The organism is Ensifer sp. ENS03, assembly GCF_014852035.1.
In the GTDB taxonomy this organism is placed as follows: domain Bacteria; phylum Pseudomonadota; class Alphaproteobacteria; order Rhizobiales; family Rhizobiaceae; genus Ensifer; species Ensifer adhaerens.
The window spans coordinates 226698-283628 of the sequence record NZ_JACVAV010000002.1; the positions used below are offsets into that span (position 1 = coordinate 226698).

Below are 56931 nucleotides of genomic sequence, written 5' to 3' on the forward strand. Positions count from 1 at the left end.
TCCGAAGAATGCCCCGCCGAAGCCCTCCACCCCGTCCGGTTTCGAAGAAGCGCCGCAGGCGCCTTTGTCAGGCACGCCTCTATCCGGCAATGTTTCCGACTGGGTGAAGCAGCTTGAGGCGGACGCGGAAGCCTCGGCCTTCGAAACCCAACGCCAGATCGCCTCCAAGGCCGGCAAGCACCGCAAGACGGTGGAGATCGCCGCCTCCAAGGCGGCGCGCAAGGCAGCGGGCGCCGATGACGAGGCGCAGCCGAAGAAGGCGGGCAAGAAAGGCAAGGTCGAGATCGTTGGCAGCAAGTCGGCGCGCGGCACCTCCATGGGCGGTTCGACCGACCCGAAGACCCGCGCCGCCGCCGGCCTCAATCCGGTGGCCGGCCTCGACGTCTCGCTGGAAGACGCCGCCAAGCTGACCTCCACCTCGGGCGTCACCGCCACCGTCGAGGCGCTTTCGGCGCTGATCGAAAGCGGCAACCCGCTGTTCAAGGACGGCAAGCTCTGGACGCCGCATCGCCCGGCCCGGCCGCCGAAGTCCGAAGGCGGCGTCGAAATCCGCATGGCGTCGGACTACCAGCCGGCCGGCGACCAGCCAACGGCGATCGCCGATCTGGTCGAGGGCCTGAACTCCGGCGAGCGCAGCCAGGTGCTGCTCGGCGTCACCGGTTCGGGCAAGACCTTCACCATGGCCAAGGTGATCGAGGCGACGCAGCGCCCCGCCGTCATCCTCGCGCCGAACAAGACGCTCGCCGCCCAGCTCTATTCCGAGTTCAAGAACTTCTTCCCGGATAACGCGGTCGAGTACTTCGTCTCCTACTACGACTATTACCAGCCGGAAGCCTACGTGCCGCGCTCGGATACCTTCATCGAGAAGGAATCCTCGATCAACGAGCAGATCGACCGCATGCGCCACTCGGCCACCCGCTCGCTGCTCGAGCGCGACGACTGCATCATCGTCGCCTCGGTCTCCTGCATCTACGGTATCGGCTCGGTCGAGACCTATACCGCCATGACATTCCAGATGAGCGTCGGCGACCGGCTCGACCAGCGGCAGCTGCTCGCCGACCTGGTGGCGCAGCAGTACAAGCGTCGCGACATGGATTTCCAGCGCGGCTCGTTCCGGGTGCGCGGCGATACCATCGAAATCTTCCCGGCCCACCTGGAGGATGCTGCCTGGCGCATCTCCATGTTCGGCGACGAGATCGACGCGATCACCGAGTTCGACCCGCTGACCGGCCACAAGACCGGAGACCTGAAATCGGTAAAAATCTACGCCAACTCGCACTATGTCACGCCGCGCCCGACGCTGAACGGCGCCATCAAGGCGATCAAGGAAGAGCTGGTGCATCGCCTCGCCGAGCTGGAAAAGGGCGGACGCTTGCTCGAAGCGCAGCGGCTGGAGCAGCGCACCCGCTACGACATCGAGATGCTGGAGGCGACCGGCTCCTGTGCCGGCATCGAGAACTATTCGCGCTACTTGACCGGCCGCAATCCCGGCGAGCCGCCGCCGACGCTGTTCGAATACATTCCCGACAACGCGCTGCTGTTCATCGACGAGAGCCACGTTTCCGTCAGCCAGATCGGCGGCATGTATCGCGGCGACTTCCGCCGCAAGGCGACGCTGGCCGAATACGGCTTCCGCCTGCCCTCCTGCATGGACAACCGCCCGCTACGCTTCGAGGAATGGGACGCGATGCGCCCGGATACCATCGCCGTTTCGGCGACCCCCGGCTCCTGGGAACTGGAACAGTCCGGCGGCGTCTTTGCCGAACAGGTCATCCGCCCGACCGGCCTGATCGACCCGCCGGTCGAAGTGCGCTCGGCTAAAACCCAGGTCGACGACGTGCTCGGCGAAATCCGCGAGACGGCGGCGGCCGGTTACCGCACGCTCGTCACCGTGCTCACCAAGCGCATGGCCGAAGACCTCACCGAATACCTGCACGAACAGGGCATTCGCGTGCGCTACATGCACTCCGACATCGACACGCTGGAGCGCATCGAGATCATCCGCGACCTGCGTCTCGGCGCGTTCGACGTGCTCGTCGGCATCAACCTTCTGCGCGAAGGCCTCGACATCCCCGAATGCGGCTTCGTCGCCATTCTCGACGCCGACAAGGAAGGCTTCCTGCGTTCCGAAACCTCGCTGGTCCAGACCATCGGCCGCGCCGCCCGCAACGTCGACGGCAAGGTCATCCTCTACGCCGACCAGATCACCGGCTCGATGCAGCGCGCCATGGACGAAACCAGCCGCCGCCGCGAAAAGCAGATGGCCTATAACGAGGCCAACGGCATCACCCCGGAATCGGTGAAGGCGAAGATCTCCGACATCCTCGATAGCGTCTACGAGAAGGACCACGTCCGCGCCGACATTTCCGGCGTCGCCGGCAAGGGTTTCGCCGACGGCGGCCACCTCGTCGGCAACAACCTGCAGGCGCACCTCAACGCGCTGGAAAAACAGATGCGCGACGCCGCCGCCGACCTCGACTTCGAAAAGGCCGCGCGCCTGCGCGACGAGATCAAACGCCTCAAGGCCGCCGAGCTGGCCGCGATGGACGACCCGATGGCACGGGAAGAGGCACGGTCGCAGGAGGGTGGCAAGCGGTCCGGCTCCTCGACGTCATCTTCGGGCTCGACCCGAGGATCCAAATCCACCGACGACAAATCCCTATTTCAGAAGCCGTCCCTCGACGACATGGGCCCAGGCACGGACACGGAGACCCCACTGTTCCGCAAGCCCGACCTCGACGAAATGGGCCGCGACGTCGCGACACCCGCCGGCGCGGACAAATCGCTGTTCCGCCGGAACACCCTCGACGAAATGACCGTCGGCCGCACCGAAAAGCCTGTCATCGGCCACGTCCCGGAAAAACCGATCCTGACGCGGGCGAAACCGGGTGTCGGGTCGTATGAGGACCCGGCAGACCAAAAGCGGCAGAAGGGTCGGACGAAGGGGAAGACCGGGCGCCCGGGGCGGTGAGGTAGAACTTCGATGGAGTGGTTTGCATGACGAACGCTGAGAACAATCTCCGCGAACTGATCGATGGGGAAGCGCCGCTGCCGTTGTCGGCATGTTGTTAATCGGGCCAGTCTTCGCCGGCTTTGTGATATCGCGTTTCATCGCAGGTGAACTGCCCGGCCACCACACGCTTACCGTCGCCGAACACCAAATCCTGTTTTATTTGATAATCTCGGCGCTAGGTTATGGCGCCTTCAAGACGATGCAGCTCAGCCTGTTGTTCGTTGTCGCTCACTTCGGCGGCCGGTGGAAGCTTTAGAAAAAGTTGATTGAGATGACGGTCGGCCGGGCACAATACTCTGCGATCGTCAAGACTCTCGGAGAGCGCCCCGGCCAACTCCGACGTACTCACGGTGGCGCAGGGAACCTTGGCCTTGCCGCCTCCCCCAATCCCCGCTACAACCACCGCATGATCAAGACCGCGCTCATCGCTGCCACCTATTATGCGACGTCTCCATAGGGAGCGGCGCGTTTCGATCATGCCTTGAAACAAGCCGCCGTCAGGCGGCTTTGTTTTGTTCAGTGCTCCCTGGCGGCATAGCCATGGAGAGTACCGATGACCCATTCCGACAGCCCCACCGATGCCTTTGAGCCGCGTTCGGCGATCGCCCGGACGCTGGTCGAGCGCGGTTATATCAACCAGGTGACCGATCTTGCGGGCGTCGACGGCGCCTTTGCGGCCGGCGTCGTGCCGGTCTATGCCGGTTTCGATGCGACGGCGGACAGTCTGCATGTCGGCCATCTCATGCCGATCATGGCGCTGCGGCGGATGCAGCAGGCCGGTCACAAGCCGATCGTGCTGATCGGCGGCGGCACCACGCGCATCGGTGATCCGAGTTTTCGCTCGGCGGCGCGGCCGATGCTGTCGGAGGAGGAAATCGCGGCCTATGTCGCCGGCATAAGGAAAGTGTTCGAGCGGCTGCTGACCTTCGGCGACGGCCCGACCGATGCTGTCATGGTCAACAATGCCGACTGGCTCGACCGGATGGCCTGGATCGACATGCTGCGGGATGTCGGCAAACATTTCTCCGTCAACCGCATGCTCTCCTTCGACAGCGTCAAGTCGCGGCTGGAGCACCAGGAGAACCTGAGCTTTCTCGAGTTCAACTACATGATCCTGCAGGCGGTCGATTTCCTCGAGCTGTTTCGCCGCACCGGTTGCCGGCTGCAGCTTGGCGGCGGCGATCAGTGGGGCAATATCGTCGGCGGCGTCGATCTGTTGCGCCGGATCGAGGGCGCGGAGGTCTTCGGCATGACGACGCCGCTTCTGACCACCGCCTCGGGCGTCAAGATGGGCAAGACGGCGGCAGGCGCGGTCTGGGTCAACGAAGACCGCCTGTCGCACTACGACTACTGGCAGTTCTGGCGCAACGCCGAGGATGCCGACGTGGTGCGCTTCCTCAAGCTGTTCACCGAACTGCCGCTCGACGAGATCGAAAGGCTCGGTCGCGCCGAGGGGGCGGAACTGAATGCGGTGAAGGAGCGGCTTGCCAACGAGGCGACGGCACTGGTGCATGGGCGGCAAGCGGCCGCCGACGCGCGGCAGCTGGATCTCTGTGACACGCACAGAGATGCGGGTGGAGATGATGCAGCCGCAGAAATCGTGGCTTGGGCGTGACGACGGTAACCGGCGGCGCTCTTATGAAATCGGCTCGCAGCGAACCACCTTGGCCGAAGACGTGCCGGGATTACCCGACCGCCCTCATTGCTGTGCCTGTCACAGGAGTCCAGCAGCGCCGCGTCTGCGGCGCGAAGGGCCTACTGCCAAAAAGTTTGCCGGAACGAGCCACCGCAGTTTTCCGCCGTGCGGCCGCATTGGTACGGGATCCCTGTGACGAGCAGAGATGGACGGGGCTGCAGCCGCCAAGATCGCGGCTCCAACGGCCCGGACAACACATCGGGGCTGTGGCGGGCGGCATCATGGCGCCAACGCCGCTCGAAAGTGAGCCCGCCCACGGCCACGCCGACGTCGCGGCGATCAGCCCACCGCAACCGCCCTCGCCTCGACCTGCCCTGCGTCGTCGCCAAACTCCTCGCCCCACTTGCAGAGCGCATCCGCCGCCACGTTCAGCGCGGCACCGCGTTTGGTCAGCGAATAGACCACCTTTGGCGGCGTTTCCGGATAGGTGGTGCGGCTGACGAGGCCATCGGCTTCCAGTTCGCGCAGTTGCTGCGCCAGCATCTTCTCGCTGATGGCGGGCATCGCCTGACGCAGGCGGCCGAAGCGGCGCGCGGCCTTGCCGAGTTCGCAGAGGATATCGACCTTCCACTTGCCCTCGATCGCCCGCAGCGCGGTCATGAAACCGCAGTTTTCCATGGCATCCGTCACGTCATCCTCCCTTACGCCGGGGTAACCACTTACCCGCGCGTGCGTATTGCGACCCGATGGTCCCACCTTACGTCTCAGCCGCGACGACAAATGCGTCGCCTCGAACAAGCGAAGCGGGATGCGCGTAGGGAGCGCCGATCCCGCACCAAGGATATGGAGACTGGATATGCAACCTGCAATCAGCGTTTTGGGAATGGGGCGGATGGGGTCGGCATTGGCGCATGCGCTGCTCAAGGCCGGGCACCCGACGACGGTGTGGAACCGTACGCCGGCAAAGACCGCGCCGCTCGCCGCAGCCGGAGCCGAAGTGGCGGCCAGCGTACGCAACGCCGTCGCAGCCTCCGACATCGTCATCGTCAATGTCAGCGACTACCTGGCGACGCAGAGCCTGCTGCGCGACCCTGACGTCACTGGCACCCTCAAGGGCAAGCTGATCATCGAGCTGACCTCCGGCACGCCCGACGGCGCCCGCGAGGTGCAGGATTGGGCCGGGCGACATGGCATCCGCTACCTCGACGGTGCGATCCTGGCGACGCCCGATTTCATCGGCACCGAAGCGGGCACGCTGCTCATCTCCGGCCCGGCCGCAGCGTTTGAGGAAAGCCGCGCAGTGCTCGGCGCGCTCGGCGGCAATGTGCAGCATATCGGCGCTGATCCGGGCCTTGCCAACGCGCTCGACAGCGCGGTGCTCGCCCTGATGTGGGGCGCGCTGTTCGGCGCGCTGCAATCGATCGCCGTCTGCCGCGCCGAGGCGATCGATCTCGAAACGCTTGGCAAGCAATGGTCGGCGACGGCGCCTGTCATCGATGGCCTCGTCGCCGACCTGATCAAGCGCAGCGCCGCCGGGCGCTATGCGGCCGACGACGAGACGCTTTCCTCGGTCTCGCCGCACTATGGCGCCTTCCACCATCTGGTCGAGCTGATGGCCGCCCGCGGCATCGACCGGACGATCACCGACGGCTACGAGGCGATCTTCCGCCGTGCCATCGACGCCGGCCACCTGCACGACGATTTTGCATCGTTGTCGCTGTTCATGGGGCGTCCGTAACGCGTAGGTGACGGGGCGCGCGCCGTCCGCTGTGCCGCCCCGCGCCACAATCTTTCAGATTTGCGCTTTAAGCCTTTGATCCATCGCCGCGTTCTGCGCCTGCCGCGTCCTTGCTCCGCGTGCGGCGGTGCGCACTCACTTCGCGGCCTCCGCACCGCCCCCTTCGCCTGCCGGCTTGAGTACTCCGACCAAGGTCTTGCCGTCGGTGAAGTAAGGATCGCCGCCGCCGTTGCGACCCGATGTGGTGGCGCCGATGCCGGGGATCTCATAGGTCGATGCCACCTGCCCGGCCTTGTCGAGGTCGTCGATGACCAGATTGCGTTCGGCATCGAGATCGGGGCCGATGTGGTGGGTGATCTGGCCGGTATCGTGGCTGAGGCCGACGCCGCGGTCGAAGCTGGCCGAACCGAGCCAGAGCGGGCCGCTGCCCTCCACAGGCTTGGTCGTCTGCCAAAAGCGCACATGGTTGCGCTGGTCGGCGCTGTGGCCGACCGGCTTCTCGAAGGCCAGGTCCTGCTTGCGCCCCTCATAGAACAGCGGGCTGACGGGCGCGTCGAGATCCGGCCGGTCGAGCACGACGCTGAGGCCGATATCGACCGAGGACCTGAGCGTCACCTTGTCGGCGGCGTCCCATCCGGCCGCGGCGAAGGCGCGGATGATTTGCTCCTTGGAGCCGACCAGCCCGACATTGATCGGGTCGCCGGGAATGCCCTGCTCCGTGGACGTTACCATGGGATTGAGCGGAGCCCTGCGCCTGGAATCATGGAAGACCCAGAGTTCCGGGACGAGAAAATAGCTGACCGCGAGATAGGCGGCGAGCATGGTCGCCAGCAGGAAAACGGCTGCACGCATGTGTGAGCGGCTCATGCCACTCTCCTTCGCTCCAGACGATGGCAGAGGTCCCGGCTATCGGACACAGACGAAGACTATGGCACCGATGGAGGCGACTGCACAGCGGTGCCACAAAGGCGAACGCCGGTGATATCAACGCCGCCGATCGCGCCGGCCGACAGCCAGGTGTCCGGATCACGGGTGTCGTCGTCGTCCCGGCGTACTTGCCACAGGCAAAGTCGAGACGGCGCCGCCTACTCCGCCGCGTGCGCCTTCACCTCCAGCGCCTCAAGCTCGTAGGAATACCCCTCCAGCATTTCATAGGCCTGCTCGATCGTCTTGATCTGCTCGTCGGTGCTCTTGATCGCCTCGGCGATCGAGCGCGAGCGGGCGCGCAGCATCGAGCCGAGCACGTCGGTCTCCGGCCGGCGGCCGAGGCGGTCGAGGTGCTTGCGCACGCGGGCCCGGTGGCGCTCGAGTTCGAGGATATGGAAGCGGCTCTTGACGATATCGTCCGAAAGCTTGCGCCGCATCGCGGCGACAGGATCGAAGCTGCCGGGCTCGCGCTCGTCGAGGATGAACTCGTTGACCAGCGTTTCCAGCATCATCAGGCCCTTGAGATCGCGCGCGTCGGCCAGCTGCGGATCGTAACCGGTGTCGTCATAGACCTTGCGGCGCACCGGATCCTTGAGCAGCTCATAGGCCACCTGCAGTCGCGCGAACTGTTCGGGATCGCCGCCGGAATCCGGATGCGCGGATTTCGCCGCCTTGCGATAGGCGTTGCGGATCGCCTGATTGTCGGCGTCGCGTTCCAGTCCAAGCAGTTCGTAAGGGTCGATCACGCTGTCCCTCTCCGTATGTCACTCTCGCCACCAGCAAGACCTGGCCGGCGCACTCTCACCAATTCAGCCCCGGCGATACTTCGTCCGTACGGCGACACCTCGTCCGCACGGCGATACTTCGTCCGTCCTCGCGGCCGCCCGTCTGCGCCACTGGCTACGCCATCGGCGGTCAAGACGGAACCAACCTTCGGTAAAACCTGCGCGTTATCCCGGGGATGCGCAAGTGTTATGGAGAGGCGCAAGCCTTCCCCCCGGCAGTCCGCCCCCAAAACGCAAACGCCCGTTGGCGGCGCGCACGTTCGGTCGAGGTCGGGACGAAATTGTGTCCGGAAACCGGCCGTCCCCGATTTTTCTCCCTGCCCGGAAAGCGACGGTCGAGAACCGGCCAAAGCCCTGCAAAGACAGAGGCTGGACGGCTTCCCGCGGCGCACAAGGCGCTTGCCTTTTTCTGCAAATCCTGTCACTTCTTGCCCCGTTCGGGCGATTTCTATCCCGGAGACTGGACTTTCAACTGCGCCCGGCCTTGTGTCGGGACCGCCGGCAGCGGCACCGTAGACGTCTTTTCCCCGATATCGTGACCACTCGACGCCTTTCCGCTTGCAAGCGGAAGACGAGATGCCCACATCCCCCAGGGGGCGCGGGCAACGCAAATTGACTGAAGGAAAAGGACTTCTTCCATGGCCACCAAGGGCATCGTAAAATTCTTCAACCAGGACAAGGGCTTCGGCTTCATCACGCCGGATGGCGGCGCGAAGGACGTGTTCGTACACATCTCCGCCGTTCAGGCCGCTGGCCTCGCTACGCTCAAGGACGGCCAGCAGGTCACCTTCGACACCGAGCCGGATCGCATGGGCAAGGGCCCGAAGGCCGTCAACATCCAGGCTGCCTAAGCCGGATCGTCCAGTCGGACATTCATTTGGAAACGGCGCTCCGCAAGGGGCGCCGTTTTCGTTTGGGGGGCGCCTCAGCCCCCACGGATCAGCTCCTAACCCGGCCTTATAGGCAGCGGGTCTCCAGAAGCAGCTCCAGCCCCCATGCTCGGGCTCGACCCGAGCATCCAGAACCAGAGGCGCCATCTTCTCTCGACGCAGCAAAGCCTGCGCCGGACGCGCGGCCCAATGAGCGCTCAGGCGAACTCGAGGACGACAAACGGAGAGGTCTGCGGCACTTACCCTCGAACGCCCCGCGGGCGCCCGCACACTCGATGACCGCCTACTCCGCCGCCTGCTTGGCCGCCGTCGCCTCGAAGACCGCGTCGAAGGCCGCGTGGATTACGTCCGGCCCCGCGCCCTGGCGGGTCGCATCGGAGGACAGGATCTGGCGATAGCGTCGCGCACCCGCCCAGCCCTGGAACAGGCCGACCATGTGGCGGGTCACGTGGATCAGCCGGCCGCCATTGGCGATATGCGCGGCGGCGTAATCGGCCATGGCGTCACGGACCTCCGCCCAGAAATCAAGATCGAGACGATGGCCGCGCTCTGAGAAGGTGGCTCCGTCTTCGACGATTGGCTTGGCGCCAGTCAGCGGATGCGGGAAATGGCGATCGGCCGCTGTCAGCATGGCGCTGTCGTGATAGGCAGCACGGCCGAGCATGACGCCGTCCAGATGCGGAAGCTGCTCAAGCGCCTGATTCAGGGTCTGAAGACCGCCGTTGATACCGATGAAAAGATTGGGATTTTCCTGCTTCAGCCGATACACGAGGCCATAGTCGAGCGGCGGGACCTCGCGGTTCTCCTTGGGGCTCAGGCCCTGTAGCCAGGCTTTGCGGGCATGCACCCAGACGGCGTCTGTGCCGGCATCGATCACCTGCGCGACGAGCGTGCGCAACGCCACTTCCGGATCCTGGTCGTCCACACCGATACGGCACTTGACCGTAACCGGGATTTTTACCGCCGCCTTCATCGCCGCAACGCAGCCGGCCACCGTTTGCGGCTCCTGCATCAGGCAGGCGCCAAACGTGCCGGACTGCACCCGGTCCGACGGGCAGCCGACATTCATGTTGATCTCGTCATAACCGAAGCCTTCGGCGATCCGTGCCGCCTCCGCCATCTTCGCCGGATCGTTACCGCCGAGCTGCAGCACCACCGGATGCTCGGATACGTCAAAGCCGAGCAGCCTCTGCCGGTCCCCCCGCAGGATCGCCTCGGCGACGATCATTTCCGTATAGAGCAGCGCATGCTTCGATAGCTGCCGCGCGAAAAACCGATAGTGCCTGTCCGTCCAGTCGATCATGGGCGCAACGGCGAAGACCGGTGCGTTGAAATACGCCTTTGTGCGCGCAGCTTTTCCTGCGGTCTCAGTCATCTTTCATGCGTCTCTTGTTCAATGGCCGCGGCAAGGGCAGCGCCGAAAATTCGCGCATGCCGCCAGCAGGCATTATCTAGTGTTGCCGGGCTTATATAACGCGACGCCGAAGAAAGCGAGCTTTAGACACCTACGGCAATGAGAGGCAACGAGGAGGCCTCAGCAACGCGACCCGTCAGCCAAAGGGAACGGTCGTCCAGCGGTAGCGAATGCTGCGCAAGAGGAACGGCGGCAACGCCGCCACCTGCAGTGACAGTCGCTTGCACTCGCGCCAGAGCTTCTGATGTATCTTGAGCTTCAACTTCACGCGAGCCGCTGCTCCGGCCGGCTTGCGGATCGTGCTTCCATGCGCCGGGTCGGCACTGTCGAGAAGCATGCCCTGGATGCAGACGGCCGGATAGAGCTGATGAATGCGGCAGTCGTCCGGCCGCGGCACCTCATCGTCGAACATGAAATGATCGACAGGGCATGGAAACGCCCCTTCCGAAAGCTCGAGCAGCCTTTTTGCATAGTCACGAGAGATGACATAGCCGCCCGTGCCGACATGGCATCCCCGCAATGCATGGATCGTGCGCCCGGCATCGGCGAGCACACGGGCACGGCTGAGAAACACCTTCTGCCGGAAAGTTTCGATCTTCAGCAGGCCCACTTCGGCCGGGATCCAATCCGATGACGACAGCGCGTGGGTTGCGCTCGGGGAAAAGAAGACATCGTCCTCGATCACCGCGCCATATGCATCGCTCCCTTCCGCGATGATGGCCCAGCACTTCCGATGGCTCATGAAGCAGGCGATTTCAGCCTTGTTCATCCTCTTCCACTGCTTCGACACCGGCTGCATCGCCAACACGGCGTCATCGAGCTCTCGCCCGTCAACGGCAGCCACGCGCTCAAAATTCAGGCCGAAGGTGGAAAACTGGCTTCCAATGTGGATCAGTCGCTCAGGGGAACGGTCGAGATTGATCACCAGGCAGCGCATGGATACCCCTTGCTTCCTTCCATCTTGACGTGTGTGGGCCGAAGGCGCACGCCGCTTGGTCAGCCTATCGCGCCCGACCCAAGGAACTGCGAAAAAACGCTCCGAAATCAACGGCAGGGTAACCGAACGCATCATCGGGATTCGTACAACTGCGCGACGAGCTACCACGGATCGCACCGCGTCACAACGATCAGCGCTGCAGCGACAAGCGCCTGCGTTGCGACAACTCCCCTGAGCTCCTCGCGATACGGCACGGACGAGGCCACCAGCAAGGTGCCGGCAACACGGCCGGCGTGAATAGCGTCCTGCCGACGGCGGCTCCGCGCCGGGCATGGTTTCCACTTTGTTAAGAAGAATCGCACATCTTGCCGCCTCGACTGGATCGTCATCGGAGCGAAACATGAGCTACGATTGGAGCGGCGCACGGCGCCGACGGACAATAGCGACCGTCATCGGCGCCGCATTTCTGCTGCTGGCGCTGGCGGCCACGGTCGCTGCCGCGGTTGGCGCGAGCCTTTTTTGAGCGACAGGCGCTTTTTGCGCCTTCGTTTCACAAAAGACGAAACTCGCGATTGCCAACGGAAAGAAGGCAGATGATCAGCTCGCTTCAGCCCCGCCGCTACGCACAGCACGGGGTTGACGGCGACCGCGGACAGGACTAGGGCAGCGTTCCTGTATCGTTACCGGTCACAGGAATAAGGACAGACGGCATGAAACGCGCGATCGCGGCACTTCTCACGCTTCTCTTGGCCGGGTGCCAATCGATGGAGTTGGAGGCGCCTGAGGTCGCAAAACCCCGGCCGACCGCCCCATCCGTTCCGACGCTTTCGGGCGATGCGCTCCAGGCCTTCCTCGTCGGCAAGACGCTGCGGTACAATCTCAACGGCGTCAACTCCACCTTCTTCCCCGACGGCCGCTACGGTTATCGTGACTACGAGGTGCGCGATGGCGGCAGCTACACGATCACCGGCGACGAGGTCTGCATCACCTTCGAGGATGGCGGCCGGCGCTGCGACCAGTATGCGCAGATCGGCTCCGACTATTACCGGATCGAGGAAGGCGGTCGCCGAACCAAGGTGGACCGCGTCGTCCCGGCGGCCTGACAAATCCGACGGCAACGGGCGTGCCCGTATAACCCCTCATTCCCGAGGGGTTCAATTCGCCGGCCTTCTGCCATAGTGCGCGCGGGAATGCGGCCTTGTGGGAGGGACGGGTGGCCCCATTGCGAGCGACACAATGCCTGGCGCTGTCGAAGGCCGACATGGAGCGGTTGCAGCGCGTCTTTGACGCGCTTTGCATCGAACAGGGCTGGGCGCGAGACGGGGAGCCTGCGCGGCGGCATGCCAGGATGCTGATCGACGACTATCTCGCAGGCAATACCAGCGAAGGACGCCTGCTTATTGCCGGTCGCGCCTTCGCCGAAAGCTTGCAGCGTGGTATCCCCAGATAACGCCAATCGCGGCACTCGCGCCAGGCGGAGCGGCCGCCGGCGGCAGCCTGTCCTGCCATAACCGAAAAGCTGCTTACAAAAGCGAACTCCTGCGCTACATTAGCAAGATCGACTGCCGACCTTCTCGAGAGGAGCCAGAGGCCGGCGGTCGCAAATGCCGATGTTCATTGAGATGATCTCGAGGAGGAGACGCATGCAATTAGTCTGGAAACAGCCGATCGAACTCGACTTCGTTAGCGGCGATTGCCGCACCGTCAAAGGCCCCTCAGACGCCCTCGCCTGCCTTGCAGACCATTGGCCTCGCCGCGGACCATTCTATGTGGCCGCCCGCAGTGCCTGCCGCGCCGCCATCGACGGCCGTCGCACCGCAGAAGAGGCCCGATCGCTGTTCATCTCGGCCGCCGAAGAAGCCGAGTTGCCTACGCACTAACGCGCCTACCGGCGCTTAACGAAAGGTGCCGCTGGAAGGCGGCGAGCGTTTGCCATCGAGCAAGCGACACGATGACTTTTTTGATTGAAAGCTTCGGCCATTGACGGCCGCGTACGATTATTCAGGCTCCGGGCATTCGCCCAGCAAACGCATCATTTCAGCACATTACTGCCCAATCTCGGGTGATTTTTCCAGAAATGGCCCGATTTCTGTCGTGAAGCATTCATTTCTTTCTACTATATTCTGAGGTGCCTCACAAAAACCAATTTCGGAGCGCCTTAGTCCCATTAAGGGAATTCAAGAAAAACGATATACGGGAGAGAACATATGAGCGAGAGCAATCTCTATCGCATCGTTGAAGTCACCGTGAAGCGTGAAGGTGGCCGTCGTGATCTCGGCATCATGACCGTGCGCCAGGCCCTTGAGCTTCCCCAGGTCCCCAGCCTCGAATACAGCCATCCTGAACTCAACTCGCGTTCGGACGGTCGGTTCCTGACCCGAGACCAGCTTCAGGCCTACGCTCATTGCGCCTGACTTTGCCGATGATGGCAACCTTTCGGATGCCGTGATCGCGCGCGCCCAGGTGGGCGCGCCTTAATCACAATCTTCGTCCCCAATCCTTGTTCTTAATTTTTCTGCGGATCGATTCCGATTCGCGGATTTATGCAGTAACGTCCGGATTCTCTCTTGCCTCGCCTCAACCGAAATCGGCCAACGGCGAACGCCCAACAAACGCGCGGTGCTCTTCCTGTCGGTTGCGACAGGCGGACGCCCAAGACCGGACGATCATGGAAACAATCATCCCCCCACCGCTTCCCGTGCTGCTGCCGATTTCCGGCAGCCTCGTCGGCTTTCCGGTTCGCCGGGTCTATTGCGTCGGCCGCAACTATGCCGCCCACGCGATCGAAATGGGCCACGACCCGGACCGCGAGCCGCCGTTCTTCTTCCAGAAGAACCCGGACAACCTGCTTGCAGCCGGTAGCGCCTTCCCCTACCCGCCCTTGACCACCGACGTTCATCACGAGGTCGAACTGGTCGTCGCCCTGAAACGTGGCGGCAGCAACATCGCCGTCGAGGACGCGCTCGATTGCGTCTACGGCTATGCCGTCGGCATCGATTTCACCCGCCGCGACCTGCAGGCGGAGGCGAAGAAGGCTGGCAAGCCCTGGGCTGCAGCCAAGGCGTTCGAGCATTCCGCCCCGCTCTCGGCGATCGCATCGGCCGAAACGATCGGCCATCCGCTCAACGGCAATATCTGGCTGAAGGTCAACGGCGAACTCCGCCAGCAGGGCGATCTCGACCAGATGATCTGGAAAGTGCCGGAAATCATCGCCGAACTCTCCAAACTCTTCACGCTGGCCCCCGGCGACGTCATCATGACCGGCACGCCCTCGGGCGTCGGACCGGTCGCGCGCGGTGACGAGGTCACCTGCGGCGTCGATGGGGTTGCGGCGCTCGCCGTCAGCGTCGTCTAACCGGCTCACTTCCGGCAGGCGGCCCGCCGCCTGCCGGCCGGCCCCGATCGGGCATGTTGCGAAAGGACAGAATGGATGCCGCTTTACGCCCTTGGATCACTTCGCCCACAGACGCCGCCGAAGGGCAGCTATTGGGTGGCCCCGGACGCCAATGTCATCGGCCAGATCGAGATCGGCGAAGAGGTCGGCATCTGGTTCGGCGTAACCCTGCGCGGCGACAACGAGCCCATCCGGCTCGGGGCGCGCACCAACATCCAGGAAAACGTCGTCATCCATGTCGATCCCGGTTTCCCGGTGACGATCGGCGAAGGCTGCACCATCGGGCACGGCGCCATCATCCATGGCTGCACCATCGGCGAAAACTCGCTGATCGGCATGGGCGCGACCGTGCTTAACGGCGCCAAGATCGGCCGCAACTGCCTGGTCGGCGCCAATGCGCTCGTCACCGAAGGCAAGGAATTTCCGGATAATTCGTTGATCGTCGGCGCGCCGGCCAAGGCGATCCGCACGCTGGATGATGCGGCGGTCGAAGGCTTGAAACGCTCGGCAGCGCATTACGTCAAGAACTGGCGGCGTTACGCCGCCGACCTCACTCGGCTGGACTGAGCGCCAAACACCTCAAGGTAAGCTTTCCACGGGCCCTGAAGGAGTTGCCCTTATGCGCAGCTCTGGCAATGGCCGCGGATCTCGATCGTCGTCTTCTCGGTCTTGAAGTTCTGCGCCCGCGTCAGCGTCGAAAGCCGCTGCTCGATCGCCTCGTCATGAAACTCGGTCACCTGGCCACAGCCTTCGCAGATGGTGAAGGCGGTGACGCCGTGATCGTGTTCGTGGTCATGCGGGCAAGAACAGGCGACGAAGGCATTCAGGCTTTCCAGCCGATGCACGAGGCCATATTCGAGCAGTTTGTCGAGTGCGCGGTAAACCTGCAGCGGGGCGCGGAAGCCGTGATCGCGCAGCTTGTCGAGAATGGTGTAGGCGCTCATCGGCCCTTCGGAGTGGCTGAGCGCATCCATCACCAACGTCTGGTTCTTGGTCAGTTGCGGCGTAGCCATTAGTGGTGCCCTCCAGGCGTGGAATGATGCGCCGCCTCGAGCGGGCGGCGGCCGATCGGTAGCAGACTCAGAACGAAAAGCCCAACCGCGGCAACAACGATAGACGGTCCCGACGGGGTATCCCAGTGAAGCGAGCCGAAAAGTCCGCCGGTGACGGCGAGCGCGCCGATGACCGATGCGAGTACCGCCATCACTTCCGGCGAGGTCGAGAAGCGCCGTGCCGTTGCCGCCGGGATGATCAGCAGCGAGGTGATGAGCAGAATGCCGACGATCTTCATGGCGATCGCAATCACCAGCGCCATCAAGAGCATGAAAAAGAGCCGCGTGCGTTCGGGCTTCAGACCCTCGGCTTCCGCCAGTTCCGGATTGACGGTGGAGGCCAGGAGCGGCCGCCAGAGATAGACAATCGCGAATATGACGAGGATGCCGCCGCCCCAGATGATGTCGATGTCGGACTCGGAGACCGCCAGAATGTCGCCGAAGAGGAAGCCGACGAGATCGATGCGCACCCAGGTCATGAAGGCAACGATGACGAGGCCGAAGGAGAGTGCTGAATGGGAGAGGATGCCGAGCAGCGCATCCGTCGACAGCGCCCCGCGCCGCTGCAGGAAGAGCAGCAGCACCGAGACCACGGCCGCGACGATGAAGACGCTGAGCATCAGGTTGAGCTCGAGCAGCAGCGACAGCGCCACGCCGAGCAGCGCCGAATGGGCCATGGTGTCGCCGAAATAGGCCATGCGCCGCCAGATGACGAAGCAGCCAAGCGGCCCGGCCATGACGGCAATGCCGATGCCGGCGATCAGCGCGCGCACGAAGAAATCGTCAAGCATCGCGCTTCTCCTTCACGTCATAGCCGTGCAGTCGCGAATGATGGCCGCAGCCGCAATCCTCGCCGTGATCGTGCAAGTTTTCCTCGTCGTCGTGGTGATGGCCGTCACCGGGGTAGCAATGTTCGGTGATCGAACCGTCCGCATGCAGCACCCGGCCGTCGGGCAAATGGGTGTGGTCGTGGTGGTGACTGTAGACCGCAAGCGTATTGGCGGCCCGCCTGCCGAAAAGCTTCTGGTATTCCGGGCTCTGGCTGACCGCCTGCGGCGTGCCGCGGCAGCAGACATGGCCGTTGAGACAAACGACCGTATCGGTCTCGGCCATGACGATATGCAGGTCGTGCGAGATCAGGAGAATGCCGCAGCCTGTGCGGTTGCGGATCTGCTTGATCAGTTCGTAGAGCGCAATCTCGCCGCTGAAATCGACGCCCTGCACCGGCTCGTCGAGCACCAGCAGGTCCGGCTTGCGGGCAATCGCGCGGGCGAGCAGCGCGCGCTGGAACTCGCCGCCGGAGAGATGCTGCACCTCGGATTTCGCCAGATGCAGCACGCCTGTCGCCGACAGCGCCTCTTCGATCTCCCGCCCCTTCAAGGGGCCGGTCAGCGTCATCAGTCGTTCGACCGTCAAAGGCAGCGTCCAGTCGACGGCAAGCTTCTGCGGCACGTAGCCTACTTTCAGGCCCGGCTTGCGCTCGACATAGCCCTCATCCGGCTTCAAAACGCCGATCGCCGCCTTCGCGGTCGTCGATTTGCCCGAGCCGTTCGGGCCGATCAGCGTGACGATCTCGCCGGGGCTGATCGAGAATTCGACGCCACGCACCAGCCAGCGACCGTTGCGGCGCACGCCGGCATTGCTGAGATTGACCAGCGGCAGCGCTTCTGGGGAACGGAAATTCAGCATGAAAAAATTCCGGATTGCATGGTTGCCACTGGCTATCGCACACGTTATAGCATAACGCAATTGATGTAATAACATTACATGACGACTTCAAGGCTGGCAACGGCCCGTTGGAGTAACAGTTTTGCATACCCGAAGCGCGCCTGGCCGATGTGGCAGGCACGCCAATCAAGCCCGGAGAACCCGATGAAATCGACATCCGCCCTGCTTTTTGCCTCTACCATGCTTCTTGCGGCACCTGCCGCAGCGGACAGCCCCAATGTGGTGGTTTCGATCAAGCCGATCCACTCCCTTGTCGCCTCGATCATGCAGGGTGTGGGCGAGCCGTCGCTAATCGTCGAGGGCGCCGCCTCGCCGCACACCTACAACATGAAGCCTTCGAACGCCTCGGCCCTGCAGGCGGCAAAGTTGGTCTTCTGGGTCGGTCCCGGCCTCGAAGCCTTCCTCGACAAGCCGCTCGACGCCTTGAGCAGCGGCGCAAAGGTGGTGGAGCTCAGCGAAGCGCCCGGCATCGAGAAGCTGAAATTCCGCGAAGGCGGTGCATTCGAGGCGCATGACCACGGCGACGAAGGCCATAGCGAGGAAGGCCACAAGCATGCCGAGGGCGAAGCGGGGCACGATCACGGCCATGACCACGATCACGGCCACGGCGATGCCGATCTGCACATGTGGCTCGATCCCATGAATGCCAAGGCGATGGCCGCCGAGATCGAAAAGACGCTCACTGAGGCCGATCCTGCCAATGCGGGCGCCTACAAGGCCAATCTGGACGCCCTGAACAAGCGCCTGGATGCGCTCGACGCCAAGCTCACGGAAACCGTGGCACCGGTGAAGGACAAGCCCTTCGTCGTCTTCCACGACGCCTACCAGTATTTCGAGCACCGCTATAAGGTTCGCGTCGCCGGCTCGATCACCGTCAGCCCTGAGGTCCTGCCTGGCGCAGATCGGGTGTCGCAGATCCATGCCAAGATCAAGGAACTCGGTGCCACCTGCGTCTTTGCCGAGCCGCAGTTCGAGCCGAAGCTGATCAATGTGGTGATCGAGGGAACGCCGGCGAAATCCGGTACGCTCGACCCGGAAGCCGGCACGCTGGAGGCCGGCCCGGATCTCTATTTCCAGATGATGGAAGGGATCGGCACCTCGCTGAAGACCTGCCTCGCCTCGGCAAGCTGACCCGTCCTCCCAAGGCGGTATCGGTGGGCGCTCGCTTGGCTCGGCTATACGGGCGCCCGCCCCTCTCTCTATCATTCTCGGGATTGGCATTCTCAGCGAGATGGTGCGGAACCGGGCCGCCTGCTGGAACCTCGGGTCAAGGAGGATTGACGGAAAGACTAGCCACAGGCGACCAAAAGATTGGAACGACGACCTGCCGGCAAGTTGGGTTCAGCCCAGAGGCCCGGTGCCAAACTTCGCACTCGTATCAGGCGAGCAAACGCGCTCGCCTTTTTTACCGACGGTATTCGTAACGATATAACATACAGGACCAATCGATGGAAAAGCTCCCTGTCACCGTTCTCTCCGGCTTTCTTGGCGCCGGCAAGACGACACTGCTCAACCACGTGCTTTCCAACCGCGACGGGCTGCGCGTCGCCGTCATCGTCAACGACATGAGTGAGGTCAACATCGATGCGGCACTGGTGCGTGATGGCAATGCCGGTCTGTCGCGCACGGAAGAGCAACTGGTGGAAATGACCAATGGCTGCATCTGTTGCACGCTGCGCGACGATCTCCTGAAGGAAGTCCGCAACCTCGCCGAACAGAACCGCTTCGACTATCTGCTGATCGAATCGAGCGGCATTTCCGAGCCCCTGCCCGTCGCCACCACCTTCGATTTTCGCGACGAGGACGGTGAAAGCCTGGCCGATGTCGCGCGGCTCGACACGATGGTGACGGTGGTCGATGCCGCGAACCTGCTGGCCGACTATTCCTCGCTCGATTTCCTCGCCGACCGTGGCGAAACGGCGGGCGAAGGCGATACACGCACCCTCGTCGACCTCCTGGTCGAGCAGATCGAGTTCGCCGACGTGGTGGTCTTGAACAAGGTCGGCACTGCGACGCCCGGGCAGGTGGATGCCGCCCGCAAGATCATCGTCGGGCTCAATCCCGATGCGCGGCTGATCGAAACCGATTTTGGCAAGGTGAACCTGCGCGAGGTGCTTGGAACCGGCCGCTTCGATCTCGCCAAGGCCGAAGAACATCCGCTCTGGTACAAGGAACTTCACGGCTTCAAGGACCATATCCCGGAGACCGAGGAATACGGCATCCGCTCGTTCGTCTACCGCGCCCGCCGCCCGCTCGATCCCATGCGCTTCCAGGCCTTCCTCAACCGTTCCTGGCCGGGCGTGCTTCGCGCCAAGGGCTTCTTCTGGCTCGCCACCCGACCGCATTATGTCGGCGAGATCAGCCAGGCCGGCCCGCTTGTGCGGACCGGCAAGATGGGGCTCTGGTGGTCGGCCGTGCCTCAGGAGCAATGGCCGCGCGAACCAGGTTTCCTGAAGGCGGTCGGTCCCTACCTGGACCCGGTCTGGGGTGATCGTCGCCAGGAGATCGTCTTCATCGGCGCCGACCCGATGGACGAGGCGGAGCTTCGTGCCGAACTCGATGCCTGCCTGATCGCCGACGAGCGCTTTCGTCCGGAACGTTGGCGCGATCTTGCCGACCCCTTCGCCAGCTGGTCGCCACGGGCCGCCTGATGGCAGACCCCGCGCGCGTACCGCGCCGACCGCGCTTCACCTGCATGGCGCTCAACGCCGCCGGGCGGCCGGTGCCGATGTTCGATCCGTTTCTGGGAGATGAACCCGCAGATGGGGACGCGCCGGAAGCGGCAGGCGCTATCGAACTCCTGCTTTTTGGCGACCGGCAAAACCCACGCGCCGGTTACCGAAAAGGCGAAGGGGCGGCGTGAAAACGCCGCCCCTTCGCTGAACCCAGAGTGCCTTATCAGCGTGCTGCCGCCAGGCCGACAATGACGCCGGTGGCAAGGCTGATCAGCAGGAAGTCGTTGCCGGACCGTACCCATTGCTGGCCGCGCGGCGGCTGGCGAAGCTTGTAGTAACGGTAGTCGCGCACCTGCGCCATGTGGCGGCGCTCGGCCGGCGACAGGCGATGGCCGCGCGCCCAGCGCTCCTTCTTCTTGACGATCACCCGCTTTTCGATCGTGACGTGCTTGTCGACGTGACGATCCACGCGGCGGTCCATGTGACGATCGTAATCGCGATCGACGGGTCGACGCGAACGATCATAGTTCTGCGCCACCTCGAAGGATCCTGCCGGCTGGGCAAGGGCTGCGACCGGCGTAATCAGAACGGAGCTGGCGACGAGCGCGATCAGGAGACGTTTCATTCGGGTGTCCTTTCTTTGTCTGCACCCGAAAATTAGACCCCGCTTCCTGAACCGAATATGAAACTCTACATTACAAATGCGTAATGATATCCATCACTTATTCCATAATTCTAATGTTTACAGATCAACTTGCCACAAGGCTGACGTAGCGGAAGCGGTTGAAATCGGCAGCCTTGCCCGCGCCTGAGGTGTCGAAGGCGAACATGCCGGCGAAGGCCCCGGTGAAGGATCCATGCTCGCCGCGGCCGCCCTCGTCGGAGACCACGCCCGCATCGAGAACCGGGCCGATCGGCTGCCAATCCACCGCTGCGGTCGCCCGCCAGAAGAACTGCAGGTCATTGTCGCGAACGTCCATGGCAAGGTCGATCGGACCATCGGGAATGGCGGTGCCGCTGCCGACGGGGAACTGCAGCCGGCCGTGCGGAAAATCGCCGGGGCATGAGAGGATCGTCAGCGCCCGGCCCAACGTTTCGTGCCAGGTGATGCCGAGCGCATGGAACTTGTGGCGATTGTAGTAATGCGTCAAACCAGCAACCTGTTGGTAGGTTACGGCCGTGAAATCGACCGTCGTCTCGGCGCGGAAGGAATGATGCTCCTGCCGCCGCGCGACCAGCGCCTGCTCGAACCAGCTGCCGATGCTCTCTCTGCCGAACAGCCTGAGGTGGCCCGGCCGCCATTCGAGCGAGAAGATCCGCTCCGGTTCCGGCGTACGCAGCCATTGGAACTCGACGGGCAATGCCTGGCCGTCGAAATGCGTTTCCGTAACCACCGGTGTCGCCACCTGCCCCGCCGGTCCCGGCGCCGGCACGAGCACCTCCGGCACCGGGCCGCCGTTTTCGAGATAGAGCCAGCCATCATCGCGCCAGACACATTTTTGCAGGGCCGTCTCGCGACCGAGCGTACAGCGGCGTCCGGGAGGCAGCGGTCGGCCGGTCAGATGCGTATGATAGGCCTGCCCATCTGGCGTCTCGAGATATTGGCCGTGGCCCGCGCGCTGCAACGGCGCTTCGGGGTGATCCTTCGACGTGATCAGATAGATATCCGGATGCATCTCATAGGGGCCGTCGATCGCGCGTGAGCGGGCCATGGTGACGGCGTGGTCGTAGCCGGTTCCGCCTTCCGCCGTCGTCAGATAATACCAGCCGTTTCGCTTGAACAGATGCGGCCCCTCGACGAGGCCGAGTGGTGAGCCGGCAAAGATGTTCTTCACGGGGCCGACGAGCCTGCGTGTCCGTTCGTCCCATTCCTGCAGCAGGATGCCGTCAAAGGCCGGATGTTTCGGCGAGCCGCCGAAGCTTTCGGTGCGGTGGTTCCACTGCATGTTGAGGAACCACTTGCGGCCGTCGTCATCATGGAAGAGCGACGGGTCGAAGCCGGAGGAATTGACGTAGACCGGATCCGACCAGGTCGCCTCGATCGCCTCAGCCGTGACGATGTAGTTGTGCGCGTCCTTGAAGTTGCCGTCGAAGCGCTTGACGTCGGTGTACACCAGCCAGAACAGACCATCGTCATAGGAAAGACACGGCGCCCAGACGCCGCAGCTATCCGGGTTGCCGCGCATGTCGAGCTGGCTTGCCCGCTCCAGCGGCCGGCGGACGAGTCGCCAGTTCACCAGATCCCGCGAATGGTGGATCTGCACACCCGGGTACCATTCGAAGGTGGAGGTCGCGATGTAGTAGTCGTCTCCGACACGGCAGATCGAAGGGTCCGGGTTGAAGCCCGGCAGAATGGGGTTTCGGATCATGGCAGTCATGGTTCAGGCGTCCTCCCTTGGCGGCGCCATCCGACCTCAAAAATCATACAAATTCAAGCCTGCAACGTTGCAGTACTTCGCGCGTCGTATCGCCTGTGCCCGGCTTTCCACATCGATTCGCTCGGCGATGTGCACCTTAAGGCGGCTGACGATCGCCGTGCCTCGCCGTCTGCAACCGGATTGCACAAACAATGGGCAAAGCGCTGGATCACCCTATTCTACTTTAGTCGGAGGCGGCCGAACTACACGGGAAAATCGCGCCTCAGACTTGAACGTGCGCTTGAAATCGGCACTCTGGCTATGCTTGGCACAAGAACCATAAAAGCCATCGCGGGGAGGAAATCGATGAGAGCTTTGCTCGGCTTTAGCCGACTTATAGACACGATCACGGAATTTATCGGAAAGAGCGTTTCATGGCTGATCCTGGCCGCTGTTCTCGTCAGCGCCGGCAACGCAGTGATCCGCAAGATCTTCAACATGTCGTCGAATGCCTGGCTCGAGGCGCAATGGTATCTGTTCGGCGCCGCCTTCATGTTTGCCGCCGCCTATACGCTGAGCCAGAACGAGCACATCCGCATCGACGTGGTCTACGGTCAGTTCTCGCGCCGCGTGCAGCATTGGATCGACCTTCTTGGGCACCTCCTCTTCCTGATGCCCTTCGTGCTGCTCGTGCTCTATTATCTCTTCCCCTATGTGAAGATGTCCTACGTCTCGGGCGAGGTCTCATCATCCGCCGGCGGCCTGATCATCTGGCCGGCCAAGGCCATCCTGCTCTTCGGCTTCCTGCTGCTGGCCTTCCAGGGCGTGTCGGAGATCATCAAGAAAATCGCGATCATGACCGGAAACATGGAAGACCCGACACCCTATGTGCCGACCCATGCGCCGCTTGACGATGTCGTGTCTCCGGAGACCCGTCCATGATCGAATTCATTGCTGAAAACCTGGCGCCGATCATGTTCGCGTCACTGATCGTGTTCCTGCTTTTGGGATACCCGGTCGCCTTCTCGCTCGCCGCCAACGGCCTGCTTTTCTTCATCATCGGCGTCGAGCTCGCGCCGCTGTCGGATTCGATCAATCTCTCCTGGCCGTTGCTCAACGCACTGCCTGACCGGTTCTGGGGGGTGATGTCGAACGACACATTGCTTGCCATCCCCTTCTTTACCTTCATGGGGATCGTGCTCGAGAAATCGGGCATGGCGGAAGACCTGCTCGACACGATCGGCCAGCTCTTCGGCCCGATCCGCGGCGGTCTTGCCTATGCGGTCATCTTCGTCGGCGCGCTGCTTGCAGCCACGACAGGCGTCGTTGCCGCCTCGGTCATCGCCATGGGCCTGATCTCGCTGCCGATCATGTTGCGCTACGGCTATGACCGGAAGGTCGCCTCGGGCGTTATCGCGGCTTCCGGCACGCTCGCCCAGATCATCCCGCCGTCACTCGTGCTCATCGTTCTTGCCGACCAGCTCGGCCGTTCGGTCGGCGACATGTATGCCGGCGCGCTGATCCCGGGCCTGGTGCTGACCGGACTGTACATGGTCTACATCCTGATCATGACGATCCTGAAGCGTGACTCCATGCCGGCCCTGCCGCTGGAAGCCCGCACGCTGGGCTCCGGCGTTACCTCGCTGTTCATCGCGCTCGCGGTCGCAGCCGGCATTGCCTATGCCGCCCACGTCTATCTCTACCCGACCCAGGGCGAGAACGCCGACATCCTCGGCGGCACAGTGGGCGTTGCCTTCATCTATATCGTCGCCCTGCTCGACCGCGGCCTGAAGATCAATGCGATGTCTAGGCTTGCCCAGCAGGTCATCATCGTGCTGATCCCGCCGCTGGCGCTGATCTTCCTCGTCCTCGGCACCATCTTCCTCGGCATCGCAACGCCGACCGAAGGCGGCGCCATGGGTGCAGTCGGCGCGCTGATCATGGCGGCCGCCAAGGGTCGTCTCAATCTGGACGTCGTGCGCGGCGCACTGACGGCAACGACAAGGCTTTCCGCCTTCGTGCTGTTCATCCTGATCGGTGCACGCGTCTTCTCGCTCACCTTCTATGGCGTCAACGGCCATATCTGGGTCGAGCACCTGCTGACGGCGATGCCGGGCGGCGAGACCGGCTTCCTGATTGCCGTCAACCTGCTCGTCTTCTTCCTGGCGTTCTTCCTCGATTTCTTCGAGCTCGCCTTCATCATCGTGCCGCTGCTTGCGCCCGCTGCCGACAAGCTTGGCATCGACCTCATCTGGTTCGGCGTGCTCCTCGGCATCAACATGCAGACGAGCTTCATGCACCCGCCCTTCGGCTTCGCGCTCTTTTACCTGCGCTCGGTCGCGGCCAAGGTGCCCTATCTCGACAAGATCACCGGCAAGTCGATCCAGCCCGTTACGACCGGCCAGATCTACTGGGGTGCCGTACCCTTCGTCGGTATCCAGATCGTGATGGTGGGCCTGACGATCATGTTCCCGCAGATGGTCATGCACTACAAGGGAACCGGAACGGGCGTCGATCCGAACACCATCAAGATCGAGGTGCCCGGCTTCGGCGCCGGCGGTGGCGGTCTCGGCCTGCCCGGCGGCCTGCAGCTTCCAGGCGGCAGCCCGCTCGACCAAAAGCCGGCCGATCAGGGTGGCGCCCAGCCGCAGACCGCTCCGTCGAACGACCTCAGCCAGCCTCCGTCGTTTGGCAGCCCGGGTGCCCAGCCACAGCCGGCCCCCTCAAACGACCTCAGCCAGCCGCCGTCGTTCAAGTAGGACCGCTGGCAGACAGAAAAGCAAAGGGCGGCCGATAAGCCGCCCTTTCCATTTCTACAATCGCTGAGACGACGACCGAACTCGTTCAATCCAGCCGCTTGGCCGGATTGTCGCGGTACCAGTCGACGATCATCGGCATCGCCTCCTCGAATGGACCGCCGACATAAACGTTGAGCAGCCCCATGCGCGCTTCGCTCTCGTTCTTGAAGTCATGCATCGTCCCGCGCGGGATGACGAACAGCGAGCCCTTCGGCTTCTGGTGCCAGATGTCGCCGACGAGCACGCTCGCCGTGCCCTCGATCACGTAGAAGATCTCGTCGTTGTCGTCGTGCTTGTGGGCGCCCGGTCCCTCGTGCCTGGCATCGAGCCACCATTCCGAGACCGAAAATCGACCCGCGGTTTCAGCGCCGTCGGCTTTGAAGACGGCCTGGATGGCGCCCATGTCGTAGCGGCGGCCCTCGTCGGGGCCGAGCACGACCGATTGGCCTTCGCTTGGCATAGCTCTTCCTCCGTGCTGTTGAGGCAGCAACCTTACCACGAAATTCGCTCAGTACGGCGCGCAACAATACGCCGTGCGCGCAGCAACGAAAAAGCCGCCCGCGATGGAAATCGCAAGCGGCTCGTTTCAATCGGCAATAGGCGTGGGCTTAGAGCTTGCCGCCGCGCTGCTGGATCATCATGAAGGTATCGTAGTTGTATTCGGCGATCTGGGCGTTGAGGTAGTACTCGCCGCGGAAAGCCTTGATCGAGTCCCAGATCTTCTTGAAGGTCGGGTTCGAGGCCTCCATCTCCGCATAGACCTCGTTGGCCTTGTCGAAGCAGGCTGACAGGATTTCGGCGCTGAACGGGCTGAGCTTGGCACCCGAAGCCACCAGGCGCTTGATCGCCGAGGGGTTCAGGTAGTCGTACTTCTGCAGCATGTTCGCGTCAGTGGCGTGGCAGGCGGTGCGCAGCAGCGACTGGTAGTTCTTCGGCAGTCCTTCGAACGCCGCCTTGTTGAACATGGCGTGGACCGTCGGACCACCTTCCCACCAACCGGGATAGTAGTAGTAGGGCGCAACCTTGTAGAAGCCAAGCTTCTCGTCGTCATAGGGGCCGACCCATTCGGCAGCGTCGATGGTGCCCTTTTCCAGCGCCGGGTAGATGTCGCCGCCGGCGATCTGCTGCGGCACGACGCCGAGCTTCTCGACGACCTTGCCGGCGAAGCCACCGATGCGCATCTTCAGGCCCTGCATGTCGGCAACCGTCTTGATTTCCTTGCGGAACCAGCCGCCCATCTGCACGCCGGTGTTGCCGCCCGGGAAGCCGACGAGGCCTTGGGTGCCGAGGAACTCGTTGAAGAGGTCGATACCGCCGCCATGGTAGTGCCAGGCGTTCATCCCGCGCGCGTTGAGCGCGAAGGGAACGGCTGCACCGAGCGCCCAGGTTGGGTCCTTGCCCCAGTAATAGTATGCGACCGTGTGGCAGGCTTCGACCGTACCGGCAGCAGCCGCGTCAGCGGCCTGCAGGCCTGGAACGATTTCGCCGGCAGCGAAGACCTGGATCTGGAAAGCACCGTCGGTTGCATCCGAGACGTATTTCGACAGCACTTCGCCGCCGCCATAGATCGTGTCGAGCGACTTCGGGAACGACGACGCCAGGCGCCAGTTCACCTTCGGGTTTGCCTGCGCGATGGCCGGTGTCGCAAGCGCGGCTGCACCTGCGGCCGCCAAGCCGCCGAGGCTTGCGTTTTTAATGAATGAACGGCGATCCATGGTTCCTCCCCTAGTTCTCGCCAAAGGGCGGGCGCAGCGCGCCTCTACCCATCAATCCACCCTGCCCCTTCCCGGACAAACGGTGGCTCTCCTCCTCGTTACCCGTCGAAAGCGACTGCGATCAGCACCGCAACCGGCAGGCATTGTCGCACCTTACAGAAACACCGGACCATGTCCAGAAGCCGCTTTCCGGCGTTTATTCGACTTTTGTCTAATACGCCGGAAAGCGATGTCCTTTGCCTAAAATGCAGGCAAATCAATATTTTCGGTCGAAATCAGAGCTCGGCCGACTTGGCCCAGAGGTTGATGTCCGCCTCGCGCGCATAGAGATCGATCTCGGCCAGTTCGTCGGCCGTGAACGTGTCGTTTTCGAGCGCCTTGACGCAATCGACGATCTGCTCGGAGCGGCTGGCGCCGATCAGTGCCGAGGTGATCCGGCCGTTGCGCAGCACCCAGGCAAGCGCCATCTGCGCCAGCGTCTGGCCGCGCTTTTCGGCGATACCGTTCAGCTTGCGGATGTTGTCGATGATCTCTGGGCGGATGAAGTCCTTCTTCAGGAAGTGGTTCTGCGCCGCGCGGCTATCAGACGGGATGCCGCCAAGATACTTCGTCGTCAGCATGCCCTGGGCGAGCGGCGAGAAAACGATCGAGCCGATGCCGAGATCTTCGAGCGTATGGATCAGCCCATCGTCCTCGATCCAGCGGTTGAGCATGGAGTAGCTCGGCTGGTGGATGAGGCAAGGCGTGCCGAGATCCTTAAGGATCGCGGCGGCTTCGCGGGTGCGCTGCGAGTTGTAGGAGGAAATCCCCACATAGAGCGCCCGGCCCGAACGCACGATATGGTCGAGCGCACCGCAGGTTTCTTCGAGCGGCGTCTCCGGGTCGAAACGGTGCGAATAGAAGATGTCGACATAGTCGAGGCCCATGCGCTTCAGGCTCTGGTCGCAGGATGCGATCATGTATTTGCGGCTGCCCCATTCGCCGTAAGGGCCGGCCCACATGTCGTAGCCAGCCTTGGACGAGATGATCAGTTCGTCGCGCAAGTGCGCGAAGTCCGTGCGCATGATTTCGCCGAAGGCAGTCTCGGCCGAGCCCGGAGGCGGGCCGTAATTGTTGGCGAGGTCGAAATGGGTGATGCCCAGATCGAACGCCGTGCGGCACATGTCGACCTTGCGGTCATGCGGTGTGTCGCCACCGAAATTGTGCCAAAGCCCCAGCGAGATCGCCGGCAGCTTCAGGCCGGAACGGCCGAGACGGTTATATTTCATGGTGTCGTAGCGGTTTTCCGCCGGTAGCCAGGTCATCGCACAATCCTCCGCGATCGATCTCCGGATGGCGAACCCGTCCGCCACCCGCAAAAATGAAACGGTTTCCGTAGCGGTTGGCCGCCACGGAAACCTCAGTTCACAAAGGTCTAAACCTCTCCGGTGTCGCTATGAAGCGGCAGCGACGCGATTTCCCGACATTTCTTCTTCGGTCTCGCGCAAGAGCGCCCGAGCTTCCTCGATGCCGAGGGCGGCCGGCTGGGTGCAGGTGGTGGAGAGTTCGATGAAACGTCCCTCCTCGCCAGATTTCAGGATCGACACCATGACGTCGACGCCGTGCAGCGCGCGGTCGAGCGAGCAGCGGGCATCGCGGCCTTCGAGGATGGCGAGCGCCATGTCGGCTAGGCCGGCGGTGCGGTAATTCGCCATCGGCCCCTGCGGATGCTCCTGGTTGGCAACACCGAAAGGATGATCCCAGGGCTCCAGCGGCTCGATTTTCTTGTCGCGGCCGCTTGCTTCCACCGTGCCGCCGAAGAAGTTCGGGTCGGGCACGTAGAGCGAGCCTTCGGTGCCGTAAAGCTCCATGTTGGCATGGCGGTGCGACCAGACATCCCAGCTGGCCGACAGCGTGATCGTCGCGCCGTTCTCAAATTCGAGCAGCGCGTGGATGTTGGTGGGCGTCTTGACCGGGATCACCTCGCCCTTGCGCGGTTCGCTGGTGATCGTGCGGGTCGGGTTGGCCATGGTGGCGAGCGCCGCCACGCGCTTCACCGGGCCGATCAGGTTGATCAGGTTGGCGATGTAGTAGGGACCGAGATCGAGGATCGGGCCGCCGCCGGGCAGGAAGAAGAAGTCCGGGTTCGGATGCCACATCTCCATGCCCGGGCTCATGACGTGGCAGGTGCCCGAAGTCACCCGGCCGATCTTGCCCGCGTCAACATAGCTACGGGCAAGCTGATGCGCGCCGCCGAGGAAGGTGTCCGGCGCGCAGCCAACGGAAAGGCCCTTCGCCTTGGCGATAGCCCTCAACTCCTCGCCCTGCTCCAGGGAGAGCACCAGCGGCTTTTCCGAATAGACGTGTTTGCCGGCTTCGAGGATTGCCTTGGAGACCGGATAGTGCGCGTCCGGAATGGTCAGGTTGACGACGATGTCGACATCGGGATTGGCGAGCAGCGCCTCGATGCTCTCAGCTTTAACGCCGTATTCGGCCGCCCGCGCCTCGGCTGCCACCGGGTTGATGTCGGCGCAGGCGACAACCTTGATGCCCCGGAAAAGCGGGGCAAGCTTGAAGTAGGTGGTGGAGATGTTGCCGCATCCGATGATGCCGACGCCAAGTTCCTTGGTCATGGATAAACCTGCTTCTCAATAGGATTGGATGGAGACGAGCGAACGCTTGGCGAAGCGCTTGAAATCGCTCGGGTTGTCGTGCTCGGCGATGAAGTAGCGGGCCTTCGTGCCGGAAAGTGCCGCAAACAGGCCTTTCCAGTCGACCGTGCCCTCACCGACATCGGCCCAGCCGTCCTCGTCCTTCTTCTCGCCTGTCGGCGCGATGTCCTTCACATGCACGGCGGTGATGCGGTCGCCATACTTCTTGATCCAGGCGATCGGATCGGCGCCGCCGCGGATGATCCAGGCGATATCGGCCTCCCAGGAGAGATCCGGTCCGCCCGCAAAGATCAGGTCCTGCGGAATACTGCCATCCGGAAGGGCCGCGAACTCGAAGTCGTGGTTGTGCCAGCCGAAGATCAGCCCGGCATCACGATAGGGCTTGCCGGCCTTCTGCAGCCGCTCGCCGAAGGCGCGCCAGCCAGCGGCATCGGTCGGGCGCTGGTCGGGCATCAGGTAGGGGCAATAGATCGCCTTGATGCCGAGCGCCTTGGCGATTTCGAGCACGCGGGCCGGATCGCTTTCGAGCATGTCCAGGCCAAAGTGCGCGGTCGGCATGGCAAGGCCATTGTCGTCGAGACCTTCCTTGAAGCTCGCGATCTCGGCGTCGCTGAGCGCCGCATAGAGCGCGCCGTAGCCTTCGACCTGGCTGTAGCCGGCGTCGCCGAGTGCTTTCAGCACATTGGCGAAAGGCGGGAAATTGCGAGCGCTATAAAGCTGGAAACTGACGTCCTTCATGAAATCCTCCTCGATTTCGTCCTGGGGGTCTTGGGATAGTGGGATCTTGGGGTTGTTGGGGTCTCGGTATCACCTGAGCCAGGTATCGTAGTCCGACACCAAGAGGTGGGCGGGGCCTGCGTCCTCCTCGATCGCCGAGAAGCGACCGACCGGCTCGCGGAAATAGTTGTCGGTGAGATCGTCGTTGACGGTCGATACTTCGCCCATCAGCACGTCGGCGCCCTCGGCCCAGAAGGCGTGCCAGTTGCCAGGGAGAAGCGTGACGCTTTCACCGGCCTTGAGCTTCAGCAGGTCGCCAGCTTTCAGCGTGCGCAGCCGTGCATCGGTCGCGACAACGACGTCGCTCTCCTCGTCAACCGAGCCGTCCGGTTTGGAATTGTACATCTGCAGCACCAGCGAACCGCCGCCACGGTTGATGATGTCCTCGGTCTTGACCGCGTGACGGTGCAGCGGGTTGACCTGGTCCTTGGCGGTGATCATCAGCTTCTCGGCGTAAACTATGCCTTGCCCGGTCTTCAGATTGGCGGCATTGCCGTTGCGCAGCGTGAAGAGCACCAGCCCGAACTCGTCGAAGCGGCCCTTGCCATAGTCGGTAATGTCCCAGCCGAGCCGGGCATCAAAGATCGTCGGACTGTCGGAAGCGACGCGCGCCTTCAGTTGCTCCGGCGACCAGTAGGCAAAGGGTGGCAGGGTGAAGCCGAAGCTCTTCATGAAGGCATCGCTCTCGGCGATGATGTCGTTGACGTGGCTGCGTTTCATGGCGGTCAACCCTTTCCCTGGCAGGATTCGAGATCGAAGGCGGAAAAGCGCGGCAGCTCACCTGCGTCAAACGGCACCTTCGGGGTAAAACGGATGACCTTCGTCTCGCCGGCCAAGAGGTCGAAGGCGTTGTCGGAATAGCGCCCGGCGACATCCGCCTCGATCATCACATGCAGCGCCAAGCCGCTCGCCTTGACCGTGACGTCGAAGGCGCCTTCGCCTGCGGGCGCGACATCGAGTGTCAGGCCGGACGGCTTGAGGTCGAGCGCCTTATAGGTGCCGTTGACGTGGTGCCCCTCACCGCGCATGCCGTTCGATGCCTCGAACGACCAGAACAGCAGGTCGCCTTCCGGAATGTCGAAAGCCGCGATCGTCGCCAGCGTTGCTGCCCGGTCCGGGCTGCAGGTACCGGCGACCGCCGCGAGCGGCGTGCGCTGGCCATCGAGCGAAACCAGGAAGGTCTGCAGCTCGACGGTCACCGGCTCTGCCGTATCGTTGACCATCGAGAAGGCGATTTCCTTTCCATCTGCCGATGGGATCGCTGCGACCGAGACCGGCTGGAAGAAGCGACGGACCATGTAGTGCATCGCCTTCCAGCTGCCGCCATAGTCGAGGCTCGACCAGGAGGCGACCGGCCAGGTGTCGTTGAGCTGCCAGTAGAGCGTGCCCATGCAATGGGGCTTCAGCGAGCGCCAGTAGTCGACGGCCGTGCGGATCGCCAGCCCCTGCTGCACCTGGCTGAGATAGACGAAAGCCGGAAAATCCTTGGGGAAACGGAAGTAGCGGAACATCGTGCCGGCGATGCGCTCGTTGCCGCCGACATTCTTCTGGTGGCTCTCGATCACGGGCGACGCGATATTGAGGTCCTTCTCGGCCGCAAACTGCCGGATGACCGGCATCGACGTATAGGACTGGAAGCCGAACTCCGAGCAGAAGCGCGGCCGCACGGTGCGGTAATTGTCGAAGGACTTGTTTTCGTGCCAGACCGACCAATAGTGCATGTCGCCGGAACCATCGGCATGCCAGGCGTCGCCGAAGTCGAGATATCCCGACGCCGGGCTCGACGGCCACCAGATCGCTTCGGGCAGCGCCGCCTTCAGCGCCACCTCGATGGTGCGGTTCAGCCGGTCATAGGAGACGAGATAACGGTCGCGATCCTTGCGCGGCTCATCGAACCAGGTGAGCGCGCCGACGAGCTCGTTGTCGCCACACCAGACCGCGATCGACGGATGCGACGACAGGCGCTTGGCCTGGTAGTCCACCTCGGCTGCGACATTCTCCAGGAAATCCGGCGTCGAAGGATAGAGGTTGCAGGCGAACATGAAGTCCTGCCAGACCATGAGGCCCAGCCGGTCGCACAGATCGTAGAACCAGTCCGGCTCGTAGAAGCCGCCGCCCCAGACGCGGATCATGTTCATGTTGGCATCGACAGCCGAGGTCAAAAGGTCTTCGACGCCTTCGCGGGTCACCCGCGACGCCAGCGCATCGGCCGGGATCCAGTTGGCGCCCTTGCAGAAGATCTCGCGCCCGTTGACGCGGAAGGCGAAGCGGCTGCCGGCCTCGTCCTTGTCGGTCAGAAGCTCGACGGTGCGGAAACCGATCTGACGCGTCACCTGCTCCTGCGGCACCTCGACGGTCAGCCGCGACAGATGCTGCTCGCCGCTTCCAGCCGGCCACCAGCGCTTGGGCTCGCTCATGGTGAAGACATGGGTGATGCGGGTCTCGCCCTTGCCGACGGCGCAATCGAGCCGTTCGCGGTCCTCATCGAGCGAGAAGTGCACCGGCACAATGCCCGGCCCATCGGCAAAGAGCGTCAGCGTCACCACCAGATCGACGCTGCCATCCTCCAGCCAGACCTGCTTGCTCGTCACATGCTCGATGCGGGCGATCTCCAGCCGGCAAAGGGCGATCTCTCCGTAGACGCCGAGCGGCGCGATCGCGAGGTTCCAGTCCCAGCCGAAATGGCACTGGGGTTTGCGCAGCATATTGCCGTTGGCGATCGGTGAATTGCCAGGGTGATAGGGCACGTAGAAGGGCTGCTCCGCCTGCCGCCGCGCGCCTTCGGCAATCGAGGAATGCAACACGATGCGGATGCGGTTCTCGCCTGCAACCAGCGTCTTCGAGACATCCGGGCGATAGCGGCGGAAGCAATTCTCCGCTTCAAGCACCAGCTTGTCATTGACGAACACCGAGGCAACCGTGTCGAGGTATTCAAGGTCGAGATACCAGTAGCCGGCAATGTCGTCGGCACCGACCGTGACCGTGCGCTCGATCACCCAGTCCTTGTGCGCCACCCACTGCACGTCGTTCTCGTTGCGCCCCACATACGGGTCGTCGATCACGCCGGCCTTCAGCAGCGCCGAATGCACATCGCCCGGCAACTCCATTGCCAGCGCATGGCTATTGTCGACGGAAGAAAGTTGCCAATCCCCTGCGAGATCGAGACGAATGGCGGTGCGGGTGAAATCCTCAGAGAGCATGCGCATGGTTCCATAGATCGACCGGCCACGCCGGCACAGTCATTGCTGGGAGGTGCCGGGCAGCGGTGGCCGCCCGGCATCTCCTTATTTCAGAGTCGGTTCTCGCTTGTCGCATCGAAGATCGAGGCGACGCCCATGTCGAAGGAGAGCGTGACCGCCGTGCCCGGCGCATAGCGCCGCTGGCCGGCGATACGAACCGACATCGACTGTCCGGCAAGCTTCAGCCACAGCAGATTGTCGGCGCCCATCGGCTCCTCGATATCGACGACCGCCCGGTGCGAGGCCGGCGCGCCACTTGCCGCTTCGTCGACGCGCACATGCTCGGGCCTCAAGCCCAGCACCACCTTCTGGCCATGCACGAAGGGCGCGCGCGACGGATAGGCCGACACGTCGAAATCGACGCCGTTGGCGTGGACGTAGGCGCGCTGGTCGCGCAGCTGCAGTTCGCCGCGAAAGAAGTTCATCGACGGCGAACCGATGAAGCCGGCGACGAACAGGTTTTCCGGCGCGTTGTAGATCGTCATCGGATCGGCAAGCTGCTGGATCACGCCGCTCTTCATGACCGCGATGCGGTCGGCAAGCGTCAAGGCCTCGATCTGGTCATGGGTGACGTAGATCATCGTGTTCTTCAGCGACTGGTGCAGCCGCTTGATCTCGACGCGCAGTTCCGAGCGCAGCTTGGCGTCGAGGTTGGAGAGCGGCTCGTCGAACAGGAACACGTCGACATCGCGCACCAGCGCCCGGCCGATCGCCACACGCTGGCGCTGGCCGCCCGAGAGTTCCGAAGGCTTGCGCTTCAAGAGCGGCTGGATCTGCAGGATCTCGGCGGCGCGGCTGACGCGCTTGTCGATCTCTTCCTTCGGCACCTTGGCGACCTGCAGGCCGAAGGAGAGGTTCTTCTCCACCGACATCTGCGGATAGAGCGCGTAGGACTGGAACACCATGCCGATGCCGCGGTCCTTGGGCTCCTCCCAGGTGACGTTCTTGTTCTTGATGAAGATCTGCCCGTCGCTGACATCGAGCAGCCCGGCGATGCAGTTCAGCAAGGTCGACTTGCCGCAGCCGGACGAGCCGAGCAGCACCAGGAACTCGCCGTCCTTGATGTCGAGGTTGAGCGTGTCGAGCACAGTGACGGCACCGAAGCTCAACGACAGGTCTTTGACCGATACGCTGACGTTTTGCATGTTGTTACCCTTTCACTGCGCCGGCGGCGATGCCGCGGACAAAAAGCCGTCCGGAGACGAAGTAGACGAAGAGCGGAACCGCCCCGGTCAGGATCGTCGCCGCCATGTTGACGTTGTATTCCTTCACGCCCTGGACCGAATTGACGATGTTGTTGAGCTGAACCGTCATCGGGTAGTATTCCGGCCGGGTGAACACGACGCCGAACAGGAAGTCGTTCCAGATGCCGGTGACCTGCAGGATCATCGCCACGACGAAGATCGGCAGTGACATCGGCAGCATGATCTTGAAATAGATCGTCCAGAAGCCGGCGCCATCGACGCGCGCGGCCTTGAACAGTTCCTCCGGCAGGCCGGCGAAATAGTTGCGGAAGAGCAGCGTCAGGATCGGCATGCCGAAGATGGTGTGCACGAGGATGAGGCCGGTGAGCGTGCCGTAGATGCCCATTTCCCGCAGTACGATGACGATCGGATAGATCATCACCTGATAGGGAATGAAGGCGCCGACGATGAGGATGGTGAAGAACAGCTCCGCCCCCTTGAAGCGCCAGTTGGCGAGCGCATAACCGTTGACCGAGGCGATCGCGATCGAGACGATCGTCGAAGGAACGGTGATGCGCACCGAGTTCCAGAAGCCGCGCGAAAGGCCGTCGCAGTTGAGCCCCGTGCAGGCGCTCGCCCAGGCCTTTGCCCAAGGCTCGAAGGTGATTTCAACCGGCGGGGCAAAGATGTTGCCGAGCCGGATTTCCGGCATGCCCTTGAGCGAAGTCATGACCATCACGTAGAGCGGCAGCAGGTAGTACAGCGCCACGACAATCAGCGTGCCGTAGATCATGATGTTGCGGCCAGACAACGCCCGGCGGGGCTTGGCGCCGCGGGGGCCGGCGACGACCCGGTTTGTCTGCGCCTGCAGTGCGGCCTCTTCAGTCACCGAATTGAAAGCAACGATATCAGACACGCTTGCGCCCTCCCCCGAATTCCAGATAGGCCCAAGGCACGATGATGATGGCGACGGTGATGAGCATCATCGTCGAGGCGGCAAAGCCCTGACCGAGGTTCTGCGCCTGGAACATGTAGTCGTAGACATACTTTGCAGGCACTTCCGACGCGATGCCGGGACCGCCGCTCGTCTGCGCCACCACCAGGTCGTAAACCTTGACGATGCCGCTGGCGATGATCACCAGCGTGGTGATGAAGACGCCGCGCATCATCGGAATGACGACGAAGATGTAGGTCTTCCACATGGGTATGCCGTCGACGCGCGCGGCCTTCCAGATGTCCTCGTCAATGCCGCGAAGACCTGCGAGCATCAGGCACATCACGAGCCCGGTGCCCTGCCAGAGTGCGGCGATCAGGATGCCATAGATGACGATGTCGGCATTATAGAGCGGGTCGAAGGTGAAGCTTTCCCAGCCGAGCGAGCGCACCACCGACTGGATCCCGAATTCCGGATTGAGCAGCCATTGCCAGACCAGGCCCGTCACGATGAAGGACAGGGCGAAGGGATAGAGCATGATGGTGCGGAAGGTATTTTCGAAGCGGATCTTCTGGTCCATCAATGCGGCCAGCACGAAGCCGATCAGCAGGCTGAAGATCAGCGAGAAGATGCCGTAGATTGCCAGATTCTGCACCGAAATCAGCCAGCGCGGCGCCGCCCAGAGGCGCTCGTACTGATCGAGGCCGACGAATGAGAGCCGCGGCAACAGCTTGGAATTGGTGAAGGAATAGACGACCGTCCAGATCGTGCCGCCGAGGAAGATCACCACGGCCGTCAAGATCATCGGGACGGAGGCAATCTTCGCGTTCAGGTTCCGCAGCCACTGGTTCGGTCGGCCCGAACCTTGTGTGTAACCCGCCATGTTTCGTTCCTCCGGAACTGCATTGGGTTTCGGACGATGGGCAGCCCCGCGCACTCAGCGCGCAGCGCTCTGCCACATCAGGGCGACAACCACTCCCATGGGGCCCGCAAACGCATCACGCGCGGACGACCGGCACATCCTGCCGAATGGGAGGCTTTGACCGGCCTCGTTTTCAAAGAGGCCGGCCAAGGCAGTTGCGGTTACTCCGCGTTCGCGATGATGTCGGCGAAGCGCTTCTGCGCGTCTTCCGGCGTGATCGACGGGTTGGCGAAGAATTCGGAGAACAGGTCTTCCTTCTGCTTCTGGCTGTCGGCCGAAAGCAGCTGGTCGGTACCCTGGATCACGTTGCCCTTGGCAAGAATGTCCAGCCCCTTCTTCATGCAGTCGTTGGCAGCCGCCAGATCGACGTCGCCGCGCACCGGCAGCGAACCCTTCTTGAGGTTGAAGGCGACCTGCGTCTTTGGATCGAGCAGCGTCGAGGCCAGCGCTTCCTGCGCCTTCGACTTTTCCTCGTCCTTCAGAAGCGGGAAGTAGAAGGCGTCGCCACCGGTCGAGATGATCTCGTTGACGCCGAGACCCGGCAGGCAGGTGTAGTCGGTTCCGGCCTTCTGGCCGGCAAGCGCGAATTCACCCTGCGCCCAGTCGCCCATGATCTGGCCGCCGGCCTTGCCGGTGATGACCATGTTGGTCGCCTGGTTCCAGTCCTGGACGTTGGAGCCCTTCGACATGCGGCGGGCATCATCGGCAGCCTTGAAGACCTTGGCGATCTCGGGGCCTGCGGCCACTTCCTCGTCCTTGTCGCCGAACACCTTCTGGAAGGTGTCCTTGCCGGCGATCGCCACCATCAGCACGTCGAAGGCGCCGGCTGCCTGCCACGGCTGACCGCCGACGGCGAGCGGCACGATGCCTGCCTTTTCGAGCGCGGGCGCCGCGGCCACGAATTCATCCCAGTTCTTCGGAACCTCGACGCCGGCCGTTTTGAAGGCCGCATTCGACAGCCACAGCCACTGCCAGGAGTGGATGTTGACCGGGGCGCAATAGATCTTGCCGTCGATCGTGCAGGAATCGAGTAGGCTCGCCGGCTTGATGATGTCCTTCCACTTCTCGCGGGTTGCGACATCGGTGAGATCACGCATCAGCCCGGCCTGAACCAGTTCCTCGGCCTGGCGACCATGGTTGAACTGCGTGGCGCCCATCGGGTCGCCACCGGTGATGCGGCTGATCATGATCGGACGGGCGGTGCCGCCAGAACCGGCGATCGCGCCGTCGACCCAGTGATTGCCCGTCGCATCGAAGGCCTTGGCGAGTTCCGCGACCGCGGCAGCTTCGCCGCCCGAGGTCCACCAATGGGTCACTTCAAGATCGACAGCGTTGGCTGCGCTGAGCGGCAGGGCCACGGCGGCTGAAAGCACGGCGGCGAAAGAACGTAAATTCATGAGTCTCCTCCCTCACTGTAACGTTACCGTAAAAAACTTAGTGCAATCGATTACAGGACGCAACACCCACCACAATCGATTTAAACAGAATCTTAAAAAACACCCATTGCGTGCATACGACAGCCGCGTTCCAAAGCGCTTTGCGCGCAGTGCCGGCACCCACGCAGCCGACAAGAATCCCTTACATCGCGCTGAAATACATATATTTTCCGCAACAATGGCGCACCGGCATAGGAGGCGCCATCTCGCAAGCGCAAAAAACATGCGCCAAAACTTCCGATTCAACCAGTCCGCTCCATCTTTCGCAGCGCAGCAACGAAAACGCTCGACATCGCAACTGTATCGTTACAGATTTGAAGCAATTTGATCCATCCAAAGCAGCATAGCCGCCACCGACTTTTCGTATATAACGCGATGACGTGACAGGGCGACGGCGCGGCGGATGGAACTGAACCGACGCGTTTCGCTGCCGGACGGGCAATCTGGCGGCGTGCGGCAAGAGAGTGGGCGGGTGACGGCAATGGACAACAAGACGAAAAACAGGCCGCAGACACTGCCGGATGGAGCCCGTCCGACACTGAAGACGATCGCCTTCATGACCGGGCTCGGCATCACTACGGTTTCCCGGGCGTTGAAGGATGCGCCCGATATCGGTGCGGAAACCAAGGAGCGTGTGCGGCTCGTCGCCAAACAGATCGGCTACCAGCCGAACCGCGCCGGCGTGCGCCTGAGAACCGGCAAGACCAATGTCATCAGTCTCGTATTGACGCTGGAAGAAGAGATCATGGGCATCACCAGCCCGATGGTCGTCGGCATCACCGAGATCCTTGCCGGCACGCCCTACCACCTGGTCGTCACCCCCTATAGCGCCGTCAAGGACGCGCTGGCGCCGATCCGCTATATCCTCGACACGGGTGCCGCAGACGGCGTGATCATTTCGCGCACCGAGCCGCACGATCCGCGTGTGGCGCTTTTGACCGAGCGCGGCCTGCCCTTCGTCACGCACGGCCGCACCGAAATGGGGATCGTTCACCCCTATCACGACTTCGACAACGAGCGTTTCGCCTACGAGGCGGTACGCAAACTGGTGGCGCGCGGCCGGCGGAAGCTGGTGCTGCTCGAGCCGCCGCCGCACCTCACCTTCTATTCACACATGCGCGCCGGTTTCGAGCGTGGGCTTCGCGATTTCCAGGCGGATGCAGTCGGCTTCCACCAGACCAACATTGACCATTCACTGGTCGAGATCCGCGACGCCTTCGAACCCCTGATGCGCTCGGCGGACGCGCCCGACGGCATCGTTTCGGGCAGCGGCTCCGGTGCGATCGCTTTGATTGCCGGCCTGGAAATGGCCAAGAAGAAGCTCGGCGAAGACTGCGACATGGTCTCGAAGTCACCGAGCGACTTCCTGCGCTGGCTGCGCCCGGAAGTCATGACCATGTACGAGGACATCCGCGTGGCCGGTCGGGAACTGGCCAAGGCAGTCATCGGCCACATCGACGGCCAGCCGCCAGAAACGCTGCAGAGCCTCAGCCAGCCCGAGTTCCAGCCGCCGATCACGCGTGGCTTGCGCGCCTAGGAAAGGCTGAAAACAGCCCTCAAGTCTTGCTTGTGACGCAGAAACCTGCGACAGGCCGGGGCAACAATTGGGCGCGACTGCGCCCCGCTCCTCCCTTCAGGCTACCGCAGACATGATCCGTATCGAAAACATCAGCAAGCAGCTCAGCCACCGCATCCTTTTCATCGAAGCCTCCGCCGCGCTCAACCGCGGCGAAAAGGTCGGCCTCGTCGGCCCGAACGGCGCCGGCAAGTCCTCGCTCTTTCGCATGATCACCGGCGAGGAAATCCCCGACGAAGGCCAGGTGGCCGTCGATAAGGGCGTCACTATCGGCTACTTCAACCAGGACGTCGGCGAGATGTCCGGCAACAGCGCCGTTGCCGAAGTGATGAACGGCGCAGGCCCTGTCAGCGAAGTTGCCGCCGAACTGCGCGAGCTCGAAGCCGCCATGGTCGATCCGGATCGCCTCGATGAAATGGACGCGATTATCGAGCGCTACGGCGAGGTGCAGGCGCGCTACGAAGAACTCGACGGCTACGCGCTCGAGGGCCGCGCCCGCGAAGTGCTGGCGGGCCTGAGCTTTTCCCAGGAGATGATGGACGGCGACGTCGGCAAGCTCTCGGGCGGCTGGAAGATGCGCGTGGCGCTTGCCCGTATCCTGCTGATGCGGCCCGACGTGATGCTGCTCGACGAACCGAGCAACCATCTCGATCTCGAAAGCCTGATCTGGCTCGAAGACTTCCTCAAGAACTACGACGGCGCACTGATGATGACCTCGCACGACCGCGAGTTCATGAACCGCATCATCACCAAGATCATCGAGATCGACGCAGGCCAGCTCAACGCGTATTCGGGCGACTACGGCTTCTACGAGCAGCAGCGCGCCCAGAACGAGAAGCAGCAGCAGGCGCAGTTCGAGCGCCAGCAGGCGATGCTCGCAAAGGAGATCAAGTTCATCGAGCGCTTCAAGGCGCGCGCCTCGCACGCCTCCCAGGTGCAGAGCCGGGTAAAGAAGCTCGAGAAGATCGACCGGGTCGAGCCGCCGAAGCGCCGCCAGACGGTCAACTTCGAATTCCGTCCGGCGCCGCGCTCCGGCGAAGACGTCATCAACATCAAGGGCGTGCACAAGAAATATGGCAGCCGCAGCATCTATGAAGGGCTCGACTTCATGGTGCGCCGCCGGGAGCGCTGGTGCATCATGGGCATCAATGGCGCCGGCAAGTCGACGCTGCTGAAGCTTGTCGCCGGCTCGACCGAACCGGACGAAGGCAATGTCGCGCTCGGCGCCAGCGTCAAGATGGGCTACTTCGCCCAGCACGCCATGGACGTGCTCGATGGCGACCGCACGGTGCTGCAGCAGCTCGAAGACACCTTCCCGCAGGCGGGCCAGGCGCCGCTGCGCGCGCTTGCCGGCTGCTTCGGCTTTTCCGGGGACGATGTCGAGAAGAAGTGCCGGGTGCTTTCCGGCGGCGAGAAGGCGCGCCTGGTGATGGCGATCATGCTCTTCGACCCGCCGAATCTGCTTGTTCTCGACGAACCGACCAACCACCTCGACCTCGACACCAAGGAAATGCTGATCAAGGCGCTCGCGGACTACGAAGGCACGATGCTGTTCGTTTCGCACGACCGCCACTTCCTCGCAGCCCTTTCCAACCGTGTGCTGGAGCTGACGCCCGAGGGCATCCATCAGTATGGCGGCGGTTACACGGAATATGTCGAGCGGACCGGCCAGGAAGCGCCGGGTCTTCGCAGCTGAAGCAAAGCAAGCTGGGCGTCGCGCGCCGGCGCCCAGCATTTCGCAGTCACCGCCTTCCTCGGCGGGACCGAGGACCTGCAAGCAGAACCCAAACGCATAACGCGACCCTGCTCTAAATCGGTACTGAAAAAACTAGGTTCTTGTGGCGCTGCCGTGGCAACGCCCACCGATCCTAACTTATCGCGCCGTGAAATCGATGGGACTTTGGTCCGACTCTTGCTGCCAAAGGTCTGAGTGTCATTGCCGCGCCATGCACCGGTCACATATTGCACGGGCTGGGGCGCCATCGCAGCAAACAAAAAAGCTGCCAATCACTTCAGACAGGTGATGTTCGGCATGACATCGAGAATTGCATGGAAAGACAGGCTGACTGACCGCGCGTGGGCCTTCCTGTCCAATCCCTTGACCATCGGCATCTATCTTGCGTTCGCCATGCTTTGCGCCTTCGTCGGCAGCGCAACGACCGGTGTCCCGGCCTATCTGCTTATGGCCATCGGCTTTCTGCTGGTGATCTTTGTCGATCCGCCAAAGAGGCTGGGTAGGCTGCGGCAACGGCGCCGCCGCTCGTCACCGGCAAACACGGTTACGCCATTCCCGCGTCGCACGGATGAGCGCGAAACGATGCGGGGTTCGCAGCGCCCTGGCGAACGCAGCCGAACCCGCGACGACCGCCACGCTTCTCGGCGCTAGCCGCGCCCGCCAGGGGTCTTTGGGACAACTGGCGTCACGCGGTGCACAAGCCTCAGCCCGCAACAATCGGCCCTTTCGGCCGTTTTCCGTCTGACGTACATTCCCATGAACGGACGCATGACGTCCACGGTGCAGCCAAGCCATCCAGCATGAGATGGCGATGAAAGCGCGTGGGCACGATGAAGACGAAACACTACGTGCTGCAAATCTTTCGCGCCGCCTTCACCGACAGGCTGGTGCTGATCATCGTTGTGCTGATGATTGCCTCGCTTTTCGCCGTCCTGCCGATCAAGTCCTGTTCCAATCCCACCGCGTCAGGCGGCGGGGGAACCACAGAACGATCTGTACCCGTCTCGATGACAGGCTAGCACCCCGTCCAGGCAAAACGAGGCCCAAACGAAAACGGGGCGACCCGAAGGCCGCCCCGCATTGATCTGTTTACCCGAACGGTCAGGCGTTGAGGCCGCTGCCCCACGGGCCATGATGGCTGTCGGCACCGTCGACGCGGTCAAAGCCATGGGCGCCGAAGAAGTCGCGCTGCGCCTGGATGACATTGGCCGTGCCGCGGCCGCGGCGGTAGCTGTCGAAGTAGCCGAGTGCGGAAGCGAGTGCCGGAACCGGCAGACCGCCGAGAACGGCGGCCGAGACGACGCGGCGCAGTGCCCCGTCGGTGTCCTTGACCATGGCGGCAAAGGCCGGCGTGACGATCAGGTTGGCGGCATCCGGCGCCTTGGTGAAGGCGGTGGTGATCTCGTCCAGGAACTGCGAGCGGATGATGCAGCCGGCGCGCCAGATCTTGGCGATCGTCGGCATCGGCAGGTTCCAGTTGAACTCCTTGGACGCCGCCGACATCACGGCAAAGCCTTGCGCATAGGCGCCGATCTTGGCGGCAAGCAGCGCGCTTTCGAGATCCTTGATGAAGGCTGCCTTGTCGGCAACCTTGAACTCGCCGACTGCGGGAAGGCCAAGGATCTTTTCGGCCGCTTCGCGCTCGTCCTTCATCGAGGAAATGCTGCGGGCGGCAACCGCCGCCTCGATGCCGGTTGCCGGCACGCCCATGTTCTGCGCCTCGATCACCGACCACTTGCCGGTGCCCTTCTGGCCGGCCTTGTCGAGGATCAGGTCGACGATCGGCTTGCCGGTCAAAGGATCGGCGGCCTTCAGCACCTTCTCGGTGATCTCGATCAGGTAGGAGTTGAGGCGGCCCTTGTTCCAGGTGCCGAAGACTTCGCCAATCTCGCTCGCCGACATCTTCAGGCCGTCGCGCAGGATGCCGTAGATTTCGGCGATCATCTGCATGTCGGCATATTCGATGCCGTTGTGGATGGTCTTGACGAAGTGGCCGGCGCCGTTTTCGCCGAGCCAGGCGACGCAAGGCACGTTGTCGTACTTGGCGGCGATCGAGGTCAGCACGGTCTCGACGCGCTTCCAGGACTCTTCCTTGCCGCCGACCATGATCGACGGGCCGTGGCGCGCGCCTTCCTCACCGCCCGAAACGCCCATGCCGATAAAGGTCAGGCCACTGTCCTTCAGCGCCTCGAAGCGGCGCATCGTGTCGCGGAAGTTGGCGTTGCCGGCATCGATCATGATGTCGCCCTTGGCGAGATACGGCTTCAGGATTTCCATCTGCTGATCGACCGGCTCGCCGGCCTTGATCATGATGATGATCGGGCGCGGCGGGCGGATGGCGGCGACAAACTCTTCAATGGTTTCGCAGGGCACGATCTGGCCCTGGAGGTCGCCGGCCTCCGCGTAGAATTTGTGCGTCGCTTCGACGGTGCGGTTGAACACCGCGATCTTGTTGCCTTTTTCAGCGATGTTGAGCGCCAGGTTCGAGCCCATGACACCGAGACCGATTAGGCCGATTTCCGCCTGTGACACGTGATTGCCTCCATTGGACAGAAGTGCCGGGCGCGATCGGGATAAACGCGTCTGTGCCGGCCCTTCGAATTGAACTTCGCCCCCTCGCGCGGGGCTCTGTCGAAGGCCCAGGCGCGAGAAGCGACGGCGGAGGTTGTTTTGGCATTCAAATCGATTAAGGACAAGTGATTACTGACGAAATCACTTCTTTTCAGGCTTGCCATCGCCATCGTCGAGAACCCGCCAGGAGGCGCCTTCGAGGTCTTCGTATTGGCCGCTCTTCAGTGCCCAAAGGAAGGCGACGAGGCCAATCCCACCGAGAAACAGCGCGATGGGAATGAGATAGATCAGCGTGTTCATGAGGCGCTCCCGACCGGCCGCAGCGTGACAGGTGCCTTCTGTCCGGCGACCTCCGTGACATTGCCGGTCGCCGCGCGCAGGCGCAAGGCGTTGGCAACGACGATCACCGACGAGGTTGACATGGCGACGGCCGCGATCAGCGGTGTGGCATAGCCGAGGATCGCGATCGGGACGGCGATGACGTTGTAGCCAATCGCCAGGGCAAAGTTCTGGCGGATCAGCCGCCCGGCCCGGCGCGACGTATCGATCGCCATCGGCACGGCGTTCAGCCCCTGGTGCAGGAAGACGAAGTCTGCCGCCTGGCGGCCAACATCGGCGGCCGTTGCCGGCGCCATCGAGACGTGCGCGGCGCGCAGCGCCGGCGCGTCGTTGATGCCGTCACCGACCATCAGCACGCGGTGACCACCCTCGGCGGCCGCTGTGCATTCATCGACCTTGCCGCGTGGCGTCAGTTCCGCCTTGAAGCGCTCGATGCCGGCCCGCTTGGCAAGGGCGGCGACGACCGGCGCACGGTCGCCCGAAAGAATGCCCGTCGAAAGGCCGAGCCGTCCAAGCTCCTCGATGCTCTCGCGGGCGAACGGCCTGAGCCGGTCCTCGAAGCGGAAGCAGGCGAGTTCGCGGCCATCGAGCGACAGGATCACTTCCGACTGGCCGGTCGCCTCGCCGGCATCGCCGCAGGCAAAGGCGCGGCTGCCAAGCCGGTAGAGACCGGTTTGCGTCTGCGCTTCAATGCCGGCACCGGGGATTTCGCGGATGTCGCCGTTGACAACGGGCGCGATCGCCGCCGCATCATGAATGGCCATCGCCAGCGGATGGCGCGAATGAACGGCGAGCCCCGCCGCCGTCGCGAGGATCGATGGCTGAATGTCCCCGCCATTGACGAGCCGCGGCTCGCCAACCGTGAGTGTTCCGGTCTTGTCGAGCAGCACCGTATCGATCTCGGCAAGCCGCTCCATCGCCGAGCCGTCCTTGACCATGACGCCGTTCTGGAAGAGCCGTCCGGCGGCAATCACCTGCACGACAGGTACCGCAAGCCCGAGTGCGCAGGGGCAGGTGATGATCAGCACCGCGACGGCGACCAGCATCGCATGATGGAAATCGCCGTTGACGAACATCCAGCCGATAAAGCTGACCAGAGCCAGCAAATGCACCGCCGGCGAATAGTATTGTGCCGCGCGGTCGGCGATGCGGCGGTAGCGCGCCCTGCCTCCTTCGGCGGCTTCCATCAGCCCCATGATCTCGGCAAGCAGCGAGTCGCGTGCCGCCGCCGTCGCCTCGATCGTCAGCGGTCCGGTGAGGTTCAGCGTACCCGCCTCGACGGCGTCGCCGACCTTGACTGGCGCCGGCGCGCTCTCGCCATTGACGATCGAGCGATCGAGATCGCTGGTGCCCATGAGGATGCGGCCGTCGACGGGAATGCGCTCGCCGGCAGCGATCGCCAGTTTCTCGCCGGGCTTGATCTCGTCGACAGGGCGATACTCGCGTCCGCCCTCGGCATCCACCACCATGGCGCCGCGCGGCGAGAGCCTCGCCAGGCTGCTGATCGCCGAGCGGGCGCGCCCGCGCATCATATGGTCGAGCGTGCGGCCGATCAGCAGGAAGAAGAGCAGCATCACCGTGCCGTCGAACCAGGCATGGGTGCCGTGAGTGATCGTCTCGTAGAGCGAGATCGAATAGGAGAGCGTTATCGCCAGCGCAATCGGCACGTCCATGTTGGTACGGCCGTGCTTCAGCGCGTTCCAGGCGGACGCATAGAAGAAGCGTCCGGCATAGATCAGCGTCGGGGCGGCAATCAGCGCCGAGATCCAGTGAAAGAGATCGCGGGTCGCCGCCTCCGCCCCCGACCACACCGAGACCGAAAGCAGCATGATGTTGGCCGAGGCAAAACCCGAGACGGCAACGGCGCGCACCAGCTTCTTCAGCGTCTGATCGCCGTCTTCCTCGCCCGGCGCGAAAAGATGGGTCTCGTAGCCGCGCGAACGGATGGCCCGCGCCAGTTCCCGCGGATCGGTACGGGCGCCATTTACCTCTTCCTTCCAGACGATCGACACGCGCCGCGACGAAAGGTTCACGCGCGCCCGGTCAACCTCCGGCCGTGTCTTCAAGGCGCCCTCGATCGTGCTGATGCAGGCGCCGCAATGCACGCCGGGCACGCTCAAATCCGTCTGGCGCAGGCCGCCGCCGAGCGACCGGCTCATCAACCACAGCTCTTCCGTTGTCGGCAGTCCCTGCCCGGCCCTGTCGATCTCCAGAGCCATTTCGGTTCCGGGAGCACAGCAGCTCATTTCGCAGCTCCCGGCACCATGAAGCGGATGGCCTGGCGGTAGACGACGGTCTCGCCTGATGTCGCGGTGATATCGGCGATCCACTGGCCGCGCTTCAGCGCGGTTGCGGCAACGAAGACGCCCTCGCCCTGATGCGCCATTTCGACCGTGACGTCCTCATGCTCCTCGACCGGGCGTTTCAGCACAGCCACCACCTTGTCGGCAGTCATCTCCGGGTTGCCCCGGCGCGTCAGCGTGTAGCGCAGCGCCTCGTTTTCGACGCTGAGCTTGCCGTCGAGGCCATCGGCGACAAAGGCCTTCGCTTCCTTCACCTTGCCGTTGAACTGCTGGCTCGCGACATAGGTGTTCTGCACCACCAATCCGCTCCAGCTATGGCTGGCGTTCCAGGCCATGATCAGATTGACGGTGATGATCGTGCCGAAGAACAGCACCATGACGCCGAGCATGTGCCAGCCGGTGAAGGGTCGCGGTGCCTTTGCCTGTTTCGCCCCTGCCTGGTTTATCGTCATTTTGCGGCTCCCGGGCTGTTGAAGTTGGCCTTGTAGACGTCGCGCTCATGGCTCGACGGATCCTCGACGATCAGGCTGAAACCGTCGTCCGCCTCGCCGAGCTTGTCCTTTGGCAGCGTCACGAACACCTTGACTGCCGTCACCTTGTCCGGATCGACACCGAGGGCGAAGGTCCGGCCGTCGCCCGCTGCCTGGCCGGCGATGCGCATGGTCGCAGAGGGCATCCCGTCGATTGCGAGCGTGATCGTGCGTTGTTCGGGGATCATGTTCAAGAGCTTGACCATGTAGCCGTTGCGCACCGAACCATCGGATTCGACGACGAATTGCGGGTTGCGGTCGTGCAGCACGTTGAGTTCCAGCCGGTCGCGCGACAGGAGCGCATAGAGCAGACCGATACCGACCAGCGTCCAGACGCCGAGATAGACGAGCACACGGGGCCGGAAGACGATCTTCCAGTTGAAGTGGCGAACCTTGTCCGAAAATGCGCCGTCGGCGTTGCGCACCCGACCCGGATCGATCGCCGCCGTACCGCCATTGGTGGCCAGCGCCATGTTGGCGGCATAGTCGTTGAGCGTCGCATAGGAAATCAGCCCGCGTTCACGGCCGAGCTTGTCCATGACACCGTCGCAGGCATCGATGCAGAGCGCGCAGGTGATGCATTCGAGTTGCTGGCCGTCGCGAATGTCGATGCCCATCGGACAGACGACGACGCAGGCGTTGCAATCGACGCAATCGCCGACGGCCTCGCCGGCAGCGACGGCCTTTTTCTGGTGGCGCGAGCGCGGCTCGCCGCGCCAGTCGTTATAGGTCACGACCAGCGAGTTTTCGTCGAGCATTGCCGCCTGGATGCGCGGCCACGGGCACATATAGGTGCAGACCTGCTCGCGCATCAGTCCACCGAAGACATAGGTCGTCGCCGTGAGAATCGCGACGGTCATGTAGGCGACCATGGGCGCTTCCAGCGAAACGAAGCTTTTCAAAAGCGTCGGCGCATCGGCGAAATAGAAGATCCAGGCGCCGCCCGTGGCGATGCCGATCATGATCCAGATCGAGTGCTTCGACACCCGCTTGACGATCTTGTCGAACGTCCAGGGACCGGCATCGAGCTTCATGCGGGCATTGCGGTCGCCTTCGATATAGCGTTCGACCACCAGGAAGAGATCGACCCATACCGTCTGCGGACAGGTATAGCCGCACCAGGCGCGGCCGACGGCAGACGTCACCAGGAACAGGCCGAAGCCGGCCATGACGAGCAGGCCTGCGACGAAGAAGAACTCCTGCGGCCAGATCTCGATGAAGAAGAAATAGAAGCGCCGGGCGGCGATATCGACGAGCACAGCCTGGTCCGGCGCATGCTCGCCACGATCCCAACGGATCCAGGGCGTCAGATAATAGATGCCGAGCGTCACCAGCATCACCAGCCACTTGAAGCGACGGAAGCTGCCTTCGGCACGCTTCGGGAAGATCTTCTTGCGCTTTTCGTAGAGCGGCTTGCGCACATGCGCCGCATTGACCGGTTCGGCCTCGTGACGTTCGACGGAGGCAGGATTTGCGGCGGATTGTGGGCTCATTTGTGGGAAATCCCCGGATATGTCATGTATTGCACCACGTTTTGCCTGATTTGGCGGCCGAAAACGTTGATCTGTGTCAAGTTTGCGGGCTAAAGCGCCAGCATGCGGCGAAAGGTCCAGGCGCTCGAAAGAGATGCCAGGCTCAAAAGTAGTAAACGGCCTTTCCCATTCGATCCGTACCGCGGTTCGCCACATCACCACACCTTGCAATACCAATGAGGAACCGCATGGACACGATCATCGGCTTTCTGAACACGATCTTTTGGGGCTACGTGCTGATCTACGGCCTGCTCGCCGTCGGCATCTACTTCACCCTGCGGCTCGGCTTTCCGCAGATCGTGCATTTCGGCGAGATGTTCCGGGTCTTAAGCAGCGGCGGCTCGAAGGATGCGGCCGGTATCAGCCCGTTCCAGGCGCTGACCGTCAGCCTCGCCTCGCGCGTCGGCACCGGCAACCTCGCCGGCGTTGCCGTTGCGCTCTATCTCGGTGGTCCCGGTGCCACCTTCTGGATGTGGATGGTGGCGCTCGTCGGCATGGCGACGGCCTATGCGGAAAGCGCTCTGGCACAGCTCTACAAGGTGCGCAACGAAAACGGTCAATATCGCGGCGGTCCCGCCTTCTACATCGCCCGCGGCCTCAACGCGCCCTGGGCGGCGACGATCTTCTCCGTCTGCCTGATCCTCTCCTTCGGCCTCGTCTTCAACGCCGTGCAGGCCAATTCCATCGCGGACGCCGTCCAGGGCGCGTTCGGTGTGCCCAAGATCGCCGTCGGTATCGCGGTTGCGACCATCTCCGGCATCGTCATCTTCGGCGGCATCCGCCAGATCGCCCGCGTCGCCGAAATCGTCGTGCCCTTCATGGCGATCGCCTATCTCCTGACCGCGATCTACGTGCTCGTCGTCAACGCGTCGATCGTGCCGAGCGTGCTGTGGACGATCATCTCCAGCGCCTTTGGCCTGCAGGAAGCGGCAGGCGGTGTCGCCGGCGGCGTCACGGCTGCGATGATGAACGGCGTCAAGCGTGGCTTGTTTTCCAACGAAGCCGGGATGGGCTCGGCCCCGAACATCGCGGCCGTCGCCACGCCCGTGCCGCATCACCCGGCGTCGCAGGGCTTCGTGCAGTCGCTCGGCGTCTTCATCGATACGATCCTGATCTGCACCGCGACCTCGGTCATGATCCTGCTGTCGGGCACCTTGGAACCCGGTTCCGGCGTCACCGGAACGCAGCTGACGCAAGCGGCCATGAACGTGCATATCGGCTGGGCCGGCAGCTACTTCATTGCCATCGCGATCTTCTTCTTCGCCTTCACCTCGATCATCGGCAACTATTCCTATGCGGAGAATGCGCTCACCTATCTCGGCGGCGCCAATCGCGTCGGCGTTCTGGTCATGCGCTGCGCCGTGCTCGTCATGGTCGTCTGGGGCGCGTCCGAAAGCATCACCACCGTGTTCGACGCGGCAGACGCCTCGATGGGGCTGATGGCAACGATCAACCTCATTGCCATCGTGCTCCTCTCCGGTACCATTGCCAAACTGACGAAGGACTATTTCGCCCAGCGCCGGCAGGGTCTCGACCCGGTGTTCCATGCGGCCGACTATCCGGAGCTGCAGGGCCAGATCGACGGCGAGATCTGGTCGCGCCAAGAGGCGGCCGGCACGGTCCGAAACGTGGAGGACAAGGCATGGACGGCGCCCACGGGCCGCTGAGACAGACGGAGCCGGCTCCGACAGAGCCGACACTGGCCAAGCGGCGCGGTATCTATCGAGAGTATGCCGCGCCCGGCGCACTCGTCGGCCATGTCGAATGCCTCTGGCGCCACCAATTGCCGGAGGGGACGGCCGCACCCATCGCGGTCGTACCCGACGGCTGTGTCGATATCCTCTGGTCCAGGCACGGCCTGGCGGTTGCCGGGCCCGACCGGGTGGCCGCCTTCCCCGTCTTCGCGCCCGGCACCGACATCATCGGCCTGCGCTTCCGCCCGGGCATCGCGGCGTCCTTCCTGCACACATCGCTTTCGCAGATCATCGGCGAGGTCGTTCCGCTCGACGCCTTCTGGGGTCCAGCCGCGCGCAAACTCGAAACCAGGATTGAGGACGCGCCCGATGCGGTCCACCGCGCCGAGATGCTCACGGAAGCGGTGCTTGAGCGCCTGCCGGCCGTCTCGCCGCCATCAGGCGATATCGCCGCCACCCTCGCCCATCTGCGGCAGAGCCATGGCTCGTCCGACAACAACCCCATCCGCGCCCTCGCTGCCGTCACCGGCACCAGTGAAAGGACGCTGAGGCGCCGCTGCCACGAGCATTTCGGCTACGGCGCCAAGACGCTCGACCGCATCCTGCGCCTACAGCGCTTCCTCGGGGCTTGCCAAAGGGAACCATTTGCCACGCTCGGCCTGCTTGCGCTCGATGCCGGCTATGCCGACCAGGCGCATCTGTCGCGCGAGGCCAGGCAGCTGACCTCGCTCTCACCCGCCGAAATCCGCCGCCAGCTCGTCGGTGACCGGGAGGCGGCCTGACTGGCCGTTTCGTTCAAGACCGGTCGGGCGACCCGTGCTACTCCGTCATGCAGGAGAACAAAGCATGTCAACACTTGAAGCAAAGATCGTTCACACCACCATCGACCGCGACTGGCGCGACGTCTATGCCTTCATGGCAAAGCCCGAGAACATGCCGCGCTGGGCGTCCGGCCTGTCGTCGGGCTTGACCCGCGAGAGTGATCACTGGCTGGCGCCGGGTCCGCTCGGTAATGCCCGCGTGCGCTTTGCGCCTGACAACGCCTTCGGCGTCACCGATCATCTCGTCACGCTGGAAGACGGCACAGAGGTCCACAATGCGCTGCGCGTCGTGCCGAACGGCGACGGCGCGGAGGTGATGTTCACGCTGCTGCGGCAGCCGGGCATGAGCGCAGAACAATTTGCAGGCGATGCCGGCTGGGTGGCGAAGGATCTCGCCACCTTGAAATCGATCATGGAATCCGGAGAAGACAGGTAGAAAAATGGGTAACAAGGGCAAAGACAGCCGCATCGACTATGTCGAGTTCAATGTCTCCGACATCGCCGCCACCAAGGCCTTCTACGGCAGCGCCTTCGGCTGGACCTTCACCGACTACGGCCCGGAATATTGCGAATTCCAGGACGGCCGACTGACCGGCGGCTTTACCACCACCGGCCCCGTCGGCAGCGGCGGACCGCTGATCATCCTCTATGCCGACAAGCTCGAGGATATGCTCGCCCGCGTCGAAAAGGCCGGAGGCAGGATCGTCAAGCCGATCTTCACCTTCCCTGGCGGAAGGCGCTTTCATTTCGCCGACCCGGATGGTTACGAGCTGGCGGTCTGGTCTGCGCAGTAAATTGCCGGGAGGGTCAGGCCAGGAGGGCGGTGGCCCTACGACCGCACCGCTTCCCTGTGGACACGCGCTCCCGCTTTACGCCGGTTTAATCTCTACACGTCAGAATTGCGCGCGACGAACACGAGGGCGCGCAAGAGCATGGCCGACACGCATGATTTTCTGAAGAACTCGGTCATCATCGGCGCCCATCCCGATGACGAGTTGCTGTGGTTCACCTCGATCCTCCGAAAAGTCGACGAGGTGATCATCCTTTACCGCGATATCTGGTCGGAGCCGCAGATGGGCGACGCACGCGCCGCTGCGATCAAGGCCTACCCCCGCGGCAACGTGCGCTTTCTGGAAATGGAAGAAACCGGCTCCTTCGATTGCGCCGACTGGACGAACCCGAAGCCCGGTCCCTTCGGAATGGAGTTCGGCACCGAAGGCACACGCCGCGAAGCCAAGCGCATCGTCAAGAAATCGCTGTCGCAGATCATGCCCGGCAGCTTCCGCCACTCCACCCGGCCGATCGCCCAGGCTTACCGGGACAATTACGAAACGCTCTATCGCACGCTGCTGCCGCTCCTGAAGCCCGACATGAACGTCTTCACCCACAATCCCTGGGGCGAATACGGCCATGAGGATCACGTGCAGGTCTTCCGGGTGCTGGACCGGCTGCGCGACGAGATCGGCTTCAAGCTCTGGATGTCGAACTATTGCACCGAGCGCTCCATGCCGCTCGCCATGCAGTATTTCAGCCGCAGGCCGCAAGACTATATCCGTCTGCCCGCCGACAAGGGCTTCGCCGAGCAGGTGGCAAACATCTATCGCCAGCACGGCTGCTGGACCTGGCGCGACGACTGGATCTGGTTCGACGACGAGTGCTTCATGGAAGCGCCGTCGAGCAAGCCGGAAAGCGGCGGTTTTCACCTCCTGCCGATGAACCTTTTCAACTTCGGCACGGTCGTGAGAAAGCCGGTCAACACCTCGCTGCTGCTCGGCACGGCCCTATCGAGCGTCGTGGTCGGCGCTACCATCGCCGCAGCCCTCGAATAAAAAGGCCCGGCGCCTGCCGCTTCGGGCGTCGCCATCAGGCAAGCGCCGGCTCGGCGAAGTAAACCACCATCCGCAGATGCCGGTGCTCGTCCACAACCAACGTCTCGTGGCGAAAACGCAGGCGCTCGCTCCCGGCATCGATCAGAGACCCGATCCCGCGACGGACCTCGTCAACGCCAGGCGCTGCCCACCAGCGCCTGAAATCGGCCGACAGGTCCTTCAGGCTTTCGACCAGGGCCAGCATCGACGGATCATCCGGCGCCACGGCAAAATCGTATCGGAACTGGGCAAGCAGCTTCGGCGCGTCCTCGCGCCAGGCAGGCATGCGCCTCCGTATCTCGGGATCGGCAAACACCATTTGCAGGATATTGCCAAGCTCCGGCTGCCGGGCGCTAAAGCCGAACAAAGCGTCTGCCGCAGCGTTCCAGGCAACGACATCCCAGCGCAGGTTGATCACATGGGCCGGCCGGACCGTGAGCTCGTCCAGCAACGTCTGGATCAGCGGCGAAACGGTGACGCGATGATGTGCCTCCGGCGGTGGCGGCCGCTTGTGGGCAAGCAGGAACAGATGGCTGCATTCGGCGTCGTCGAGCTTCAGCGCTCGCGCCACATTCAGCAGGAACGCCTCCGACACCTTGATGTCGCGCCCTTGCTCGAACCACGTGTACCAGGTGAGCCCGACACCGGCGAGCGCTGCCACCTCCTCCCGCCTGAGGCCCGGGGTGCGCCGCCGCCCGGTGAAGGCAAGGCCGGCATCGGCCGGCGTCAGCTTCGCCCTGTGTCTCGTCAAAAACTCCGACAGCTCGTTCTTGCTTCGCTCAAGACTTCGTTCGTTCACGCTATTGCTCTCAGTAATAGGATAACTACTTAAATTGTAACAGGATGATTGTGCCCTGAAGATGTGGTCTCCGCAACCAGCCCAAGCGAAGACGGAGGCCACTTTTGACAATTCTCAGCGACCGACCATCCCACCTCACCGACCATGCCGATCCCGGTGAAACGCGTGCGGGCCTGCGAGAATGGGCCGGGCTCGCCCTGCTCGCGCTCCCCACCATCCTGCTCGGGCTCGACCTGACGCTGCTGCATCTCGCTTTTCCGGCGCTCGCGGCGGATCTGAAGCCCACCAGCACCCAGGCGCTCTGGATCGTCGATGCCTACGGCTTCATGATCGCCGGCTTTCTGATCACGATGGGAACGCTCGGCGACCGCATCGGTCGCCGCAAGCTCCTGATGCTGGGCGCGGCCGCCTTCGCAGTCGCCTCGGTGCTTTCGGCCTATTCCACCAGCGCCACCATGCTGATCACTGCACGCGCGGCACTCGGCGTTGCCGGCGCAACGCTGATGCCGCCAACCCTGGCGCTGATCAGCAACATGTTCCTGAACCCGCACCAGCGCGCGCTTGCGATCGGCGTCTGGGCGACCATGTTCGCGCTCGGCATGGCCGCGGGGCCGATCGTCGGCGGCATCCTGCTCGAACGTTACTGGTGGGGGGCTGCCTTCCTCGTCGCACTGCCGATCGTCGGGCTGCTGCTCATCGTCGCGCCGTTTCTGCTGCCGGAATATCGTGCCCCGCAATCGGACCGCCTGGACATGGCCAGTGTGGCGCTGTCGCTGGCGGGGCTGCTGCCCATCGTCTACGGCATCAAGCAGATCGCCAAGGATGGCCTTGGGCTCGGCGCCACGCTCGGCCTGACCGTCGGCCTCGTCGCCACGCTCCTCTTCATCCGGCGACAACGCCGGCTTCGAAGCCCGCTGATCGACCTCGAGCTCTTCTCCGACCGCGCCTTCCGCACCGCGCTGTTGATCCTCCTGATCGGCCTGACGGCTGTCGGCGGCACGATGCTGCTCGTCACCCAGTATCTGCAGCTCGTCGTCGTGCTTTCTCCGCTGTCGGCGGGCCTGAGAATGGGCCCCTCGGCGCTCGCCATGCTTTTGGCCGGCATCACCGCACCGCTCATCGCCAGGCGCTTCGGCCCCGGCCCCGTGATCGCAGCGGCGCTGGCGCTCTCCGTGGTCGGCTACCTCCTGCTCGCCCAGCTCGGCCATACGCCATACGGCGTCGGGCTGGTAACCGCTGCATTTGCGCTCGTCTATCTCGGCCTTGGAACCATTGCCGCGCTTGGCACCGATCTCGTCGTCAGTGCAGCGCCCGCCGAAAAGGCCGGTTCGGCCTCGGCCCTCTCCGAAGTGGTGCAGGAACTCGGCCTTGCCGTCGGCATCGCCACGCTCGGCAGCCTGACCACCGCCGTCTACCGCATCGAAATGGCCGGCCAGACGCTGATCCCCGGCGAGATCGGCGACAGGCTGTCGGACAGCCTCGCCGGCGCCGTATCCGTCGCGACCGAGCTACCGGCGGGCATGCTGGAGCAAGCCCAGGCCGCCTTCATGACCGGCTTCAACGCAGCCGCCGCCGTTTGCGCCGTCGCCATCGCGATCATGGCGACGCTGGCCGTGGTTTCGTTGCGAAGGCGTGTCGGCGAAAAGGCGAGATCTTGAGAGGACACGTCGGCCAATTCATTGACATCTCCCCTCAATGACGAAACGCTCCAGATAAAAAAGGCCGCGCCATTTGGCGCGGCCTTCTCGACTGGATGGATGAGCGCTTCCCCTCACTGTCCTGCCGAACATCTCTCCCCGCCTGGCGGGGAGAGAAACGCTTGGGGCACCCGCCCGGCATCAAGCCTGAAAAGTCTGAGCGGTAGCCCACTCAAGAACGTGATGGGCGGCTCCATCGCCAACCTTACTTTTGACCTGGCGAGGCTAGCGCGGCTTGCGCCCTTCTCCCCGCCTGGCGGGGAGAAGGTGCCGGCAGGCGAATGAGGGGCGCCACCATCACCTACGGATGAGTGGCAGGTCCGCAAGCCCCTCGTTCCTCTTATTCGCCGCCACCCAGCGAATGCACGAAGATGGCGAGCTGCTTGACGGTGGTGTCGCCGAGGCGCGGCAGCCAGGCGGGCATGACGCCGTGCTTGGGCCCCTTCATCTGGGCGACGATCGCCTGTTCGCTCGAGCCGTTGAGCCACAGCGCATCGGCAAGGTTGGGCGCGCCGAACTCACGGTTGCCCTTGGCGTCGGCACCGTGGCAGGAGGCGCAGTTTGCCTCAAACAGCGCCTTGCCCGGCTCTACCATGGAGGCATCCGACGGCGTGCCCGTGAGGCTGACGACATAGGCCGCCGTCTGCTTGATCTCTTCCGGCTGCAGGATTTCCGCGAAGGACGGCATTTCCGAGACACGGGTGTCGTCGTCGCCGTTATAGCGGATGCCGTGGGCGATCGTCTGGTAGATCTCTTCGGGCTTGCCGCCCCAGAGCCAGTCGTCGTCGTTCAGGTTCGGGAAGCCGGCAGAACCGGCCGCACCCGAGCCGTGGCACTGGGCGCAGTTGACCTTGAAGGCCGAGGCACCGCCGGAAACGGCGAAGTGCTGCAGCTGCGGATCGGCCATGATGTCGGCGAGCGAGCTCGACGCGATCTTCTCGATGTTGCCGGCCTGCGCCGCCTTGGCGCTGGCAAGCTCCGCACTCACCTCGGCGCGGCTCGAATAGCCGAGCACGCCCTTGGTGGCGTCGGTCAGAAGCGGCACCGCGGGATAGACGATCATGTAGCCGACCGCCCAGACGATGGTCGCGTAGAAGGTATAGACCCACCAGCGCGGCATCGGGTTGTTAAGCTCGCGGATACCGTCCCATTCGTGGCCGGTGGTCTCGACGCCGCTGATTTCGTCGACGTGTTTGTCCGCCATTCTATTAATCCTCCTTCAGGGGGATGGCTGCGGCATCATCGGCGGCCTTCTTGGCGCCGG

General features: G+C 63.3%; 54 protein-coding genes and 1 pseudogene (2 of these 55 running past the window's edge). 26 read left to right on the forward strand and 29 right to left on the reverse strand.

The features are described 5' to 3' along the window. Both uvrB and tyrS read left to right on the forward strand, forming a co-directional pair. A protein-coding gene (uvrB, locus tag IB263_RS07730; protein WP_192438161.1) for an excinuclease ABC subunit UvrB crosses the window boundary here: on the forward strand, positions 1–2971 show its 3' portion. The gene continues 11 nt to the left of window position 1, outside the view; only the last 2971 of its 2982 coding nucleotides appear in the window; its start codon lies off the left edge, out of view; the stop codon is at positions 2969–2971. A gap of 595 nt (positions 2972–3566) precedes the next feature. Next, positions 3567–4556: pseudogene (gene tyrS / locus IB263_RS07735) on the forward strand (tyrosine--tRNA ligase); the annotation flags it as partial. 432 nt (positions 4557–4988) lie between these two features. Here tyrS and IB263_RS07740 read toward each other — a convergent pair. Next, positions 4989–5339, reverse strand: coding sequence for a helix-turn-helix domain-containing protein (locus IB263_RS07740; protein WP_226020687.1), 351 nt, complete (start codon positions 5337–5339; stop codon positions 4989–4991). Positions 5340–5505: 166 nt separating this feature from the next. Here IB263_RS07740 and IB263_RS07745 point away from each other — a divergent pair, with 166 nt between their 5' ends. Beyond that, positions 5506–6387: an NAD(P)-dependent oxidoreductase gene (locus IB263_RS07745; protein WP_113505100.1), complete on the forward strand. Its 882-nt coding sequence runs from the start codon at positions 5506–5508 to the stop codon at positions 6385–6387. Positions 6388–6522: 135 nt separating this feature from the next. Here IB263_RS07745 and IB263_RS07750 read toward each other — a convergent pair whose 3' ends face one another. Both IB263_RS07750 and IB263_RS07755 read right to left on the reverse strand, forming a co-directional pair. After that, complete coding sequence (locus IB263_RS07750) at positions 6523–7254, reverse strand: LssY C-terminal domain-containing protein (RefSeq protein WP_113505101.1); 732 nt, start codon at positions 7252–7254, stop codon at positions 6523–6525. 218 nt (positions 7255–7472) lie between these two features. Then, entirely contained in the window at positions 7473–8060 is a 588-nt protein-coding gene (locus IB263_RS07755; RefSeq protein ID WP_034788490.1) for a J domain-containing protein, read from the reverse strand. Positions 8061–8737: 677 nt separating this feature from the next. On the opposite strand from IB263_RS07755, the gene IB263_RS07760 reads away from it, so the two are divergent. Continuing rightward, positions 8738–8950, forward strand: coding sequence for a cold-shock protein (locus IB263_RS07760; RefSeq protein ID WP_034788487.1), 213 nt, complete (start codon positions 8738–8740; stop codon positions 8948–8950). A gap of 322 nt (positions 8951–9272) precedes the next feature. Here IB263_RS07760 and dusA read toward each other — a convergent pair whose 3' ends face one another. Both dusA and IB263_RS07770 read right to left on the reverse strand, forming a co-directional pair. Beyond that, positions 9273–10364, reverse strand: coding sequence for a tRNA dihydrouridine(20/20a) synthase DusA (gene dusA / locus IB263_RS07765; RefSeq protein ID WP_112976559.1), 1092 nt, complete (start codon positions 10362–10364; stop codon positions 9273–9275). A gap of 175 nt (positions 10365–10539) precedes the next feature. Then, entirely contained in the window at positions 10540–11742 is a 1203-nt protein-coding gene (locus IB263_RS07770; protein ID WP_192438166.1) for a glycosyltransferase family 25 protein, read from the reverse strand. On the opposite strand from IB263_RS07770, the gene IB263_RS34445 reads away from it, so the two are divergent. The 7 genes from IB263_RS34445 to IB263_RS07800 all read left to right on the forward strand — a co-directional run bounded on the left by IB263_RS34445 (position 11741) and on the right by IB263_RS07800 (position 15301). Continuing rightward, positions 11741–11863, forward strand: coding sequence for a hypothetical protein (locus IB263_RS34445; RefSeq protein ID WP_256436012.1), 123 nt, complete (start codon positions 11741–11743; stop codon positions 11861–11863). The two genes, IB263_RS07770 and IB263_RS34445, sit on opposite strands and share 2 nt — an antisense overlap. Positions 11864–12050: 187 nt before the next feature. After that, the gene (locus IB263_RS07775; RefSeq protein WP_060584956.1) at positions 12051–12443 is read left to right on the forward strand and encodes a hypothetical protein; all 393 of its coding nucleotides are present in this window, start codon (positions 12051–12053) and stop codon (positions 12441–12443) included. A 110-nt stretch (positions 12444–12553) separates the two neighbouring features. Beyond that, positions 12554–12790 (forward strand): hypothetical protein, encoded by a 237-nt coding sequence (locus tag IB263_RS07780; protein WP_234798742.1) that lies wholly within the window; start codon positions 12554–12556, stop codon positions 12788–12790. Positions 12791–12983: 193 nt separating this feature from the next. Next, entirely contained in the window at positions 12984–13220 is a 237-nt protein-coding gene (locus tag IB263_RS07785) for a DUF982 domain-containing protein (RefSeq protein WP_082566472.1), read from the forward strand. 327 nt (positions 13221–13547) lie between these two features. Continuing rightward, a complete protein-coding gene (locus IB263_RS07790; RefSeq protein WP_034788476.1) occupies positions 13548–13754 on the forward strand; it encodes a hypothetical protein in 207 nt (68 codons plus the stop codon). A 254-nt stretch (positions 13755–14008) separates the two neighbouring features. After that, a complete protein-coding gene (locus IB263_RS07795; RefSeq protein ID WP_060520644.1) occupies positions 14009–14695 on the forward strand; it encodes a fumarylacetoacetate hydrolase family protein in 687 nt (228 codons plus the stop codon). A gap of 75 nt (positions 14696–14770) precedes the next feature. Next, positions 14771–15301 (forward strand): gamma carbonic anhydrase family protein, encoded by a 531-nt coding sequence (locus IB263_RS07800; RefSeq protein ID WP_034788469.1) that lies wholly within the window; start codon positions 14771–14773, stop codon positions 15299–15301. 50 nt (positions 15302–15351) lie between these two features. On the opposite strand, the gene IB263_RS07805 is transcribed toward IB263_RS07800, so the two are convergent. The 3 genes from IB263_RS07805 to IB263_RS07815 are packed head-to-tail and all read right to left on the reverse strand — an operon-like array spanning position 15352 to position 17475. Further along, complete coding sequence (locus tag IB263_RS07805) at positions 15352–15747, reverse strand: Fur family transcriptional regulator (RefSeq protein ID WP_034788467.1); 396 nt, start codon at positions 15745–15747, stop codon at positions 15352–15354. Further along, entirely contained in the window at positions 15747–16577 is an 831-nt protein-coding gene (znuB, locus tag IB263_RS07810) for a zinc ABC transporter permease subunit ZnuB (RefSeq protein WP_034788464.1), read from the reverse strand. The genes IB263_RS07805 and znuB overlap by 1 nt, the downstream gene beginning before the upstream one ends. After that, entirely contained in the window at positions 16570–17475 is a 906-nt protein-coding gene (locus IB263_RS07815) for a metal ABC transporter ATP-binding protein (RefSeq protein WP_192438168.1), read from the reverse strand. The genes znuB and IB263_RS07815 overlap by 8 nt, the downstream gene beginning before the upstream one ends. 183 nt (positions 17476–17658) lie before the next feature. Between IB263_RS07815 and znuA the strand changes: the two genes are divergently transcribed. The 3 genes from znuA to IB263_RS07830 all read left to right on the forward strand — a co-directional run bounded on the left by znuA (position 17659) and on the right by IB263_RS07830 (position 20377). Then, complete coding sequence (znuA, locus tag IB263_RS07820) at positions 17659–18645, forward strand: zinc ABC transporter substrate-binding protein ZnuA (protein WP_192438170.1); 987 nt, start codon at positions 17659–17661, stop codon at positions 18643–18645. Between the two features lie 317 nt (positions 18646–18962). Beyond that, positions 18963–20165 (forward strand): GTP-binding protein, encoded by a 1203-nt coding sequence (locus tag IB263_RS07825; protein ID WP_192438173.1) that lies wholly within the window; start codon positions 18963–18965, stop codon positions 20163–20165. After that, entirely contained in the window at positions 20165–20377 is a 213-nt protein-coding gene (locus IB263_RS07830; protein ID WP_192438175.1) for a hypothetical protein, read from the forward strand. Before IB263_RS07825 ends, IB263_RS07830 begins: the two co-directional genes overlap by 1 nt. Positions 20378–20412: 35 nt before the next feature. Here IB263_RS07830 and IB263_RS07835 read toward each other — a convergent pair whose 3' ends face one another. Both IB263_RS07835 and IB263_RS07840 read right to left on the reverse strand, forming a co-directional pair. Continuing rightward, positions 20413–20814: an RcnB family protein gene (locus tag IB263_RS07835; RefSeq protein ID WP_034788451.1), complete on the reverse strand. Its 402-nt coding sequence runs from the start codon at positions 20812–20814 to the stop codon at positions 20413–20415. A 124-nt stretch (positions 20815–20938) separates the two neighbouring features. Next, positions 20939–22567 carry a glycoside hydrolase family 43 protein gene (locus tag IB263_RS07840; protein WP_192438178.1) on the reverse strand — a complete coding sequence of 543 codons (1629 nt, stop codon included), beginning with the start codon at positions 22565–22567 and terminating at the stop codon, positions 20939–20941. A 345-nt stretch (positions 22568–22912) separates the two neighbouring features. On the opposite strand from IB263_RS07840, the gene IB263_RS07845 reads away from it, so the two are divergent. Next, on the forward strand, positions 22913–23488 hold the full coding sequence (locus tag IB263_RS07845) for a TRAP transporter small permease subunit (protein WP_034788445.1): 576 nt from the start codon (positions 22913–22915) through the stop codon (positions 23486–23488). Beyond that, on the forward strand, positions 23485–25305 hold the full coding sequence (locus IB263_RS07850) for a TRAP transporter large permease subunit (RefSeq protein ID WP_034788443.1): 1821 nt from the start codon (positions 23485–23487) through the stop codon (positions 25303–25305). The genes IB263_RS07845 and IB263_RS07850 overlap by 4 nt, the downstream gene beginning before the upstream one ends. 85 nt (positions 25306–25390) lie before the next feature. Here IB263_RS07850 and IB263_RS07855 read toward each other — a convergent pair whose 3' ends face one another. From IB263_RS07855 to IB263_RS07905, 11 genes are all read right to left on the reverse strand, one after another. Beyond that, entirely contained in the window at positions 25391–25804 is a 414-nt protein-coding gene (locus tag IB263_RS07855; RefSeq protein ID WP_090293957.1) for a cupin domain-containing protein, read from the reverse strand. 148 nt (positions 25805–25952) lie between these two features. Then, complete coding sequence (locus tag IB263_RS07860; RefSeq protein WP_060520638.1) at positions 25953–27059, reverse strand: TRAP transporter substrate-binding protein; 1107 nt, start codon at positions 27057–27059, stop codon at positions 25953–25955. A 275-nt stretch (positions 27060–27334) separates the two neighbouring features. Then, positions 27335–28363, reverse strand: a complete 1029-nt coding sequence (gene mgrA, locus IB263_RS07865) for an L-glyceraldehyde 3-phosphate reductase (protein WP_034788432.1) — start codon at positions 28361–28363, stop codon at positions 27335–27337. A gap of 129 nt (positions 28364–28492) precedes the next feature. Further along, positions 28493–29671, reverse strand: coding sequence for a Gfo/Idh/MocA family protein (locus tag IB263_RS07870; protein WP_192438180.1), 1179 nt, complete (start codon positions 29669–29671; stop codon positions 28493–28495). A gap of 15 nt (positions 29672–29686) precedes the next feature. Next, positions 29687–30448 carry a sugar phosphate isomerase/epimerase gene (locus tag IB263_RS07875; protein ID WP_192438183.1) on the reverse strand — a complete coding sequence of 254 codons (762 nt, stop codon included), beginning with the start codon at positions 30446–30448 and terminating at the stop codon, positions 29687–29689. Between the two features lie 69 nt (positions 30449–30517). Continuing rightward, entirely contained in the window at positions 30518–31207 is a 690-nt protein-coding gene (locus IB263_RS07880; RefSeq protein ID WP_192438185.1) for a D-lyxose/D-mannose family sugar isomerase, read from the reverse strand. Positions 31208–31212: 5 nt separating this feature from the next. Continuing rightward, complete coding sequence (locus tag IB263_RS07885) at positions 31213–33687, reverse strand: glycoside hydrolase family 2 protein (protein ID WP_371814057.1); 2475 nt, start codon at positions 33685–33687, stop codon at positions 31213–31215. An 89-nt stretch (positions 33688–33776) separates the two neighbouring features. Then, a complete protein-coding gene (locus tag IB263_RS07890) occupies positions 33777–34871 on the reverse strand; it encodes an ABC transporter ATP-binding protein (protein ID WP_034788421.1) in 1095 nt (364 codons plus the stop codon). A 4-nt stretch (positions 34872–34875) separates the two neighbouring features. Further along, the gene (locus IB263_RS07895) at positions 34876–35703 is read right to left on the reverse strand and encodes a carbohydrate ABC transporter permease (protein WP_370689664.1); all 828 of its coding nucleotides are present in this window, start codon (positions 35701–35703) and stop codon (positions 34876–34878) included. A 115-nt stretch (positions 35704–35818) separates the two neighbouring features. Next, positions 35819–36727, reverse strand: coding sequence for a carbohydrate ABC transporter permease (locus IB263_RS07900; protein WP_034788417.1), 909 nt, complete (start codon positions 36725–36727; stop codon positions 35819–35821). Positions 36728–36927: 200 nt separating this feature from the next. Beyond that, the gene (locus IB263_RS07905; RefSeq protein ID WP_060584927.1) at positions 36928–38163 is read right to left on the reverse strand and encodes an ABC transporter substrate-binding protein; all 1236 of its coding nucleotides are present in this window, start codon (positions 38161–38163) and stop codon (positions 36928–36930) included. Positions 38164–38683: 520 nt separating this feature from the next. On the opposite strand from IB263_RS07905, the gene IB263_RS07910 reads away from it, so the two are divergent. From IB263_RS07910 to IB263_RS07925, 4 genes are all read left to right on the forward strand, one after another. Next, a complete protein-coding gene (locus IB263_RS07910; protein WP_060520634.1) occupies positions 38684–39739 on the forward strand; it encodes a LacI family transcriptional regulator in 1056 nt (351 codons plus the stop codon). Between the two features lie 112 nt (positions 39740–39851). Further along, positions 39852–41474: an ABC-F family ATP-binding cassette domain-containing protein gene (locus tag IB263_RS07915; RefSeq protein ID WP_090293970.1), complete on the forward strand. Its 1623-nt coding sequence runs from the start codon at positions 39852–39854 to the stop codon at positions 41472–41474. Positions 41475–41801: 327 nt separating this feature from the next. Further along, positions 41802–42164, forward strand: coding sequence for a hypothetical protein (locus tag IB263_RS07920; RefSeq protein ID WP_060584923.1), 363 nt, complete (start codon positions 41802–41804; stop codon positions 42162–42164). Positions 42165–42334: 170 nt separating this feature from the next. Further along, positions 42335–42532, forward strand: coding sequence for a hypothetical protein (locus IB263_RS07925; protein ID WP_112770915.1), 198 nt, complete (start codon positions 42335–42337; stop codon positions 42530–42532). A gap of 82 nt (positions 42533–42614) precedes the next feature. Here IB263_RS07925 and gndA read toward each other — a convergent pair whose 3' ends face one another. The 5 genes from gndA to ccoG form a co-directional block, all read right to left on the reverse strand. Further along, positions 42615–44045, reverse strand: coding sequence for an NADP-dependent phosphogluconate dehydrogenase (gndA, locus tag IB263_RS07930; protein WP_112770916.1), 1431 nt, complete (start codon positions 44043–44045; stop codon positions 42615–42617). 180 nt (positions 44046–44225) lie between these two features. Next, positions 44226–44384 (reverse strand): cbb3-type cytochrome oxidase assembly protein CcoS, encoded by a 159-nt coding sequence (gene ccoS, locus IB263_RS07935; RefSeq protein ID WP_043615060.1) that lies wholly within the window; start codon positions 44382–44384, stop codon positions 44226–44228. Continuing rightward, complete coding sequence (locus tag IB263_RS07940; RefSeq protein ID WP_192438189.1) at positions 44381–46669, reverse strand: cation-translocating P-type ATPase; 2289 nt, start codon at positions 46667–46669, stop codon at positions 44381–44383. Before IB263_RS07940 ends, ccoS begins: the two co-directional genes overlap by 4 nt. After that, positions 46666–47178: a FixH family protein gene (locus IB263_RS07945; protein WP_034788399.1), complete on the reverse strand. Its 513-nt coding sequence runs from the start codon at positions 47176–47178 to the stop codon at positions 46666–46668. Before IB263_RS07945 ends, IB263_RS07940 begins: the two co-directional genes overlap by 4 nt. After that, on the reverse strand, positions 47175–48749 hold the full coding sequence (gene ccoG / locus IB263_RS07950; protein WP_034788396.1) for a cytochrome c oxidase accessory protein CcoG: 1575 nt from the start codon (positions 48747–48749) through the stop codon (positions 47175–47177). Before ccoG ends, IB263_RS07945 begins: the two co-directional genes overlap by 4 nt. 227 nt (positions 48750–48976) lie before the next feature. Between ccoG and IB263_RS07955 the strand changes: the two genes are divergently transcribed. The 5 genes from IB263_RS07955 (at position 48977) to IB263_RS07975 (ending at position 53132) form a co-directional block, all read left to right on the forward strand. After that, the gene (locus tag IB263_RS07955; RefSeq protein WP_192438191.1) at positions 48977–50455 is read left to right on the forward strand and encodes a sodium:alanine symporter family protein; all 1479 of its coding nucleotides are present in this window, start codon (positions 48977–48979) and stop codon (positions 50453–50455) included. Continuing rightward, on the forward strand, positions 50431–51264 hold the full coding sequence (locus IB263_RS07960) for a helix-turn-helix domain-containing protein (protein ID WP_246810981.1): 834 nt from the start codon (positions 50431–50433) through the stop codon (positions 51262–51264). The genes IB263_RS07955 and IB263_RS07960 overlap by 25 nt, the downstream gene beginning before the upstream one ends. 64 nt (positions 51265–51328) lie before the next feature. Continuing rightward, entirely contained in the window at positions 51329–51739 is a 411-nt protein-coding gene (locus tag IB263_RS07965) for an SRPBCC family protein (RefSeq protein WP_192438194.1), read from the forward strand. Positions 51740–51743: 4 nt separating this feature from the next. Further along, on the forward strand, positions 51744–52097 hold the full coding sequence (locus IB263_RS07970; protein WP_192438196.1) for a VOC family protein: 354 nt from the start codon (positions 51744–51746) through the stop codon (positions 52095–52097). Between the two features lie 138 nt (positions 52098–52235). Next, positions 52236–53132 (forward strand): hypothetical protein, encoded by an 897-nt coding sequence (locus tag IB263_RS07975; RefSeq protein WP_060520627.1) that lies wholly within the window; start codon positions 52236–52238, stop codon positions 53130–53132. Between the two features lie 34 nt (positions 53133–53166). Here IB263_RS07975 and IB263_RS07980 read toward each other — a convergent pair whose 3' ends face one another. After that, positions 53167–53970, reverse strand: a complete 804-nt coding sequence (locus tag IB263_RS07980; protein ID WP_060584910.1) for a helix-turn-helix transcriptional regulator — start codon at positions 53968–53970, stop codon at positions 53167–53169. A gap of 104 nt (positions 53971–54074) precedes the next feature. Between IB263_RS07980 and IB263_RS07985 the strand changes: the two genes are divergently transcribed. Beyond that, positions 54075–55628, forward strand: a complete 1554-nt coding sequence (locus tag IB263_RS07985) for an MFS transporter (protein ID WP_192438198.1) — start codon at positions 54075–54077, stop codon at positions 55626–55628. 379 nt (positions 55629–56007) lie between these two features. Here the strand turns inward: IB263_RS07985 and ccoP are convergent, their stop codons facing one another. Together ccoP and IB263_RS07995 are read right to left on the reverse strand one after the other, a co-directional pair. Next, on the reverse strand, positions 56008–56871 hold the full coding sequence (ccoP, locus tag IB263_RS07990; RefSeq protein ID WP_192438200.1) for a cytochrome-c oxidase, cbb3-type subunit III: 864 nt from the start codon (positions 56869–56871) through the stop codon (positions 56008–56010). 4 nt (positions 56872–56875) lie between these two features. Continuing rightward, positions 56876–56931, reverse strand: partial view of a CcoQ/FixQ family Cbb3-type cytochrome c oxidase assembly chaperone gene (locus tag IB263_RS07995; RefSeq protein WP_034788377.1) — the 3' portion only. Its footprint extends 97 nt past the window's final position; 56 of the gene's 153 nt are visible here — the last part of the coding sequence; its start codon lies beyond the right edge, outside the window; it ends in the stop codon at positions 56876–56878.

Excerpts from the sequence above, each read along its gene's own strand:
- IB263_RS07760 (WP_034788487.1), top strand. The coding sequence starts at position 8,738 with ATGGCCACCAAGGGCATCGTAAAATTCTTCAACCAGGACAAGGGCTTC.
- mgrA (WP_034788432.1), bottom strand. The coding sequence starts at position 28,363 with ATGACCTGGCTACCGGCGGAAAACCGCTACGACACCATGAAATATAAC.
- IB263_RS07855 (WP_090293957.1), bottom strand. The coding sequence starts at position 25,804 with ATGCCAAGCGAAGGCCAATCGGTCGTGCTCGGCCCCGACGAGGGCCGC.
- IB263_RS07885 (WP_371814057.1), bottom strand. The coding sequence starts at position 33,687 with ATGCTCTCTGAGGATTTCACCCGCACCGCCATTCGTCTCGATCTCGCA.
- IB263_RS07915 (WP_090293970.1), top strand. The coding sequence starts at position 39,852 with ATGATCCGTATCGAAAACATCAGCAAGCAGCTCAGCCACCGCATCCTT.
- ccoS (WP_043615060.1), bottom strand. The coding sequence starts at position 44,384 with ATGAACACGCTGATCTATCTCATTCCCATCGCGCTGTTTCTCGGTGGG.
- IB263_RS07900 (WP_034788417.1), bottom strand. The coding sequence starts at position 36,727 with ATGGCGGGTTACACACAAGGTTCGGGCCGACCGAACCAGTGGCTGCGG.
- dusA (WP_112976559.1), bottom strand. The coding sequence starts at position 10,364 with ATGACTGAGACCGCAGGAAAAGCTGCGCGCACAAAGGCGTATTTCAAC.
- IB263_RS34445 (WP_256436012.1), top strand. The coding sequence starts at position 11,741 with ATGAGCTACGATTGGAGCGGCGCACGGCGCCGACGGACAATAGCGACC.
- IB263_RS07920 (WP_060584923.1), top strand. The coding sequence starts at position 41,802 with ATGTTCGGCATGACATCGAGAATTGCATGGAAAGACAGGCTGACTGAC.
- IB263_RS07970 (WP_192438196.1), top strand. The coding sequence starts at position 51,744 with ATGGGTAACAAGGGCAAAGACAGCCGCATCGACTATGTCGAGTTCAAT.
- ccoG (WP_034788396.1), bottom strand. The coding sequence starts at position 48,749 with ATGAGCCCACAATCCGCCGCAAATCCTGCCTCCGTCGAACGTCACGAG.
- IB263_RS07750 (WP_113505101.1), bottom strand. The coding sequence starts at position 7,254 with ATGAGCCGCTCACACATGCGTGCAGCCGTTTTCCTGCTGGCGACCATG.
- IB263_RS07940 (WP_192438189.1), bottom strand. The coding sequence starts at position 46,669 with ATGAGCTGCTGTGCTCCCGGAACCGAAATGGCTCTGGAGATCGACAGG.
- IB263_RS07805 (WP_034788467.1), bottom strand. The coding sequence starts at position 15,747 with ATGGCTACGCCGCAACTGACCAAGAACCAGACGTTGGTGATGGATGCG.
- znuB (WP_034788464.1), bottom strand. The coding sequence starts at position 16,577 with ATGCTTGACGATTTCTTCGTGCGCGCGCTGATCGCCGGCATCGGCATT.
- IB263_RS07815 (WP_192438168.1), bottom strand. The coding sequence starts at position 17,475 with ATGCTGAATTTCCGTTCCCCAGAAGCGCTGCCGCTGGTCAATCTCAGC.
- IB263_RS07975 (WP_060520627.1), top strand. The coding sequence starts at position 52,236 with ATGGCCGACACGCATGATTTTCTGAAGAACTCGGTCATCATCGGCGCC.
- IB263_RS07965 (WP_192438194.1), top strand. The coding sequence starts at position 51,329 with ATGTCAACACTTGAAGCAAAGATCGTTCACACCACCATCGACCGCGAC.
- IB263_RS07840 (WP_192438178.1), bottom strand. The coding sequence starts at position 22,567 with ATGACTGCCATGATCCGAAACCCCATTCTGCCGGGCTTCAACCCGGAC.
- IB263_RS07870 (WP_192438180.1), bottom strand. The coding sequence starts at position 29,671 with ATGACCAAGGAACTTGGCGTCGGCATCATCGGATGCGGCAACATCTCC.
- IB263_RS07845 (WP_034788445.1), top strand. The coding sequence starts at position 22,913 with ATGAGAGCTTTGCTCGGCTTTAGCCGACTTATAGACACGATCACGGAA.
- IB263_RS07795 (WP_060520644.1), top strand. The coding sequence starts at position 14,009 with ATGGAAACAATCATCCCCCCACCGCTTCCCGTGCTGCTGCCGATTTCC.
- IB263_RS07785 (WP_082566472.1), top strand. The coding sequence starts at position 12,984 with ATGCAATTAGTCTGGAAACAGCCGATCGAACTCGACTTCGTTAGCGGC.
- IB263_RS07955 (WP_192438191.1), top strand. The coding sequence starts at position 48,977 with ATGGACACGATCATCGGCTTTCTGAACACGATCTTTTGGGGCTACGTG.
- IB263_RS07880 (WP_192438185.1), bottom strand. The coding sequence starts at position 31,207 with ATGAAACGCAGCCACGTCAACGACATCATCGCCGAGAGCGATGCCTTC.
- IB263_RS07890 (WP_034788421.1), bottom strand. The coding sequence starts at position 34,871 with ATGCAAAACGTCAGCGTATCGGTCAAAGACCTGTCGTTGAGCTTCGGT.
- IB263_RS07910 (WP_060520634.1), top strand. The coding sequence starts at position 38,684 with ATGGACAACAAGACGAAAAACAGGCCGCAGACACTGCCGGATGGAGCC.
- IB263_RS07745 (WP_113505100.1), top strand. The coding sequence starts at position 5,506 with ATGCAACCTGCAATCAGCGTTTTGGGAATGGGGCGGATGGGGTCGGCA.
- znuA (WP_192438170.1), top strand. The coding sequence starts at position 17,659 with ATGAAATCGACATCCGCCCTGCTTTTTGCCTCTACCATGCTTCTTGCG.
- IB263_RS07825 (WP_192438173.1), top strand. The coding sequence starts at position 18,963 with ATGGAAAAGCTCCCTGTCACCGTTCTCTCCGGCTTTCTTGGCGCCGGC.
- IB263_RS07830 (WP_192438175.1), top strand. The coding sequence starts at position 20,165 with ATGGCAGACCCCGCGCGCGTACCGCGCCGACCGCGCTTCACCTGCATG.
- IB263_RS07775 (WP_060584956.1), top strand. The coding sequence starts at position 12,051 with ATGAAACGCGCGATCGCGGCACTTCTCACGCTTCTCTTGGCCGGGTGC.
- IB263_RS07895 (WP_370689664.1), bottom strand. The coding sequence starts at position 35,703 with ATGATCTACGGCACGCTGATTGTCGTGGCGCTGTACTACCTGCTGCCG.
- ccoP (WP_192438200.1), bottom strand. The coding sequence starts at position 56,871 with ATGGCGGACAAACACGTCGACGAAATCAGCGGCGTCGAGACCACCGGC.
- IB263_RS07905 (WP_060584927.1), bottom strand. The coding sequence starts at position 38,163 with ATGAATTTACGTTCTTTCGCCGCCGTGCTTTCAGCCGCCGTGGCCCTG.
- IB263_RS07875 (WP_192438183.1), bottom strand. The coding sequence starts at position 30,448 with ATGAAGGACGTCAGTTTCCAGCTTTATAGCGCTCGCAATTTCCCGCCT.
- IB263_RS07850 (WP_034788443.1), top strand. The coding sequence starts at position 23,485 with ATGATCGAATTCATTGCTGAAAACCTGGCGCCGATCATGTTCGCGTCA.
- IB263_RS07960 (WP_246810981.1), top strand. The coding sequence starts at position 50,431 with ATGGACGGCGCCCACGGGCCGCTGAGACAGACGGAGCCGGCTCCGACA.
- IB263_RS07945 (WP_034788399.1), bottom strand. The coding sequence starts at position 47,178 with ATGACGATAAACCAGGCAGGGGCGAAACAGGCAAAGGCACCGCGACCC.
- IB263_RS07835 (WP_034788451.1), bottom strand. The coding sequence starts at position 20,814 with ATGAAACGTCTCCTGATCGCGCTCGTCGCCAGCTCCGTTCTGATTACG.
- IB263_RS07770 (WP_192438166.1), bottom strand. The coding sequence starts at position 11,742 with ATGTTTCGCTCCGATGACGATCCAGTCGAGGCGGCAAGATGTGCGATT.
- IB263_RS07800 (WP_034788469.1), top strand. The coding sequence starts at position 14,771 with ATGCCGCTTTACGCCCTTGGATCACTTCGCCCACAGACGCCGCCGAAG.
- IB263_RS07860 (WP_060520638.1), bottom strand. The coding sequence starts at position 27,059 with ATGGATCGCCGTTCATTCATTAAAAACGCAAGCCTCGGCGGCTTGGCG.
- IB263_RS07790 (WP_034788476.1), top strand. The coding sequence starts at position 13,548 with ATGAGCGAGAGCAATCTCTATCGCATCGTTGAAGTCACCGTGAAGCGT.